General features: G+C 29.3%; 65 protein-coding genes, 7 tRNA genes, 1 rRNA gene and 1 pseudogene (1 of these 74 running past the window's edge). 14 read left to right on the forward strand and 60 right to left on the reverse strand.

Annotated features, from left to right (window positions below):
• The 3 genes from K5V21_RS16380 to K5V21_RS16390 all read right to left on the reverse strand — a co-directional run.
• Window positions 1-94: ribosomal RNA gene (locus tag K5V21_RS16380) — 16S ribosomal RNA — on the reverse strand; the annotation flags it as partial.
• A gap of 465 nt (window positions 95-559) precedes the next feature.
• Window positions 560-952 carry a DUF2752 domain-containing protein gene (locus tag K5V21_RS19775; RefSeq protein ID WP_221862199.1) on the reverse strand — a complete coding sequence of 131 codons (393 nt, stop codon included), beginning with the start codon at window positions 950-952 and terminating at the stop codon, window positions 560-562.
• Window positions 953-1,159: 207 nt separating this feature from the next.
• Window positions 1,160-1,693: a 2'-5' RNA ligase family protein gene (locus tag K5V21_RS16390; RefSeq protein WP_204596682.1), complete on the reverse strand. Its 534-nt coding sequence runs from the start codon at window positions 1,691-1,693 to the stop codon at window positions 1,160-1,162.
• Between the two features lie 389 nt (window positions 1,694-2,082).
• On the opposite strand from K5V21_RS16390, the gene K5V21_RS16395 reads away from it, so the two are divergent.
• Both K5V21_RS16395 and K5V21_RS16400 read left to right on the forward strand, forming a co-directional pair.
• Complete coding sequence (locus K5V21_RS16395) at window positions 2,083-2,715, forward strand: DUF4489 domain-containing protein (protein ID WP_221862200.1); 633 nt, start codon at window positions 2,083-2,085, stop codon at window positions 2,713-2,715.
• A 188-nt stretch (window positions 2,716-2,903) separates the two neighbouring features.
• Window positions 2,904-3,578 (forward strand): hypothetical protein, encoded by a 675-nt coding sequence (locus K5V21_RS16400; RefSeq protein ID WP_221862201.1) that lies wholly within the window; start codon window positions 2,904-2,906, stop codon window positions 3,576-3,578.
• Window positions 3,579-3,652: 74 nt separating this feature from the next.
• Here the strand turns inward: K5V21_RS16400 and K5V21_RS16405 are convergent, their stop codons facing one another.
• Window positions 3,653-4,546 (reverse strand): SPL family radical SAM protein, encoded by an 894-nt coding sequence (locus K5V21_RS16405; RefSeq protein WP_221862202.1) that lies wholly within the window; start codon window positions 4,544-4,546, stop codon window positions 3,653-3,655.
• A 501-nt stretch (window positions 4,547-5,047) separates the two neighbouring features.
• Between K5V21_RS16405 and cplR the strand changes: the two genes are divergently transcribed.
• Complete coding sequence (gene cplR, locus K5V21_RS16410; protein ID WP_221862203.1) at window positions 5,048-6,691, forward strand: ABC-F type ribosomal protection protein CplR; 1,644 nt, start codon at window positions 5,048-5,050, stop codon at window positions 6,689-6,691.
• Between the two features lie 43 nt (window positions 6,692-6,734).
• Here the strand turns inward: cplR and K5V21_RS16415 are convergent, their stop codons facing one another.
• From K5V21_RS16415 to K5V21_RS16525, 23 genes and pseudogenes are all read right to left on the reverse strand, one after another.
• Window positions 6,735-7,067 carry a winged helix-turn-helix transcriptional regulator gene (locus tag K5V21_RS16415; protein ID WP_204596677.1) on the reverse strand — a complete coding sequence of 111 codons (333 nt, stop codon included), beginning with the start codon at window positions 7,065-7,067 and terminating at the stop codon, window positions 6,735-6,737.
• Between the two features lie 140 nt (window positions 7,068-7,207).
• Entirely contained in the window at window positions 7,208-8,074 is an 867-nt protein-coding gene (locus tag K5V21_RS16420) for an NAD(P)/FAD-dependent oxidoreductase (RefSeq protein ID WP_221862250.1), read from the reverse strand.
• Window positions 8,075-8,086: 12 nt separating this feature from the next.
• The gene (gene trxA / locus K5V21_RS16425) at window positions 8,087-8,401 is read right to left on the reverse strand and encodes a thioredoxin (RefSeq protein WP_221862204.1); all 315 of its coding nucleotides are present in this window, start codon (window positions 8,399-8,401) and stop codon (window positions 8,087-8,089) included.
• A gap of 173 nt (window positions 8,402-8,574) precedes the next feature.
• A complete protein-coding gene (locus K5V21_RS16430) occupies window positions 8,575-8,763 on the reverse strand; it encodes a hypothetical protein (protein WP_221862205.1) in 189 nt (62 codons plus the stop codon).
• 68 nt (window positions 8,764-8,831) lie between these two features.
• Window positions 8,832-9,206 (reverse strand): DUF956 family protein, encoded by a 375-nt coding sequence (locus K5V21_RS16435; protein WP_204596673.1) that lies wholly within the window; start codon window positions 9,204-9,206, stop codon window positions 8,832-8,834.
• A 286-nt stretch (window positions 9,207-9,492) separates the two neighbouring features.
• Window positions 9,493-10,404 carry a PTS system mannose/fructose/sorbose family transporter subunit IID gene (locus tag K5V21_RS16440; RefSeq protein ID WP_221862206.1) on the reverse strand — a complete coding sequence of 304 codons (912 nt, stop codon included), beginning with the start codon at window positions 10,402-10,404 and terminating at the stop codon, window positions 9,493-9,495.
• A 19-nt stretch (window positions 10,405-10,423) separates the two neighbouring features.
• Window positions 10,424-11,227, reverse strand: coding sequence for a PTS mannose/fructose/sorbose transporter subunit IIC (locus tag K5V21_RS16445; protein ID WP_221862207.1), 804 nt, complete (start codon window positions 11,225-11,227; stop codon window positions 10,424-10,426).
• Window positions 11,228-11,264: 37 nt separating this feature from the next.
• A complete protein-coding gene (locus K5V21_RS16450) occupies window positions 11,265-12,242 on the reverse strand; it encodes a mannose/fructose/sorbose PTS transporter subunit IIA (RefSeq protein ID WP_221862208.1) in 978 nt (325 codons plus the stop codon).
• Between the two features lie 1,043 nt (window positions 12,243-13,285).
• A complete protein-coding gene (locus K5V21_RS16455) occupies window positions 13,286-13,870 on the reverse strand; it encodes a sugar O-acetyltransferase (RefSeq protein ID WP_221862209.1) in 585 nt (194 codons plus the stop codon).
• A 47-nt stretch (window positions 13,871-13,917) separates the two neighbouring features.
• Window positions 13,918-14,121, reverse strand: coding sequence for a hypothetical protein (locus tag K5V21_RS16460; protein WP_221862210.1), 204 nt, complete (start codon window positions 14,119-14,121; stop codon window positions 13,918-13,920).
• Entirely contained in the window at window positions 14,114-14,476 is a 363-nt protein-coding gene (locus tag K5V21_RS16465) for an ROK family protein (RefSeq protein WP_221862211.1), read from the reverse strand. Before K5V21_RS16465 ends, K5V21_RS16460 begins: the two co-directional genes overlap by 8 nt.
• A 195-nt stretch (window positions 14,477-14,671) precedes the next feature.
• Entirely contained in the window at window positions 14,672-14,986 is a 315-nt protein-coding gene (locus K5V21_RS16470) for a uracil-DNA glycosylase family protein (RefSeq protein ID WP_307495498.1), read from the reverse strand.
• Between the two features lie 407 nt (window positions 14,987-15,393).
• Window positions 15,394-15,848 (reverse strand): annotated as a pseudogene (gene tnpA, locus K5V21_RS16475) (IS200/IS605 family transposase).
• A 164-nt stretch (window positions 15,849-16,012) separates the two neighbouring features.
• Window positions 16,013-16,807 (reverse strand): HNH endonuclease, encoded by a 795-nt coding sequence (locus K5V21_RS16480; RefSeq protein ID WP_221862212.1) that lies wholly within the window; start codon window positions 16,805-16,807, stop codon window positions 16,013-16,015.
• Window positions 16,807-17,799, reverse strand: a complete 993-nt coding sequence (locus K5V21_RS16485) for a hypothetical protein (protein WP_221862213.1) — start codon at window positions 17,797-17,799, stop codon at window positions 16,807-16,809. The genes K5V21_RS16480 and K5V21_RS16485 overlap by 1 nt, the downstream gene beginning before the upstream one ends.
• Complete coding sequence (locus K5V21_RS16490; protein WP_221862214.1) at window positions 17,786-19,114, reverse strand: DUF262 domain-containing protein; 1,329 nt, start codon at window positions 19,112-19,114, stop codon at window positions 17,786-17,788. The genes K5V21_RS16485 and K5V21_RS16490 overlap by 14 nt, the downstream gene beginning before the upstream one ends.
• A 26-nt stretch (window positions 19,115-19,140) precedes the next feature.
• The gene (locus K5V21_RS16495) at window positions 19,141-19,491 is read right to left on the reverse strand and encodes a transposase zinc-binding domain-containing protein (protein ID WP_221862215.1); all 351 of its coding nucleotides are present in this window, start codon (window positions 19,489-19,491) and stop codon (window positions 19,141-19,143) included.
• A 130-nt stretch (window positions 19,492-19,621) separates the two neighbouring features.
• Window positions 19,622-20,101 (reverse strand): 23S rRNA (pseudouridine(1915)-N(3))-methyltransferase RlmH, encoded by a 480-nt coding sequence (gene rlmH / locus K5V21_RS16500; RefSeq protein WP_221862216.1) that lies wholly within the window; start codon window positions 20,099-20,101, stop codon window positions 19,622-19,624.
• A gap of 247 nt (window positions 20,102-20,348) precedes the next feature.
• A complete protein-coding gene (locus K5V21_RS16505) occupies window positions 20,349-20,990 on the reverse strand; it encodes a lactate utilization protein (protein ID WP_221862217.1) in 642 nt (213 codons plus the stop codon).
• 76 nt (window positions 20,991-21,066) lie between these two features.
• Window positions 21,067-21,564, reverse strand: a complete 498-nt coding sequence (locus K5V21_RS16510) for an SEC-C metal-binding domain-containing protein (RefSeq protein WP_221862218.1) — start codon at window positions 21,562-21,564, stop codon at window positions 21,067-21,069.
• A gap of 29 nt (window positions 21,565-21,593) precedes the next feature.
• Entirely contained in the window at window positions 21,594-22,385 is a 792-nt protein-coding gene (locus tag K5V21_RS16515) for an MBL fold metallo-hydrolase (protein ID WP_204596666.1), read from the reverse strand.
• 18 nt (window positions 22,386-22,403) lie between these two features.
• Window positions 22,404-23,669 (reverse strand): UDP-N-acetylglucosamine 1-carboxyvinyltransferase, encoded by a 1,266-nt coding sequence (locus K5V21_RS16520; RefSeq protein ID WP_204596665.1) that lies wholly within the window; start codon window positions 23,667-23,669, stop codon window positions 22,404-22,406.
• A gap of 259 nt (window positions 23,670-23,928) precedes the next feature.
• The gene (locus tag K5V21_RS16525; RefSeq protein ID WP_204596664.1) at window positions 23,929-24,093 is read right to left on the reverse strand and encodes a DUF1540 domain-containing protein; all 165 of its coding nucleotides are present in this window, start codon (window positions 24,091-24,093) and stop codon (window positions 23,929-23,931) included.
• Window positions 24,094-24,247: 154 nt separating this feature from the next.
• On the opposite strand from K5V21_RS16525, the gene K5V21_RS16530 reads away from it, so the two are divergent.
• The 5 genes from K5V21_RS16530 to K5V21_RS16550 all read left to right on the forward strand — a co-directional run bounded on the left by K5V21_RS16530 (window position 24,248) and on the right by K5V21_RS16550 (window position 28,086).
• A complete protein-coding gene (locus K5V21_RS16530; protein WP_204596663.1) occupies window positions 24,248-24,790 on the forward strand; it encodes a hypothetical protein in 543 nt (180 codons plus the stop codon).
• Window positions 24,791-24,992: 202 nt separating this feature from the next.
• The gene (locus tag K5V21_RS16535; RefSeq protein ID WP_204596662.1) at window positions 24,993-25,454 is read left to right on the forward strand and encodes a dUTP diphosphatase; all 462 of its coding nucleotides are present in this window, start codon (window positions 24,993-24,995) and stop codon (window positions 25,452-25,454) included.
• Between the two features lie 83 nt (window positions 25,455-25,537).
• A complete protein-coding gene (locus K5V21_RS16540; protein ID WP_204596661.1) occupies window positions 25,538-25,969 on the forward strand; it encodes a DMT family transporter in 432 nt (143 codons plus the stop codon).
• 24 nt (window positions 25,970-25,993) lie between these two features.
• Window positions 25,994-26,818 carry an MBL fold metallo-hydrolase gene (locus tag K5V21_RS16545; RefSeq protein WP_221862219.1) on the forward strand — a complete coding sequence of 275 codons (825 nt, stop codon included), beginning with the start codon at window positions 25,994-25,996 and terminating at the stop codon, window positions 26,816-26,818.
• 68 nt (window positions 26,819-26,886) lie between these two features.
• Window positions 26,887-28,086, forward strand: coding sequence for a S8 family serine peptidase (locus K5V21_RS16550; protein WP_221862220.1), 1,200 nt, complete (start codon window positions 26,887-26,889; stop codon window positions 28,084-28,086).
• Here the strand turns inward: K5V21_RS16550 and K5V21_RS16555 are convergent, their stop codons facing one another.
• Complete coding sequence (locus K5V21_RS16555) at window positions 28,087-29,283, reverse strand: M23 family metallopeptidase (protein WP_221862221.1); 1,197 nt, start codon at window positions 29,281-29,283, stop codon at window positions 28,087-28,089.
• Window positions 29,284-29,471: 188 nt separating this feature from the next.
• Between K5V21_RS16555 and K5V21_RS16560 the strand changes: the two genes are divergently transcribed.
• Window positions 29,472-30,479 carry a DnaD domain protein gene (locus K5V21_RS16560; RefSeq protein ID WP_221862222.1) on the forward strand — a complete coding sequence of 336 codons (1,008 nt, stop codon included), beginning with the start codon at window positions 29,472-29,474 and terminating at the stop codon, window positions 30,477-30,479.
• Complete coding sequence (locus K5V21_RS16565; protein ID WP_221862223.1) at window positions 30,472-31,449, forward strand: ATP-binding protein; 978 nt, start codon at window positions 30,472-30,474, stop codon at window positions 31,447-31,449. Before K5V21_RS16560 ends, K5V21_RS16565 begins: the two co-directional genes overlap by 8 nt.
• A gap of 61 nt (window positions 31,450-31,510) precedes the next feature.
• On the opposite strand, the gene feoB is transcribed toward K5V21_RS16565, so the two are convergent.
• The 10 genes from feoB to K5V21_RS16615 form a co-directional block, all read right to left on the reverse strand.
• Window positions 31,511-33,634, reverse strand: a complete 2,124-nt coding sequence (feoB, locus tag K5V21_RS16570; protein ID WP_221862224.1) for a ferrous iron transport protein B — start codon at window positions 33,632-33,634, stop codon at window positions 31,511-31,513.
• Between the two features lie 10 nt (window positions 33,635-33,644).
• On the reverse strand, window positions 33,645-33,869 hold the full coding sequence (locus tag K5V21_RS16575; protein WP_221862225.1) for a FeoA family protein: 225 nt from the start codon (window positions 33,867-33,869) through the stop codon (window positions 33,645-33,647).
• Between the two features lie 191 nt (window positions 33,870-34,060).
• Window positions 34,061-34,137: transfer RNA gene (locus K5V21_RS16580), tRNA-Asp, on the reverse strand.
• 14 nt (window positions 34,138-34,151) lie between these two features.
• A tRNA-Val gene (locus K5V21_RS16585) sits at window positions 34,152-34,227 on the reverse strand.
• A 19-nt stretch (window positions 34,228-34,246) separates the two neighbouring features.
• A tRNA-Glu gene (locus K5V21_RS16590) sits at window positions 34,247-34,321 on the reverse strand.
• Window positions 34,322-34,342: 21 nt separating this feature from the next.
• Window positions 34,343-34,418 (reverse strand) — tRNA-Thr (locus K5V21_RS16595).
• Window positions 34,419-34,442: 24 nt separating this feature from the next.
• Window positions 34,443-34,519 (reverse strand) — tRNA-Asp (locus K5V21_RS16600).
• A 15-nt stretch (window positions 34,520-34,534) separates the two neighbouring features.
• Window positions 34,535-34,610, reverse strand: a tRNA-Val gene (locus K5V21_RS16605).
• Window positions 34,611-34,629: 19 nt separating this feature from the next.
• Window positions 34,630-34,704: transfer RNA gene (locus K5V21_RS16610), tRNA-Glu, on the reverse strand.
• A 153-nt stretch (window positions 34,705-34,857) separates the two neighbouring features.
• Window positions 34,858-35,442: a hypothetical protein gene (locus tag K5V21_RS16615; RefSeq protein WP_221862226.1), complete on the reverse strand. Its 585-nt coding sequence runs from the start codon at window positions 35,440-35,442 to the stop codon at window positions 34,858-34,860.
• 96 nt (window positions 35,443-35,538) lie between these two features.
• Between K5V21_RS16615 and K5V21_RS16620 the strand changes: the two genes are divergently transcribed.
• Window positions 35,539-36,786: a BaiN/RdsA family NAD(P)/FAD-dependent oxidoreductase gene (locus tag K5V21_RS16620; protein ID WP_221862227.1), complete on the forward strand. Its 1,248-nt coding sequence runs from the start codon at window positions 35,539-35,541 to the stop codon at window positions 36,784-36,786.
• A gap of 61 nt (window positions 36,787-36,847) precedes the next feature.
• Here K5V21_RS16620 and K5V21_RS16625 read toward each other — a convergent pair whose 3' ends face one another.
• From K5V21_RS16625 to K5V21_RS16700, 16 genes are all read right to left on the reverse strand, one after another.
• Window positions 36,848-37,603, reverse strand: a complete 756-nt coding sequence (locus K5V21_RS16625; RefSeq protein ID WP_204596505.1) for an acyl-[acyl-carrier-protein] thioesterase — start codon at window positions 37,601-37,603, stop codon at window positions 36,848-36,850.
• Window positions 37,604-37,703: 100 nt separating this feature from the next.
• Window positions 37,704-38,264, reverse strand: coding sequence for a hypothetical protein (locus tag K5V21_RS16630; protein WP_221862228.1), 561 nt, complete (start codon window positions 38,262-38,264; stop codon window positions 37,704-37,706).
• Window positions 38,265-38,424: 160 nt separating this feature from the next.
• Window positions 38,425-38,619 (reverse strand): DUF1858 domain-containing protein, encoded by a 195-nt coding sequence (locus K5V21_RS16635; RefSeq protein WP_204596503.1) that lies wholly within the window; start codon window positions 38,617-38,619, stop codon window positions 38,425-38,427.
• A 95-nt stretch (window positions 38,620-38,714) separates the two neighbouring features.
• Window positions 38,715-40,001, reverse strand: coding sequence for an adenylosuccinate synthase (locus K5V21_RS16640; RefSeq protein WP_221862229.1), 1,287 nt, complete (start codon window positions 39,999-40,001; stop codon window positions 38,715-38,717).
• A gap of 475 nt (window positions 40,002-40,476) precedes the next feature.
• Window positions 40,477-41,277 (reverse strand): pyrroline-5-carboxylate reductase, encoded by an 801-nt coding sequence (proC, locus tag K5V21_RS16645; RefSeq protein ID WP_221862230.1) that lies wholly within the window; start codon window positions 41,275-41,277, stop codon window positions 40,477-40,479.
• Window positions 41,278-41,374: 97 nt separating this feature from the next.
• Entirely contained in the window at window positions 41,375-42,709 is a 1,335-nt protein-coding gene (locus K5V21_RS16650) for a replicative DNA helicase (protein ID WP_204596500.1), read from the reverse strand.
• A 121-nt stretch (window positions 42,710-42,830) separates the two neighbouring features.
• Window positions 42,831-44,723 carry a Lon family ATP-dependent protease gene (gene lonC, locus K5V21_RS16655; RefSeq protein ID WP_221862231.1) on the reverse strand — a complete coding sequence of 631 codons (1,893 nt, stop codon included), beginning with the start codon at window positions 44,721-44,723 and terminating at the stop codon, window positions 42,831-42,833.
• A 12-nt stretch (window positions 44,724-44,735) separates the two neighbouring features.
• A complete protein-coding gene (gene rplI, locus K5V21_RS16660) occupies window positions 44,736-45,182 on the reverse strand; it encodes a 50S ribosomal protein L9 (RefSeq protein WP_204596498.1) in 447 nt (148 codons plus the stop codon).
• Between the two features lies 1 nt (window position 45,183).
• A complete protein-coding gene (locus K5V21_RS16665; protein WP_204596497.1) occupies window positions 45,184-47,124 on the reverse strand; it encodes a DHH family phosphoesterase in 1,941 nt (646 codons plus the stop codon).
• Between the two features lie 21 nt (window positions 47,125-47,145).
• Window positions 47,146-47,466 (reverse strand): MazG-like family protein, encoded by a 321-nt coding sequence (locus K5V21_RS16670; RefSeq protein ID WP_204596496.1) that lies wholly within the window; start codon window positions 47,464-47,466, stop codon window positions 47,146-47,148.
• Window positions 47,467-47,604: 138 nt separating this feature from the next.
• Window positions 47,605-47,856 (reverse strand): 30S ribosomal protein S18, encoded by a 252-nt coding sequence (rpsR, locus tag K5V21_RS16675; protein ID WP_204596495.1) that lies wholly within the window; start codon window positions 47,854-47,856, stop codon window positions 47,605-47,607.
• Window positions 47,857-47,881: 25 nt separating this feature from the next.
• Complete coding sequence (locus tag K5V21_RS16680) at window positions 47,882-48,325, reverse strand: single-stranded DNA-binding protein (protein WP_204596494.1); 444 nt, start codon at window positions 48,323-48,325, stop codon at window positions 47,882-47,884.
• 16 nt (window positions 48,326-48,341) lie between these two features.
• The gene (gene rpsF / locus K5V21_RS16685; RefSeq protein ID WP_204596510.1) at window positions 48,342-48,629 is read right to left on the reverse strand and encodes a 30S ribosomal protein S6; all 288 of its coding nucleotides are present in this window, start codon (window positions 48,627-48,629) and stop codon (window positions 48,342-48,344) included.
• Window positions 48,630-48,731: 102 nt separating this feature from the next.
• The gene (locus tag K5V21_RS16690) at window positions 48,732-48,926 is read right to left on the reverse strand and encodes a DUF951 domain-containing protein (RefSeq protein ID WP_221862232.1); all 195 of its coding nucleotides are present in this window, start codon (window positions 48,924-48,926) and stop codon (window positions 48,732-48,734) included.
• Window positions 48,927-48,943: 17 nt separating this feature from the next.
• Window positions 48,944-49,828 (reverse strand): mechanosensitive ion channel family protein, encoded by an 885-nt coding sequence (locus tag K5V21_RS16695; protein ID WP_221862233.1) that lies wholly within the window; start codon window positions 49,826-49,828, stop codon window positions 48,944-48,946.
• Between the two features lie 19 nt (window positions 49,829-49,847).
• Window positions 49,848-50,084 carry a DUF3343 domain-containing protein gene (locus tag K5V21_RS16700; protein WP_221862234.1) on the reverse strand — a complete coding sequence of 79 codons (237 nt, stop codon included), beginning with the start codon at window positions 50,082-50,084 and terminating at the stop codon, window positions 49,848-49,850.
• A 163-nt stretch (window positions 50,085-50,247) separates the two neighbouring features.
• Here K5V21_RS16700 and K5V21_RS16705 point away from each other — a divergent pair, with 163 nt between their 5' ends.
• Genes K5V21_RS16705 through yyaC form a run of 3 tightly spaced genes read left to right on the forward strand, consistent with a single transcriptional unit; the run spans window position 50,248 to window position 52,678 of the window.
• On the forward strand, window positions 50,248-50,874 hold the full coding sequence (locus K5V21_RS16705) for a LysE family translocator (protein WP_221862235.1): 627 nt from the start codon (window positions 50,248-50,250) through the stop codon (window positions 50,872-50,874).
• 12 nt (window positions 50,875-50,886) lie between these two features.
• Entirely contained in the window at window positions 50,887-52,038 is a 1,152-nt protein-coding gene (locus K5V21_RS16710) for an aminotransferase class V-fold PLP-dependent enzyme (RefSeq protein WP_221862236.1), read from the forward strand.
• A 58-nt stretch (window positions 52,039-52,096) separates the two neighbouring features.
• Window positions 52,097-52,678, forward strand: coding sequence for a spore protease YyaC (gene yyaC, locus K5V21_RS16715; protein ID WP_221862237.1), 582 nt, complete (start codon window positions 52,097-52,099; stop codon window positions 52,676-52,678).
• 58 nt (window positions 52,679-52,736) lie between these two features.
• Here the strand turns inward: yyaC and K5V21_RS16720 are convergent, their stop codons facing one another.
• The 6 genes from K5V21_RS16720 to mnmG all read right to left on the reverse strand — a co-directional run.
• Window positions 52,737-53,237 (reverse strand): DUF4446 family protein, encoded by a 501-nt coding sequence (locus tag K5V21_RS16720; RefSeq protein ID WP_204596487.1) that lies wholly within the window; start codon window positions 53,235-53,237, stop codon window positions 52,737-52,739.
• 61 nt (window positions 53,238-53,298) lie between these two features.
• The gene (locus K5V21_RS16725; RefSeq protein WP_221862238.1) at window positions 53,299-54,165 is read right to left on the reverse strand and encodes a ParB/RepB/Spo0J family partition protein; all 867 of its coding nucleotides are present in this window, start codon (window positions 54,163-54,165) and stop codon (window positions 53,299-53,301) included.
• Entirely contained in the window at window positions 54,162-54,947 is a 786-nt protein-coding gene (locus K5V21_RS16730) for a ParA family protein (RefSeq protein ID WP_204596485.1), read from the reverse strand. Before K5V21_RS16730 ends, K5V21_RS16725 begins: the two co-directional genes overlap by 4 nt.
• Window positions 54,948-55,165: 218 nt before the next feature.
• Window positions 55,166-55,948 (reverse strand): nucleoid occlusion protein, encoded by a 783-nt coding sequence (gene noc / locus K5V21_RS16735; protein ID WP_204596484.1) that lies wholly within the window; start codon window positions 55,946-55,948, stop codon window positions 55,166-55,168.
• Between the two features lie 152 nt (window positions 55,949-56,100).
• Window positions 56,101-56,820 carry a 16S rRNA (guanine(527)-N(7))-methyltransferase RsmG gene (gene rsmG / locus K5V21_RS16740; RefSeq protein WP_221862239.1) on the reverse strand — a complete coding sequence of 240 codons (720 nt, stop codon included), beginning with the start codon at window positions 56,818-56,820 and terminating at the stop codon, window positions 56,101-56,103.
• A gap of 19 nt (window positions 56,821-56,839) precedes the next feature.
• A protein-coding gene (mnmG, locus tag K5V21_RS16745) for a tRNA uridine-5-carboxymethylaminomethyl(34) synthesis enzyme MnmG (RefSeq protein WP_221862240.1) crosses the window boundary here: on the reverse strand, window positions 56,840-57,671 show its end. Its footprint extends 1,061 nt past the window's final position; the window shows 832 of its 1,893 coding nt (coding positions 1,062-1,893); its start codon lies off the right edge, out of view; it ends in the stop codon at window positions 56,840-56,842.

Genomic DNA, 57,671 nt, shown 5'->3' on the forward strand with positions numbered 1-57,671 from the left:
AATCCGTTTCCCGAAGGAAACTTCATCGCTCGACTTGCATGTGTTAGGCACGCCGCCAGCGTTCGTCCTGAGCCAGGATCAAACTCTCAATAAAAAGTTTAATCTTTTCACTCATAAAACTTACTTTAATAAAAAGAATTGCTGGTTGTTTAAATGTTTTATATATTCTGTTCAATTTTCAAAGACCATTTTATCTCGTCGCCCTTAAGCGACTTGTATATCTTATCATGTGCATCGAATCTTGTCAACAACTTTTTTAATTTCTTTTAAGAATTTAATTTAGTTGTTGTTTCTCTTTTGAGAATCGATTTCCTGCAACCAATGTATATGATTATATACTGTTTTTCGACACTATTTACATAATATAATCCCTTAATATAAGATTAATCTTATCATCTTCTATATTACTCTATATTTCGTCATTTATCTTACATTGATATGCTTGGGTAAGTTTTCTGTTTTCTAATTATTATTAAGTTCTTTAGATGTATAGAATATATTACACTCACTAGCCTCTCTCTTTTAAGTTAGCTATATTATATACTTTTAATAGATTAAGTTATTTATAATTTATTAATCTATTTATAAAAGACTGCCTATTATAATCCAATGGTTCTACACTCGGGAACAAAATTACCATTCTAACTATATAAATAATAATATACAAACCTACTATAGTCACTATTGCTATAAGAATATACCTCCTATATTTAATAAATGACCCTTTAAAATATAATAATATTAAAATTGCTAGCGCAGGTATCATTAAAAATAATGGATGCCAATAAAAAGCTTCCGATATATTTCCATTTATAAAACTTATCCATGCTCTAGTTAATCCACACCCAGGGCAAGGCACCCCTATAATTGATTTAAAAATACATTTCGTATTAAATAGCAATATAAATATACTAATTGAAAATATCGTAAAAAAACTTTTTACCCTCTTCACATGTACCTCCCTTTAAAACCTAAAATTATATATTATTAATTATATCCTTATATCAGCTAATTCTATAAAATTAATTATATATTCTAAAAATAATCTAATTAATTTGAAATAACCTGTATTAAATTCTTAAAGTAATTATAATTATCAATGAAAAAAGTAGATAGTCCTTGTCCCATCTACTTACATCCATCTTAACCTTTATATGTCTTAGAATAATCTTATACTATCTGTGAATTTTCCATTTTCCATTTCTACTTTATATAAAGCAATTCCATCAAAGCTCGCCTCAAATGGCTCATATATATCTACCACAAAATTAAATACCTCTTTTAATTTTTGTTTACTTAACCCCATAGCCAAACTACAATGTGGATTCCACTTACCTGGTAAGTAATACGATCTAGCTGATTCCTCAAACTCTTTAAAGAAATCATAGTATTCTTTATGATAATCTAATAAAACCTCTGTAATTACTGGAGTTAAAAAACATGCTCCTGTAGTAGGAAATGCCCCTAAGGCATCGAATCTAGTATCTATAACTTTTAGTTTTGATCTAAACTCCTTCATTCTTGCTATAAACTTATCTTCATCTATATCTTCATAAATTGCTAGTGTTATATGTGGCGCTAATCCATCTGTATTCTTTAAGCTTGAATCTATTCCACTGCTGCTTAACTGTTCCCAAATTGAAGTTACATATCTTGATGATTTATTATCTAAAAATACATCTACTGCATACATTATTATTCCTCCCTAGTAAATCTACCAACCATTACCCTCAAATATCTATAAATTTCTTATTATATATTCTATCATATTTAACTACGTAAAATTTGAACATATGAATTCATAATAATAAAGTATTTACCTAATCCTCTATATATCATTAAATAACTCTAAAATCATTTATATAAACTTAATACATATAATTATTATTTATATATCCTCAAATAGCTCGATATATTTTAATTAATATTTAAAATATTATATTTAAAAATAATCATTTCTATTTTTTAATTTAAAATAACACATTTTTTTCCTTAGTTCATACAATGTACTATGAAGAAAAACAAATAATTTGTTGAACAAACAAAGTATTTATAAAATTTTTAAACTTTGTGGAGGGATTTATGAAAATGATGCAAGAAAAACAAAATTGCTTTGACGATTGTGAATGTAATTTCGACGATTGTTGTGAGCCTAGAAAATGTTGTCATGAAGAATGTTGTGAACCTAAAAAATGCTGTTGTAGACCTAAGAAACACTGCTTTGAAGAGTGCGTTGTAGTAAGAAAACCTTCTTCCTGCGCACCAGAACCTGGTAAAGCTTTATTAAAATGTGGTAGAGGAGCAGCTGGACCTCTTCCTCTTATTGCAGTTGGTACAATTCTAGGATTAAATGGTTCAATTCCTGTAGGTAGTGTTACTATAGATACTAGGGAATTATGTAATCCTACAATTCTTCTAACTGTTAATTCAATAATAGCTGCACCAGTAGCTATAGCAAGTACTATAACTTTTACAGTTTTTAAATGCTGTGACGGTTGTAAACAACCTGTAGGAGAGTCTTTCACATTTGCAAGTGCACTTGCTGCACTTTCAAGCCAATCATTCTCATTCCAAATTTGTGATTGTGCAAACTGCTGTGGATGCGTAACTTATTCACTTGAAATAACAAATGCTACTCTATTAGCTGCTGGCTTAACAGTTAATTCTACTATAACAGCTCTTGCTGTAGAAAGTGATTGTAATAGCTGCTGTTAGAATAATTTAATTGATAAAAGATTTTAAAATGAGTCTCAATCAGAGTGTTGATAAAATCAGCACTCTTTATTTTTATACAATGTTTATATTCGTATAGTTACTATAACAATTTGTTATTTAATTGTTATTTAATTTATTGCTTATGAATATATTATATTAGGCTATTATAAAAAACTATAGGAGGGCATATGGAAAATCAAAATAATTCTAGCAAAGTAAATTGTGAGTACTATGTATCTATGGGAAAGCCTGGTTCTCTTATAATAAAGGCTCCCGTGGTATTATCAAATTTAAAAATCTCAATTCCTATAACTACAGAATTAAATTTTAAGGAAAGCTACATAAACATTTCAGAAAATACAAATAAAATATCCTTAAGCACCCTTGAAATTACTGGCAATAATGAACTCATAATAAACGGTTCTATATCTAAAGTTTTAAAATATTCTATCAATAAGATTAATCTTAACTCAACTAAAAGTTTTAATTTGGATATTCCAATATCAGAAAAGATAAATATTAATTTCGATCAAATCCCTATAAATAATAATATTGATTTTAAATTATATTATCAAAAAAACTCGCAACCAATTTATTGTGATTTAGATTATATACAAGTATTACAAGATATAATAACTAAAAAGGATAATAACTATATTAATGAAATTATAATTTCCCTTCACCTTTCCTTAACTCAAGTTCAGAATGTATTCATACCAGAACCTGATGGAAATGTTTTGATACTAAAGGAAAACTCAAATGGCTTTATATTAGATAAGGTCGATAATAATGAGCCTGCTTATATGATTGGTTTTAATCCCAAAAAAGGTTTAATTGCTAAAAGTATAAAAGATCCTAAATAATATATTTTAAATATAACTCTATATGGCTAAGGAGCTGCCTCAAAATAGGTAGCTCCTTATATATATTTATAATTTTAAAATAAACTTATCTGAACCTCTTCATATTTACTTTTATAATCTTTAATTATATCTTCCATATTATATAAGATTCCATATTTCTCACATTCTCTCTTAAAAACTTTCCATAATTCCTTTGAATTAATGGATGGATACTCATACCTATCTCCATATGTCTCAATATATTTTTTAGATAAATCTTCATCTTTAAATATATCTTTTAACCTTTTATAATAATATTCTCTTTGATTCTGCCTTAAAGTGACCCCCATACCAAAGGCGAATATAAATTTAGCTCCGCATTCATGTGCTTTTCTTACTATATTTATTATATTTTCTTTATTATCATTTATAAAAGGAAGTATAGGCATCAGTAGTATACCTGTATATATTCCATTATCAGTTAGTTTCTTTATTGCATCGAATCGCTCTGTAGTACTACTAACATTTGGTTCTATACTTTTAGCCAATTTATCGTCATAAGTAGTAATAGTTATTTTTATCAATACAGGAGAATGTTCCTGTATTTTCTTTAATATATCTATATCCCTTATTATTAAATCACTTTTTGTAGCTATGCTTATTCCAAAATTATTTTTATCTACCTGCTTTAATGCCTCTCTTGTTAGACAATACTTTTTCTCGAAAGGATTGTATGGATCACTCATGGCCCCCATACCTATTATTCCTTTCTTTCTTTTACTCCTTAAATCCTTTCCTATTATTTCAGTTGAATTCTCTTTTGCCCTAACTCTATCAAAATCAACTATTTGATAGCAACTACTCCTTGAATCACAATATATACACCCATGGCAACAACCTCTATATATGTTCATAGTATAATTTAATGCAAACCAAGAATTATTCTCTATATAATTAGATACAATCTTTTTAGCAGGTATATATTCCATAATCAATACTCCTTTATTTAAACCATAAATTTATTCTTGTCTAAACCTTATATAATTAATCTTATTATAGACATATTGATCTATACTTTCTATGTACAATTTTATCTAAGGATAAATCTGTAGCACATTAAAATAGTATAGATTCAAATAATATGTTATTTTAATTTTACTATTTATTAGATTTCATATTAAGATATATTCTTATTAGAATGTACGTACTACTCAACTTTAATTCTCTCTTTTTATTTATTGGATATCTATTCAAAGTAGTGCTATACTATATATTAATATTGAAAATTATAAATTTTAAGAAAGGCAAAGGTAGTTTCACAGATGAGAATATAATCTATTTTTCAAACTTTGATTACAACAAAAAAGTATTTATTTGTAGCTTTTTTTGTTGTGCTTAAATTTAGGGAGAGTAGATTATAGTGAGGTATTTATATTTGTCCTTTTAAATGGCTATATATACTCTCCTATATTTTATAGGAGGGATTTTTTATGTCTTTAGCAAGATTAAATAAAGTAAAAAAATATTATGGTGATAGATTAATTTTAGATATAGATAAATTAGAAATTTTAGACGGTGATAGAATAGGCTTAGTAGGTGTTAATGGTGCTGGAAAAACCACGCTTATAAAAGCGTTAATAAATGACACACCTATTGATGAAGGTAATGTTTATATAACTAAAAGTTTTGCTTATATAAGTCAGTCAGAAGATGCTAGTGAAAGATTTTTAGATAATAATTTTAAGAATATATTTAATGCACCTTTTAAGTATGATGACTTTTTATCAGGTGGAGAAAAAGTTAAATTTAAAATAGCAAAAGCTTTAAGTGAAAATAAAAATTTAATTATTGCAGATGAACCAACTGCCAATTTAGATAGAGCTAGTATTGAGGTTCTTGAAAAAATGCTTAAAAGTTATAATGGTGCATTGCTTTTAGTTTCTCATGATAGAAATTTTTTAGATACATTATGTAATACTATTATTGAAATTGAAGATGGAAAAATTACAGTTTATAAAGGAAATTACTCTAAGTATTTAGAACTTAAAACTTTAGAAAGAGAACGATCTAAAGCTGAGTATGTTGCTTATATAAATGAAAAGAAACATCTTGAAAATGCTATCCTTAATAAACAAAATATAAAAGATAGTATAAGAAGAACACCTAAAAGGATGGGAAACTCTGAAGCTAGATTGCACAAAATGGGCGGGCAAAAGGCAAAGAAAAACTTAGATAACAATGTAAAAGCTCTAAAAAGTAGGATTGATCATCTTGAGGTTAAGGAAAGACCTAAATCTATAAAAGAAATCAATATTACAGTTCAAGAAACTTTAAAAATAACTTCTAAAAACCTTGTAGAAGTTAAACATCTTAATTTATTTGCAGATGATAAATTATTGCTTAAAGATGCTAGCTTTAAAATTAAAAATGGCAAAAAGGTAGCTCTTATTGGTAATAATGGCTGTGGTAAAAGTACTTTACTTAAGGAGATTGTTTCTAATAAAAATAATATTAAGGTTTTTGATAATGTTGTTATAGGGTACTTTGATCAATCTCAACATATATTAAATGATAATGAATCAATACTGAAAAATATACTTAGAGATTGCTCTTATGATGAAAGTTTTGTTAGAACAAACTTAGATGGATTTGGATTTAAGGGAGATACTGTATTTAAACAAGTCTCTTTATTGAGTGGTGGTGAAAAAGTAAAGATAGCCCTTTGTAAGGTCCTATTATCTGATAATAACCTGCTTATTTTAGATGAGCCTACTAACTACCTAGATATTAAATCTATGGAATCCCTTGAATCTGCACTTATCAATTGTAATAAAACATTGATTATAGTATCTCATGATAGGAAATTTATCTCTAATATATGTGATTATATTTTAGAAATAGATAATAATAAAATTAATGAATTCTCTGGTAGTTATGATGAGTATATAGCTTTTAAAAATAAACCTAAGATAAATTTAAAAGAAAAACAAAATAAGGATAATCTTATCTTGTTAGAAAATAGATTTTCTGAAGTGATTTCTTTAATATCAACAGAACCAGATATTAATAAGAAGATTATATTAGAAGATGAGTATAATAATCTCCTTATAAAGATAAAAGAACTAAAGAATTAACTTATATAAAAGAGCTAGGTAATATTACCTAGCTCAATCTATATTACTCGCCACACTTAAGATTTTTATTACTCCATCCAATCATTTTCTCCATTACAGGTAGAAGTAATAAACCTGATTCACTTAAATAGTATACAGATTCTACTGTATTGTTTTCTATTTTTTTATCATTTACCATAATCCCTTGGTCAATTAATAATTCTAATTGTTGAGATAACATTTTTTTGCTACATCCTGATATACTTCTCTCTAGCTCACCAAATCTCTTTTTCTCTTTCTGTAGTGCCCAAATTATAGATCCTACCCACTTTTTACCTAATATACTTGATAAAGCTTCCACTGGACATTCATATATAATATCATCTACTCCATACATCTCTTCTACCTCCCTTATTGAATGAATTTATTATTATATTATCATAATATATATAATAATAAAAAACGTATTGAAGTCTTTGCAATACGTTTTTATATTTAAGCACAATTATAAATTATTCTATATTAAATGCAATTATTTTAGAATTCTTTTCTTCCATCTAAATATGCTACTGCACTTAATGCTGCAATATTTCCTTCTCCAGCTGACTTTATATATTGATATGGCTTACCAACACAATCTCCAGCTGCAAAACATCCCTTAATATTAGTTCTCATTAATCTGTCACACTTAATATGTCCATTAATTTCCTCAAGCCCTGGAACTAATTGTGATGGAGAAATGGCATCTTTTAATAAAAATACTCCGTCAGTCTCAATTTCTGAATCTTTAAAGACTATCTTTCTAACCTTATCATCTCCAACTATTTCTACAGGTCTTTCTTGAACTAATTCTATATTTTCATTTATATTATATTCACCTTTATATAAAGGTATATAATATACTTTTCCAGCAATCTCACTTACATAGTTAGCCTCAGTCTCACCTTCATCATTTGATGCTACTATGACTACAGTTTTTCCTCTATATATTGGTGCATCACATGTAGCACAGTATCCTACACCTTTACCTAAAAACTCTAATTCACCTTTAAATGGTCTAGAGAATTCAACACCTGTTGCTAAGATTACAGATTTAGCTTCATACATCTTATCTTTTACCATTAGTGTGAAATAATCTCCCATTGCATAAACATTATTAACTCTATCTTCTGCTATTTCAATTCCCATAGAATTTATATGCTCTCTAAAAGCTTCTCCTATTTTGACTCCTGTTGAATTTGGAAATCCTAAATAGTTGTTAATCTTTGGTGCCTTATTAATTTTAGGGCTAAGATTCTTGCTTCCAAATATAACGAATGATTTATTTCTTATCTTGGCATTAAGAGCAGCTGATAAACCAGCTGGTCCACTACCTATTATAGCTATATCATATCTTTCGCTCATCATTTCAACCTCTTATACAAATTCTTTTATAGTTTCTACTAATACCTCTTTTGGTGAGAATCCTACTTTAGTAGTAACTTCTTCTCCATTTTTAAATATTTTTATTGTTGGTATATTTTGAACTCCGTACCTTTGTGCAGCCATTTTATTTTGATCTATATCAACTTTAACAATTTTAACATCTTCCATTTCTGATTGAACGTCCTCTAACACTGGAGCTAACATCTTACATGGTCCGCACCAAGTTGCAAAAAAGTCTACAACAACTACTCCTTCTTCTTTTAATACCTCTACATCAAATTCATTTTCATTAATATGTTTTACCATTTTAAATTCCTCCTAAAGTTTTTCTCTATTCTTAACCTGTCTTTATTATATCAACGTAACTTTAATGCAACAATTAGGCACTTTAAAGTTACTACTTACCATAAGGTTACCACTATATTTATATTTTAATTTTTTAACTCTAGCCGTTAATTTTTACTTTTACATATTGAACATCAAAAAAGAGCGTTTCCTTTACACAGAAACGCTCTACCTCCATACTTTACATATCCTTCAATCCAAAGATATAAACTATTTGTATGAACATTAAACTCTTTACTATACCCTTTTATAAATAAGTCTTCTTTTACAATTAGCCTAACTACTAAAAGTTTAATCTTTTTATCGAATAAACATCTTGACATAACCTGGTTCCTCGCTTTCTATTATCCTTCTATCCAGTTTATTATACCAAGTACAAAATCTTTTAATATTAATTCTTCTTAAATATAGATTTTACCCCTCGTTTGACAACATCAAAAAAGCTTAATGACTTAACTATGTGATTTGGATCAACATAATTTCTAATAGTACGAAGTACTTTCTTTGTTTCCTTAGATGAAAAAGAATATGTACCATTTTTCTTAGTTTGGATCGCATATCGTGGAATCCACTTTCCTTTTAGTATTACTGATACAATAACATAATCAACCTCTTCCCAAGGAATTTGAATGAATTTTTGAACATCACGAGAATTGTAAAATTCAAAACCCTTGTCACCAATCATTATTTGCCCATAATCCGTAAGACCTGTAAAAGCTGTTGCATCAACTACTAAATCTACCTTCGTATTGAGTGATTTAATCATACGTTCTACCTCTTTTCTACTTAGTATATACATTATATTTTATTCATATATTTCTTAAAAGAATCAAGAAAGCATTGGCCCAAAACCAAATAACTAAAATTAGTATGCTCATTAAACTTAATTTCAAACTTCTCTAGTTCTTTAGATAAGTTTCTAAATTAAGTATTTATTCTTCCATTTCATAATATCATAAAATTTATTTTCCTCACTCTAATTTAACTTATTTATGTTAAAAAAGCCTAGGCTAAGTAAAAAATATTACACTAACCCAGGCTGAATAGAAATATTACATTAAACCTATTAAGTGGAAGATAATACCAATTATAAATAAAGCAAGAATAATTACAATTGGAGATACCTTCTTCTTAAGTAACCACATACAAAGAAGTGTTAATAATAATCCTGCAAGTCCAGGAATTAATGAATCCAAGTTACCTTGTAATGTTGTAACCTTCTCAGGAGTTAATGATAAACCAGCTGATTGTTGCATTAACGCTTGTTTCATACCTTCTGCTCCAGCAGGAAGGCTACCCCAATCAATGTAAGCACCTTGACTTAACTGAACAGATGATATTACTGGTATAAACTTAATAGATACCCATCTATTAACTAATGATCCTAAGATGAACATACCAAGTATGGATGCTCCCTTTGTAATATCTTGTAATAAACTACCTGATAAATCTTCTGTAATACGAGAACCTGCTTTGTAACCAAGTTCTTGTGTATACCAAGTAAATGCCATACGTATAATATTCCAAGCAAAGAAGAATATAATAGGTCCAAGAATGTTACCTGCCATAGCAAGTGAAGCACCTAATGCTCCTAATATAGGTCTAACAGTAAACCAGAAAACTGGATCTCCAATACCTGCTAAAGGTCCCATCATACCAACTTTAACACCTTGAATAGTTACATCATCCACAGGTGATCCATTTGCACGATCTTCTTCTAATGCTAATGTTACCCCAATAATAGGTGAAGCTACATATGGGTGAGTGTTAAAGAATTCTAAGTGACGTATTAACGCAGCTGATCTTTCTTCTTTAGTTTTATATAACTTTTTGATTGCTGGAATTAATGAATATGCCCAACCACCGTTTTGCATTCTTTCATAGTTCCAAGATCCTTGAATGAAAGTTGAACGCCACCAAATAGAAAGACGATCTTTTTTTGTTAGCTTTAAATTTTTTTCCATTTTCGTCTTCTCTCCCTTCTTAATAACTATCGATAATATCGCCTACTGGATCTCCTGTATTTGATCCACCATTACCTGAACCGCCTTTTTTGCTAAGTGCTAAGTAAATAAGCGCTATAGATACACCGATTGCACCTAATCCCATAAGTGTAATTTGTGGAATAGTTGCTAATACAAAACCGATTGCAAAGAATGGCCATACTTCTTTTGTTGCCATCATATTGATTACCATTGCATAACCAACAGCTACAACCATTCCACCACCTACTGCTAAACCGTCTGTTAACCAAGCTGGCATAGCGTTAAGTAATGCACTAATAGGACCAGAACCGATTATTAAGATTAATGCTGCTGGAAGAGCTATACGTATACCTTGCATACAAATAGCAATAATTTGCCACATTTCAACTTTTCTGATATTTCCTTCTTTTGCAGCAGCATCCATGAAGTGTACGAATGCTGTAGCAATTGTACGACAAATAATTGTTAATAATAATCCTGCAACTGCTAATGGAATTGCTATGGCAATAGCTGAAGAAATTCCTGCTTGCCCTTCTCCACCAAGAACTAGAATAATCGCAGCTGCAACAGATGCTAATGCTGCATCAGGTGCTACTGCTGCACCGATATTTGCCCAACCTAAGGCAATCATTTGAAGACTACCACCTAAGATTAGACATGGTATTAAGTTACCTGTAACTGCTCCGATTAAAGTACAGGCAACTAGAGGTTGATGGAATTGGAATTCATCTAGTATTCCTCCCATCCCAGCTAAAAATGCAATAATAATAACTAATATTATTTGAATTATATTTAGATCCACTATGTTAATCCTCCTTTTTCTATTAAAATAATATATATTATTTTAATTTATTTAATTCCTCTTGTGCTTTTTTAAGAATTTCGTTCATATTTCCTTTTGAATCATTTGGAACTTTACGAACATCAAAATCTAATCCAGCTTTTTTAAGTTTTTCAAAAGTATCAATATCTTCTTGACTGAAAGCAAGAACTTTATTTGGTTGAACTTTACCTGGAGAGTGAGCCATAGATCCAACATTAATTGTCTTTATTGGTACTCCACCTTCCACTGCTCTAAGTAAATCTTCTGGATTTTCAAAAAGAAGCATTGCACGTTGTCCTCCAAAATGTTGATCATCCTTTGCAAGTTTAATCATTTGCTCAATAGGAACAACATGCGCTTTAACGCCTGGAGTAGCAGCTTGTTGAATTAATTTCTTACGAAGTTCATCTCTAGCTACATCATCTGATACAACAATAATTCTTGTTGGTTGCGTACTTTTTGTCCAAGCAGTCGCTACTTGACCATGAAGTAAACGGGAATCAATACGTGCTAAAACGTATTCAAATGATCCTGGAGCACCTGTATTAGATTGCTTAGCAGAATCTGCAGTTGATTTATCATCATTAACTGGTTCTAATGCTTCAGGTTTAACTTTAACTCCTTCTTTAGCTGATCCTATAATACTAGCCGCAATTTCTTGTGCGGATTCCATTGAAAGACGTGCTCCATAAGCTTCAATCACCATTGGTAGATTCATACCAGCAACGATTGCCCATTTATCTTTGTGTTCTTCAAATAAACTATTTGCTTGGTTGAATGGTGTACCGCCCCAAAGATCAACTAAGAATAAAACCTCATCTTGGTTGTCAAAGGATGCAATTGCATCTTTCATTTTTGCTTTAATATCATCAGGTCCTTCACTAGGCATCAACGTAACAGCTTGTACGTTCTCTTGTTCTCCAAAAATCATTGAACCAGATTGCAGGATGCCTTTGGCAAACTCCCCGTGACTAGCAAGAATAATTCCTACCATATATATACCTCCTATTTTTTATTTGCTACGATAAAATTTATACATAAGTTCTAAAAACTTGTAAGCAAAATTAATTATTGTAATTTTTTCTCTAAGTCAACTTTCTCTAATACTTTATTACGTGCACTTATATTATAAGCAAATGTTGTGCCAATAAAATGTATTAAAAACTTTTAAAGTACTTAAAGCTATATGCTTCAATGATTTAAGCTTTAATTTTAGTCATTGAAATCTTTTTCTTTAATACACTTTAGTTATTTTTTGATACTATTTTATTTTGGTTTTAAGTTATTTTGATATACTTATTCAAATATTTAATTGTTATAACGAATTTAGTCATCATTCAACATAATATTTAGTATATCTTTAAATATATTATTTACTTTATCGATAATTTTTATTGTAATTTTATTTAATATACTTATATAATTTTTATATATTAAAGTGATCTTAATGATGTATCTTTCAAGATTATATCCTATATAAGCGGCTAATTTAATACTTATAATACTATCAAATTTCGTATTTAATCTTTTTATAATACACTTATACTTTTAATTAATACACTAAAGAATGATCACCTACAATTGTATCAATTCATTTCTCAAAAATTAGATTTACTAAGTGTTTATTTATAATACCCCCTAGCCTTTTAATAAAAATATCTGCTAGTTTATGTACATAAATTTAAAAAGTCTATATACTGTATCCTTACCAAACTTAAGAGTATTAATTTCAGCTTTATATTTCATGCAGTCGCCAGATTATATTTTTATTGATCTTTTTTGTTATGTATTATAGCTATAGCTCCTTTGAATCTCACATCTAACACAGGATTTTCTAAATACAAAAAACCGTATCTATTTATGATACGGTTCTCCGCAACAATTATAAATGAGATTTTTCCATTCTATTCTTATGTATATAATTCTTGATATTAAAATTAAAAGCAAACAAAAAGATGCTCCATCCTAGTGAGATTAGCATCCTTTTTGTTAACTTATTCAGTTAAATCCAATAGCCCTAAACAAAATATAATAATATTAAAGATTGTCTTTTATCACTCTGCACGGATTTCCATATGCTATTTTATTTGATGGTATATCTTTTGTTACTACACTCCCTGCACCTATTACTACATTATCACCAATTGTTACACCAGGCATTATAATTGCTCCACCACCTACCCAAACATTATTTCCGATATTAACTGCTGCTGTTTGTGTTTTACAAAACTCAAACGTTCCATCATCTTTTATTTCTCCGAATCTATCTTTTGCATTTGTAGGATGAAATGCAGTATAGATTTGTACGTTAGGTGCTATTAATACATTATCTCCAATAACTATTTTGTTATCGTCCAAAAATGTGCAATTCATATTCACTTCACAGTTATTTCCAAAATATATGTTATTGCCATAATCAACAAAGAACGGTGCTGTAATCCATAGATTTTCACCTCTACCACCAAGCAACTCCATAAGAATTCTATTTTTAGTCTCTAAATCTGAAGACTTACAATTGTTATACTCTCTAGCTAAGTCCTTTCCCCTATGCCACTGAGTTAATAACTCTTTATCTCCACAATCATAAAGTTCACCTGCTAACATTTTTTCTCTCTCTGTCATAATATCCTCCCTCTATAATTTCTCTAAAATAATTTCTGAAATCCCTATTAATCCGTAGTGTTGTCATGTTTTACATCTATAACAATATTTGTTTTTATGTTCAATTGATCATTGTACCCTTTAATTATTTTATCTTTAAGGTTTAATCTAAATTTTTCTCCTCCTAAAACAATTGTTTCTAGATTTAAAAGACATGATATTATTTTTAGGGTTTTAACTACTGCATCAATATATTTATCATCATCACTCATTTAGGTATGTATCATTAATTGGAAGTACACCAACTTCGCCTGCATATCCTTTATTACCTTGATATACTTTGCCATTTATTACGATACCACCTCTAACACTTAAATCAGTAAATAGTAGATATATCATATTGTTACATTCTATATTTGTTTTAAAATAGCCCAGAGCTATGGGGTTTAAATCATTTTCTAATATACATGGGATATTAAACTTATTTCTAATCTGGTTGATTAAAGAGACTTCCTTCCAATCATCAACTCCAAGCCCTGTAATATATCCATTTTCAGTTACTATACCAAGTACTATTATCCCAATATATTTAATATATTTATCTATTATGCTATCAAATAAATGCAATATACTCTCTTCATCCAAAAGTTTACATATAATATATCAGTTTTATTACACATTATCTACCATCAACACATTATAAAGTAATTAAATAAATCCTATTAAACAAATTTCAAGTTAAGGGTAAATTTGTAAATCCATATTTACCTTTTACTTTGGACTCATTACTATTTTATTATAATATTTTTTATAAATACATCATTACTTATGATACGGTTCTCCGTTACACCTCCAAAGGTGCACAGTTTTATATATTAACTTTTCTAATTTATATCTAGCATTTGCTATGCTTGTAGATTGTAGTTTAGTCGCTTCTATTTCTGTTTCCTTTAACAAATATTTATAGTAAAGTTCATATGCTTTTGTTCCATTTGTATATATTGCCTTTATATTACTATGTTCTAGGATATCTTCTAATTTTATAGGAATAACATTTGTTATAATTGAATTACTTGAATCGGCTATATCACAAGATTCTATTGTGTCCCATATTGCTATCTTATTATTTAAAAGCATCTTTTTGTTATCTTCAATAGTTAAATAGTTTGTACATTGTGTTATAGCTCCTATAACTTTTCAAAATCTATTTTACGGATGGCTATAATAAAAATCTATCTCTCTAGATTTAGCAGACGGAATTATTCCTAGTATCAATATTTCTGAATTTTCATCAAAACCTGATTTAAATGTATGATGTACACGTTCTACGATATAATTACTCTTTTCAATTTTAATTACTTTACTTATTTATTTAATTATAATACTCTATATTTATTATTTTCAATCAACTAGTTAAAATCATATAATTTTTTCAAATAAAAATCCACCAGCTTAGCTGGTGGTATTTCCTCAGCCCTATAAGGGCATATTACCTGCGATTGCGCCTTAAGGCGCTAAAAGGTCCGCCAGCCGCATATCTTCTGTTATTTGCTACCCTTGAAAGGGTCCATATATTCTTTTATACTTATTTGATCTGCTATCATATCTTCTCGTTCTTGATTTCTTATATATTCTTCAATTGCTTTTTTATTTCTTCCTACTGTATCAACATAAAATCCTCTACACCAAAAATGTCTACTTCCATATTTATATTTTAAGTTAGAAAATCTTTCAAAAGCATTGAACTACTTTTACCTTTTAAAAAAACTACAAAACCTGAAACGCTCATTTTCGGTGGAATTGAAACCAACATATGTATATGATCGACGCAAGCATGCGCTTCGATTATTTCAACGTCCTTCCATTCACAAAGTTGTCTTAGTATCTTTCCAATTTCAATTTTCTTTTCGCCGTAGATTTCTTTTCTCCTATATTTGGGCGCAAAAACTATGTGATATTTACAATTCCATTTTGTATGTGATAAACTATTACTGTCCATTATGGATGCCTCCTTTTGTTATTGAATTTGGCTGCGAACCTAATTCTATTTTAACAAATGGAGGTTTTTTTACATAATACACCGCTAAAGCTTATCTGAACACACTTGCATAGCAAGTGTTTTTTTTAATACAATAAAAAAGAGTGACCCCAGAGGTCACTTCTTTATATATAATAAATTACTATTATCAATTCACAAAATGCATATAAATCAGATGTATTAGTAAAGAACTCTTTTATAAATTTAATATATCTATCCCCTATTATATTATTTGATCTTTTAATACTTATTATATTTGTTACCTTGTTTATATCAATCTCTTCACCAAATTCATCAATAATACCTATTATTAACTCAGTTATATCTACAATGCAATTAGTAGACATCTCTTTATTTAACTGAAATCTAGATATATGATTTCGAATAAAATTTATAATATATGGATCATTAATTCTTTTTGCTGTACTAAATGCTTGTTTTAATAAATCATATTCTATTTCATATTCTCCATTTTGTTCGCACTTAACCCCTAGTGGTTGAAGTATTATCTTATTTAGCTTTAAATACTTATCTTTTAGTTCAAGATATTCCTCACATGGCTGTGTACATTCTTTTTTGGAGCATTGTAGATCTTTATTTACTAGTTCCTTATCTAATATTTCAATCATTCTAGTCTTATACTTTTGATTACATGATGGGCATGCAGCAGATAAATTAAACTTACAATGCTTTAAAAACTGTACAGATTTCTTTTCTTCATACCCACTCTTTTCTATAGAGTGCTCTATGTTAAATATTACATTGTTATCCGTTTTTAAATCCTTTCCACAATACATACAGTAGTAATTTGATGCCTTTAATAACAATGACTCAATTTCTTTTCTATATTTATCTCCATAGTAATTTTTATTTTTACTTGGATATTCTACGTCAAACCTAGTTGGAAAATTTAGTTTCATTATTTTGACCTTTCCTCTATAAACCTATATATTACCTTTTGTCTAATTGATAGAGAATTTTCATCAATATCATCTAGAGATACTTTTCTTCCTGATATACAATCTTTTACTAAATTGGATAATGCTATATCTTTTTCATCTTCAAATCTATTTGTATTAAATATATTTTTATCTATACTTTCTATATCATTAAGATCATTTCCATCAAATATTTGGTATGGATTTTTATCTACACTTTCATATGATTTTATAATTTTAATTACATCAAAATCCTTAGTTTTTTGAACAGTATATAATGAATGAGCACTTACAATAAATCTTATATTGCTATACTTTTCCTTTAATTTTTCTATAAATATACCTGAATTTTTATGGTCTAAATTCATATCAAGCTCATCAATTAAAATTAACTCACATCCAGCCTTACTTGCAAAATTTACCTCTACAAGCATTCTAAGTCTTGCTTGAAGTGCATCTGATAATTTATACAAAGATTCATCATTTAAATAAATCTCTATTCCATCTTTATCATCAGACGTTGCAAATACGTATTCTTCCTCATCGTTTTCAGAACCCCTATCCTGACTAGTTCTAAAATCTACATCCAGTATATTTTTTAATAGTTCTTTATATTCTTCACTATTTTCTATAAGTTCATTTAATATAACTTCACTTTTATGATTTCCTAGAAATACATCTTCTTTATTAAAGTTTTTGTCATCAACTCTATTTTCTATTATATCATGTGTTTTTAAGTCTGATAATTTTGTAAATCCACTTATTTCAACAGTTATACGCCTATTTTTTGAATCTATAAAGTATATTTTATCCTTATACTCCTTGCTGTCTTTTAACTTATTTATTATACCCTTTATGACTTTTGATTTTCCTGAATTATTCTCCCCAACAATTAATGCATGTCTGTAGCTATAATAGTTTTTGTTACTTTTTAAGTCATTTACTATTCTGTCAATTAAATTAACTACATTCATACTTATAACGTTCCTTTACTATGCCTATCGCTTTATTAAGTCTTTTTTCTACTGTAGACTTATTTGAGGTAGATTTTTGTATATCAAAATCCTTTTGTAAATCTAGGGAATTTATAAATGATAGATATTCAATATAGTTATTACTATCTAGCATACCTAGCTTAGAAAATGCTACAAAGATAGCTTCTACAATTAAAATCTTACCGCCACTAACTTTATCCTCATTCTCTAAGTCTTTTATCTTTGAGAAGAACTTATATAACTTTTCAACTTCTTGTTTTGCATGCTTTTTAGTTTCTTCATTTTTTATATCAATTTCCCTGTCCCCATTTGTATTGTGTCTTACATTAAAGTGCTCTGAATATAAATCTATCATATGCCCTAAGCTAAAGTTTTTAATTTCTTCTAGTTTTAATGTATTACTTTTTTTGTCATATTTAGTATATTTATCTAAGGCTAAGAATCTAAGTAAATACTCAAAGTCCTTTGATATAGAGCTTTTACCATAAATCTTTCTCCATGTTGAGTCGTTTTCATTAAGTTCATCTATATATTCATATAAGAAATTCTTTGAGTATACCCCATTTCTAATTTCCTGGCTACTTAATTCTTTTCCTGCACTATTTAGTAGTTTAAATATTTGAGTATATACACTGTATGGATTATCATCATTACATTCCACAAATACAACTTCTATTTTTTTTCTTTTTAGTATTCTCTTTGTTTTTTCATTAAAGCTCTCAAAGGTTATATCTTTATCATGTAATTTGAAGTCAGTCTTTCTTAAACTATACGTTTTTTCTAATTGTTTCTCTATATCTTTTTTCTCTGCCTTCATAGCTTTTCTCTCTGATTCTAGAAAACGTTCACTATACTTATCTAGTCTTTCGTTTAGCATTTCTATACTTTCTAACTTTAATGATACATCTTCAAAGTCTAGCCTTTTTCTATCACCTGTATTTTTATAGAATATATTTTTGTAATACATGAATATACTAGTTATTCTTTGTTGCCCATCAAGTATAGTGTACTTCCCTGTATACTTATCATAGTATAGATATACAGGAGGTATAGGTATATTCTTTATTAAAGATAATATTAGATTAGATGCTTGATTTTTTTCCCATACATACTTCCTTTGATATTTTGGTAATATATAGTCTCCTCTTTTTAGTCCATTTAACATTGTTTCAATATCCATACTTTGAGTACTATATGTTATTTTTTTATCTAATAGCTCCTCTACTTGGATATCATCTTTGCTATCTGACTCTATATAATCATTTGATTTTCCATTATTATCTAATTCGATCATACTTCCTCCTAATAATATTATTATATCTATATTATATCATATAGTATTTCTCTAAGCGTTATCAAGTAAACGCTTAAGTAAAAGTAGTTCCTTAATTCTTCAGGAATTGTAAATACAGCATGTCTATGAGTTACATTTAACATATTATCAACTTGCTTATCTGACCATTTTAAAGAATACATCCTTCCACATTTGCTACAAAATTTAGTTATATATATGAATCCATGAATATACTCTGATTTGCATTTTAAACATTTGTGCTTAATATATCCATTTTCTATATTTCCACAATCTAAAACTCGTTCTACTATATATTTTATATGCTTATATATTTCTTTTCTAACTCTATGTCTCTTCAGTTTTTTAAATTCTTCCAATTTATTTTATAATATATTTTTTATAATTTTGTCATTTTTATGTTTTCTACACCTATTCATACTACTATTATACACAAGTTTTCCACAGTTTTTGAATTACCATAATCCACTTGTAATTTTAAAAATTTCCTTACTTGTGATACGGTTCATTCTTCATTATCCTAAATGCTCTATAAACTTGCTCTAGAAGCATAACTCTAAATAATTGATGTGGAAATGTCATCTTAGAAAAGCAAAGCTTATAATCAGCTCTTCTTATAACTTCTTCAGAGAGTCCAAGACTTCCCCCTATAACAAATACTATATTTGAGTTTCCTGTTACTCCACATTTTTCTATAAAACTAGAAAATTCTTCTGATGTAACTTGTTTTCCTTTAAGATCCATAGCAACAACATAAGATGTGTCCTTTATCTTTGAAAGTATAGCTCTCCCTTCCTTTTCCTTTATTTGTTGCTCTTCTTTATCTGATGCATTATCAGGTGTTTTTTCATCTGATAATTCAATTATATCTAACCTACAATATCTTCCTAATCTCTTTGAGTATTCATCTATTGCTTGTTTTAAATATTTTTCTTTTAATTTACCTACAGTTACTAATGTTATATTCATTTGTCCTCCTAATAATTATTTGCACATTTATACAAATAATTAGCCAATACTCTATTACCTAGATTATTGGCATCTTTATTTTACTTTATTAAATTATGTAATAAATCACCTATCATAATGCATAAATATTATTATAGGTAATTGTATGCACTAGTTAAATATTATATTCTGAAGGCGTCTCCTTGCGTTCATTACATTTGTTAAGTATAGTTATACTTTTTTAATTTAACTGGTGCAGTCTTATTTTTTAATATCCTATATTTTCATTTAGGAAAATTACATGTATTCTATCAGATACATTTTGTCTTCTTATTAGAGTATACTCATTGCATATTCTCTCAGGACTACTACAATCCATGCAGTACCCAACTTTAGCACATGGAGTCTTTCTATCTAATCTCTTTGCATTAATAGGTGCTGATTTTTCTCTATTTCTCTTTATAGCTTCATCAACATCCTTAACTATTTTATTAGATCCACAGATAACTATAACCTTATCCGGACCATATAGCATTGCTGCTACCCTATTACCAGTACCATCAACATTATATAGCTCTCCGTTTTCTGTTACAGCATTACTGCTTACAAAATATGCATCTGATAAGAATGCTTGTCTAAATATATTTGTTATTTCTTCTCTAGTAATTCCATCTTTATATCTATCTAAAAAATCATATCTTCCACTTCTTAGATGATCTATGACCCCTGTTTCAAATAACGTCATTGAGCCACCGCAAGAAACTATTGATCCTTCATCTACAATGTCCTTAATAAGCTCAATAAGATTATATCTGTCCTTTACATAATATCCGTTCATATTGTTCTTTTTTAAAGCTTCTATTGTTCTTTCAATCTTCTTTTCATTTGACCAAATAACATTACTATCCATTACAAACCCTCCTAGAAAATTATATAATAACAAAAGCCCATAAGAAATCTATGAGCTTTTTAATATTCAAGTTAAACTATTTTCCACAACATTTTTTGTATTTCTTACCACTACCACATGGACATGGATCGTTTCTTCCTATCTTTTCTTCGTTTCTAACGATACCTGATTGTCTATATTCTTTTTGGATTTCTTTTCTCTTTTCTTCTGAGAAAATACCTTCCCATTGTGGTAAATTATATAAATAATCTGCTTTAGCATCAAGCATATTAAAATATAACTTTTCAAGGTCTATATCAAATACTAATTCTGTATTTTCATCTATAGCTTCTAAGTCATATGATGATTTTAAACTATCATTTATTCCATCAACAAATCCCATTACAAACTCAGCTGTAGTGTTATACTTACTAGCTAATTCTTTTATTGTAGTCTTCTTAATCTCTTTATGGTTTGATAATAAATCCTTGTATATGCCTGTTTCTATGTTACCATATTCTTGCCAAAAAGCTTTCTCACCTTTTTCTTTTACATATTCAACAACCATATCTGTCCAATCTTTGTATAAACTCATCTCATTCTCTCCTCTTTCTTTCTTTAAAATTATAAGTTAATTAATGAGCTAGGTTCATGTCTACTAGCCATTGAAATTTTAACATCCAAACCTTGCTTAACACCCTCATCTTCTAAAACGCTTAAAACCGTCTGATAAGCTAAATCTGGATGATTATTAGTACCACTTAAGTGACCTAATATTATTTGTTTATTATTACCGTGCTTTATTAGCTCTGTTATAGCTTTTCCACAGTCATCATTTGATAGATGTCCAATTTCACTTAATATTCTTCTCTTAAGATTATAAGGATATGGTCCAAACTTTAACATACTAACATCATGGTTGCACTCTAAAAGTATTATATCTGACTCTTTAATATTGTCTCTTATCTCTTCTGTGAATGTACCAAAGTCTGTTGCTATACTTGCAGTATTATCCTTAGACTTTATTGTATATCCAACTGGTGCAATAGCATCATGAGGAATATTAAAGGATTTAATAGCTAGATCCTTTATTTCCACAGTGCTTCTTTTATCCATTATCTTAATGTTATGTTCTTTTATCTTACCTATTGAATTTTTCATGGCTTCCCATGTCTTATCATTGGCATATATAGGAATGTCATATTTTCTTGATATAACACCTACCCCTTTAACATGATCTGAATGTTCATGGGTAATAAAAATACCATCAATATCTCTAGGATTTTGATCTATTCTAGTTAATGCTTCATCTATCTTCTTTCCTGGCATACCGGCATCTATTAATATCTTTGTATTATCATTTCCAACAAAGATGCTATTCCCACTACTTCCACTATAAAGTGAACAAAATATCATTTGTTGTTCCCCCAAATTTTACTCTACTACACTAACTCTTCTTACATCTGCACCAAGTTTTCTAAACTTATCTTCGATGTGTGGATACCCTCTATCTATATGTTCTATACTTGTAATTTCTGTTACGCCTTCAGCCACAAGTCCTGCTATAACCATTGCAGCTCCTGCTCTTAAATCTGTTGCTTTAACTACAGCACCTGTAAGTTTTGAAACTCCATCTATTATAGCTACTCTACCTTCAACCTTTATGTTAGCACCCATCTTCTTAAGCTCATCAATGTGCTTATGTCTGCTTTCCCATATAGATTCAGTTATTAAACTTCTTCCTGGTACCATACTTAATAATGTTGACATTGGTTGCTGAACATCTGTTGGGAAGCCTGGATATGGAGCTGTCTTAACATTAACTCCCTTTAGCTTTCCATCATATCTAACTCTTACCGAATCGTCGCCTTCTTCAATTATAGCACCCATTTCATTAAGTTTTGCTGTTATTGATTCTAAGTGCTTTGGTATAACATTTGTAATAGTTACATCACCTTTTGTTGCTGCTGCAGCTATCATAAATGTACCTGCTTCTATTTGGTCTGGAATTACGCTATACGCACATCCAACTAATTTATCAACTCCAGTTATTCTTATAATATCAGTTCCTGCACCTTTAATGTTAGCTCCCATTGAGTTTAAGAAGTTTGCAACATCAACTACGTGAGGTTCTTTTGCAACATTTTCTAAGGTAGTTACTCCTTCAGCTCCTGTAGCAGCTATCATAACATTTATTGTAGCTCCAACAGAAACAACGTCGAAGAATATGTTAGTTCCAACTAATCTATCTGCCTTAACCTTTACTGCTCCATGCTCTATAGTTACATCTGCACCAAGTGCTTCAAAACCTTTTATATGTTGATCAATAGGTCTTACCCCTATCGGGCATCCCCCTGGAAGCTCTACTCTTGCTTCTTTAAATCTTGCAAGAAGTGCTCCTATAAAGTAATATGATGCTCTCATTCTTCTTACGTCTTCTGTGCATGCATCATATGTATGTACTTCTGTACTATCTATTTCTAACGTATTATTATCAATTTTATTTAACTTACATCCTAAGCTTAAAAGTATTCTTTCTAAGCAATGTACATCTTCTATATCCGGTATGTTATCTATAACACACTTTTTTTCACTCGCAATTATTGCCGCTGGTAATATTGCAACCGCTGCATTTTTTGCTCCATTTATATCAACTAAACCTTTTAGAGGATTCCCTCCATTTATAACTAACTTTTCCATCCAATTCACCCTTATTTTTTAGATTCTATATATTTAAAATTCCCAATATTTAATTAATTATCCAAAAAAATATCTATTAGACATTATAATCCTATTATTATTTTTTAATAGTTCGATTATCATTATAACACAAACTTGTATTATTGAAATATTTTTTTTAATAAAGTTAAAAAATAAGATAGATAAAAGCTTTGTAACGCTTTTATCTATCCATTAAATAGGTTAATTATTAATATTTACTATATCATTGACCTAATTTCTAGTCCAATTCAAATGAATTACAATCTGTACATTTCTTTGATTCGGCTTTAATTTCATGTTTACCTACTTCAATTACATTTAAAGTACAGTAATCATCATCTTTACAATGATATTTGCACTCATCAACTATACATTTAATACTAGAATTATGATTTTTATCCATGTCTAATCCCTCCTGAAAGTTTAATTTACAATATTATTATCTGTAGATTTGCCTTATTTATTCCCTTCAGTTTTTTTCTATAAAGTATTATGTTATAATTTATAGAAAGGTTTGGATATTAAAATCCATAAGAATATATTATGTGAGGTAAGATATGAGATATTATATTGTTGCATTATTTGATGACTCTTCATATGAAGTTATTAATCCAGTTCAAAAGACAGTGTCTAGAAAACTAAGAGCAAACAGGAATTCACCGGCACCTTATATTGCACTAGAAGTAATCGATAATCCTAATGTAGAAAAACTAAATACAGTTATTGAAAAGATATTACGTCCTTATAAAAAATTTAAGGTTGAACTTTCTAGTGATCTTTCTATTAGTGAAGATTTAAAAACAGTAAACTTAGGTATAAGTTATAGAGGATACATAAAGAAAATAGAAAGAGCCCTTACAGATAATCTAAAACTTCATGGATTTAATGTTAGAGAGAATAATTCAGATAATCCTTCTGTATCTTTAGCTAATCTAAATTATGTTTCTAAAGATCCTAAAAAGAAACCTTTAGATTCACAAATTATTCCTCAAAATAAAATAGAAAATAAAACACTTAAAATAGATAAGTTCCAATTATGGAAAGTTCCTAACAATAAAAGAGAATTCAAAGTTAAAGATTTTGAGTTAAAAACTTTCTAATTCGCTATATTTATCGTTTTTTTATTAATAACTTCATTTATATTAAATGAAGTTATTTTTTTGTCTGTTTAGTCCAATTTTTAAAAATTTTTAGAATTTTTAAAATAAATTTTATTTGTATTCGTTTACTCCCCTTTTCATAAATACAAAGTTTTTGTAAAATGGATTAGTATAATTGCCTTAAGAACAGGGGGATTTGTTAATGTTTATTTCAAATTTATTTAAAGTACAAAAAGAACTTGATAAAAAACTAAATATCAATCCAGAGTTAGATGAGTATAAGATAAAAGCTCGTCAGAATTTAGAACTACACATAAAAGTAAGTGACCTTGCAAATGAGACTAATTGTTTTGCATATACAATTGATAGAAAAGAAGCTACTGATACTAATGTAGTACTATCAAAATATGTAAAGTGCTTAAAGCAGGTGCTTTCAGTTGGTATTACTAATGGATACGATGAAGTAGATGAGATTACTATACAGCCTAATGAATATTGCTTAAGCGACCAATTTCTTAATTTATACATAGATATAAATGATTTAATTATTTCACGTTCTGAAGATCATTTTGAGACATTATTTGAGGATTTACTAAGCCTTGGTGATACCTTAGGCTTCTCAGAACAGCAAATAATACAAGAATTTAATAAGTTATCTAATTAATTTTTCTGCTATAAGATTTTTCTTATAGCTTTTTTTATTATATTTAATATCTAATTGGTAACACTAACATTGAGGTGATTCAATTGTTAGGATTTATATATGCAATAATATCTGGAATTTCAATGAGTCTTCAAGGAGTATTTAATACGAGACTTGGAGAAAAGATAGGAACTTGGGAAACAAACACTTTAGTTCAATTAACAGGACTAATAATTACATTAATCGTTACTGTATTTGTAGGTAAAGGTGATTTTAAAGCTTTAAGCGGTGCTAATAAAATATACTTATTAGGAGGAGCATTAGGAGTCGTTATTATCTTTACGGTAATGATGAGTATTGGATCTTTAGGTACTACCTGTGCTATAGGTATTATTTTAGTATCTCAACTTGTTACGGCAGCCATAATTGATTATTTTGGCCTTTTTGGAAGTGAAAAAATAAATTTTACCTTAAAAGAATTTATAGGTGTTGCAATTATGATAATAGGTATTATAGTATTTAAGTGGAAAGGTTAACTTAACACTTAAGGAGGTGTACTTATGAATTTTTTTAAGAACGTACACTTTTTATCACAATTAACTTATAACAATTTAAAAGAATACTTTAAAACTAGAGAGATATCAAATAATGATCCAATAGAGGAAAATTCTATACATTGGTACGGTCATGCGACAACAATAATAAATTTATCTGGAAAAATCATCGTAACTGACCCTGTTATATCAAATAGATTAGGATATTTTAAGCGAGTTATTGATAAGCCATTTGATTTAGCTGAACTTAAAATTGATTACATTGTTCTTTCTCATGGCCATATGGACCATATGCATTTCCCTTCATTAAAAAGATTAAGAAGGCTTAATAAAGATGCTACAGTTATAGTTCCAAAAGGATACAAGAGAATTTTATCAACAATGGGATATAAAAATGTAAATCTCTTAAGAACTGGTGATACTTTTGAAGATGATTTCTTAAAAATCACTTCAGTTCAGGCCAATCATGATGGCCGTAGATTCTATGTAGGTATAGATGATGAAAGTAATTCTTACCTTATAGAAAGAAATAATACTAAGGTATTCTTTGCAGGAGATACTGCATACACTGAGAATTTTAAGGGTATTGAATGTGATATAGCATTAATGCCAGTAGGTTGTTATAAACCTGCTAGATTCCAACATATGCATTGCTCCCCTGAAGAAGGTTATAAAATGTATAAAATGATGAAAAGTAAAACAATGATCCCAATACACTATAAAACATTTAAAATTTCTTTAGAGGACTTTAATGAAACACATGAGACTCTTGTTAATTTTAAAGATGATACAGTGAAAATAATTAATGTAGGTCAAACTTATAAGATATAAAATAATATTAACAATTAAAGGACTTAAACTATAATATGGTATTGTAATAACTATTATAGGAGTCCTTTATGTTTAATCTCAGAAGTAAGCTTGACTACAATTTAAATATTGCCATAAAAGAAAATGCTTATAAAAAATATAGAGTTCTTATAAAGTGTAAAACTTTATTTTCTTCTATTGTAAAGAAAGTTTCTCACTTTAAAGAAGCTTTAATTTATCCATTAGAGTATTGCAATATAGTTGTAGCCAATTTAAATAAATATGAAATCAAATTAATTTTGGAGTATCCAGAGGTCGAAAAAATTTTCTTTGATGACTATTTATTTTTGTGTGGCATGAGTGTAAGTGCAGCTAACAATTGCTATTCTCTAAATAAAGATAAATTAAATTATTCAGGTACTAACATAAAAATAGGCTTAGTAGATAGCGGAGTTTATCCTCATACTGATTTATTAAGTCCTAATAATAGAATAGAAGCGTTTTTTGATATTATTAATGGTGCTCAAAATCCTTATGATGATAATGGACATGGTACTGCAATGGCTGGATTAATTTGTGGCAGTGGTATCTCTTCAGATAATTTATATAAGGGAATAGCGCCATCTAGTAAAATAGTATGTTATAAGGCCTTCGACAAGTTAGGTAAGGGATATGCTTCTGATATTCTCTATAGCATAGAAAGTATTATAAGATCTTCTATGGCTAATAATATAAGAATTTTATGCCTTCCATTTGAATTATTAAATCATAATTATTATATTATAGATGCATTTAACTCTATGTTTAATGTCGCTATAAAGAATAAAATGATCCCTATAGTACCAAGTGGAAGTACTAATTCAAGTTTTAATAATATTATGGGAATTGCAACCTTAAAGAATTGTATAACTGTTGGTGGAGTTGAAACTAAAAATTCTAACGCCCCATACCTATACTCTTCAAAGGGACCATATTGTAAGTTAGTTAAGCCTGATTTTGTTTCAGTATGTACTAATATAACTTCCCTTAATAGTAATACTTCTTATATATCTGAAAAAAACGGCACCAAGCTATATCCGCCTAAGCTTGATGCCAATTATAAAACTTTTAGTGGTACTTCATTATCAGTAGCTTTTGTAAGTGCTGTATCTGCACTTATATTAGAGCATAATAGTTCTTATACCTTTGATGATGTTCTATCAATAATAAAGCTTGCTTGTGATCGCAAAGATCTACCAAAAGCAAATGTTGGAGAAGGTATTTTAAATTTCAATAATATATTAAAATAATTAATTTATATATCCTTCAGGATTTACGGGATTTCCATTTACTCTTAATTCAAAATGCAAATGGGGTCCTGTACTCCTTCCAGTATTGCCTACTCTCCCTACAAGATCTCCCTTTTTAACTTTATCTCCTTCTTTGACCTCAAACTCACTCATATGAGCATACCTAGTTTCTAATCCATCCTCATGTTCTAATATAACAACTTTCCCATATCCATCTCTTTCATAAAACACGCTCTTAACTACACCGTCAAAGGCAGCCATGATAGGATCTCCAATATTCCCTGCTATATCCATCCCTTTATGAAGCTTCCCCCATCTCTCCCCAAAGGTAGAGGTTACTACCCCTCCTCTAGTTGGGCTACTTAAAAATGCAAAATTATTGTCTATGGGACTCTTTGTTCCTTTGTATACAACTTTACTTTTGCTACTTTCAATTATATTTTCTGATAAGACTTTAGTATCTATCTTCTTTCCGTTTCTATATGTAACATTAACAACTTGCTCTTTCTTTCCCTTTTTACCCTCTTCTTTAATTTTACTCTCACCAAGCAATAAATTATCAGTTCTCTCTATCTTTACTATTGGCTCTATATCTACTACTTGCTTATCATTAACCACTAGGTCTACATCTATTGCATTTTTATTTTCTTTAACTATTTTGTCAGCCAAATAATCACTATTATTTAAATTAGATATTTTGACTTTCTCCTCTTTTAAATTTATATTACCTTTTACATTTATTGAAGCTATCTTATCTCTATCTATGTTATTTGCTTTAGCATAATATGACCCAACCTTAGATAAGGTTTCATTCATATCATCTTTATCTAATACATACCCTATTTTTTTGTTATCTATATTGAATGACTTTAGTGTTACTTCATCACTCATTGTCTTTAAAACATTCTCTTCAATCTCGTTATATGTACTTAATTTAACATCATCACTTATTCTTTTAAATGATATCTTCTCTTCATGAATCTTTTCTTCATCTTTTAATGTCCTATTTAAATTATCTATTATGCTACTATAATCTGATTTAGCTTCCTCTTTACTGCTACTATATCCAATAACAGCATCTCCTATATACATTTCAAATGCCTTAGTCTTAGAATCTAAATAAAGGTTAGTTAATAAAAAGGCTACAAACATTGCTGTAACTGAAAAAATTATTTTTTTCCTACTACCCGAGTCCATAAATCTCTCCTCTTTTTCTTAAAATTTGTAACACATCCCTTAACTTACCCAATAATTATTTTTTTATACATATATTATTTTTACCTTAAGTTGTTATAACACTACCACTTTGTTATAATTAATTTACATATAACCAATAATATAATTTAGACTTATTAAATTTAATTTGAAAGGTAGAGATACGCTAAATGAGCACTTTTATGCTTAAAAATACAGCCTTAACTTTTACTCCTGTGAGCAATGTATTTATAGAAAAATATATGCCCAAAGCTCGTGGTGAGTTCGTTAAGGTTTATTTATTAATGTTAAAATATAATATTGCTAGCGAACCTGGAGTTAACTCCTCTGTACTAGCCGCAACATTAAACTTACTAGAATCAGATATAATGAATGCCTTAAACTACTGGAATGATGAAGGTGTTATTAAATTAGTCCCTATAGATAAAATGAGTAACTTTAGTATAGAGTTCTTATCACTTGAAGATGAAGACCCTAATGTAAATAAAGATAATATAAATATTCTAGAAGCTTTAAACAACAGTGAAACTACCGATATGCTTAAGGATATTGAAAAAATTCTTGCAAGACCTTTATCTAGTAAAGAAATGGAGATATATCTAGGATGGCAACGTGAATTTAATTTTCCATCTGAGCTTATTCTTATCTTAATAGAATATTGCTCTTCAAAGGGGAAAAATAATTTTAGATATATAGAAAAAGTTGCAGAATCTTGGAATGATATGAATATCAAAACTGTTGAAGAAGCCCAAATTCATATTAAACAAAATGAAGATAAGTGGACTAAGATAAGAAGGATTCTATCCTATCTTGGAATGAAATCTTCAGAAGTTATGAAACCCCAAGAAGAAATGCTTGAAAAATGGATTTTTACTTATAAGTTCAATATGCAACTAATTGAGAAAGCCTGCGATATATGCTTTGAAAGACTTAATAGAGCTGACTTTAAATACATAGATGGTATATTAGGTAAGTGGCATCAAAACAATATCAAAACAATTGAGGATATTGCCCTTAAAGATAAAAATAAATCTAATAGTAAGCAATTTAAAACCAACTATAACAATAATACTAATTCTAATAAACCAAAGGCTATAAGATTCAATGATTTTACGCAGAGAGAATATGATTATGACTCTCTAGAAAAGAAATTGTTAGGATGGGATAAAGATGATTAAAGGATATCAATCAGAGTTAATGGAAGTGTATCAAAAAATTAGGAATGAAGAAGATAAGAGACTTAAGCAAAGAAGAGCAGAAATAAAGTCTTTATATCCTGAAATATTAGATTTAGATAATGATATTCACAAACTTTCATTAAAACTTACAATGACAATTTTAAAAAAAGATACAAGTGAAGCTGACATAAGAAAGATTAAAGATGATATAACAGATTTAAGAGCAAAAAAATGTGAGCAACTAGTATCACATGGATATGACCCTGAGTATCTTAATATGCATTATAGATGCAAAAAGTGTCAGGATACTGGATATATAGGAATAGAAAAATGTAATTGTTACAAAGATAAGTTAGTTAAGCTTTATTATAAGGATTCTGAACTTCAAGATCTTTTAAGAGATAATAATTTTAGTAACTTTAATATAGAATTATTCTCATCTTCAAAAGAAAATGGAGAAAAGTATTCTCCTAGAACTAATATGAAGAATAATCTTGATTTCGTTATGAAAGACTTTATTCCAAACTTTAAACATGGATCAGATAATTTATTATTCTATGGAACACCTGGAAGCGGTAAAACATTTCTTTCATACTGTATAGCTAAAGAATTATTAGATAGAGGTTTCCTTGTAGTATATAAAACTTCTAATGAACTAATAAGATGTCTAATGGATATAAAGTTTAATAATAACTACTATCTTGAAAAACTATTACTTGATTGTGATCTTCTTATAATTGATGATCTAGGCTCGGAGCAATTAAATGATTTTGTTGCTACTGAACTTTTTAATCTTATAAATAGAAAACTTCTTAAAAAGAAAAGAATGATAATATCAACAAACCTAACTTTATCAGGAATTGCTAAACATTATAGTGAGAGAATTTCTTCAAGACTTCTTGGTAATTTTAGATTATATAAATTTTATTCTGACGATATAAGAATAAAATTAAATCTAGCAAAAAGATAATATTTTATAATATATAAAGGAGTATTAGTAATAATACTCCTTTATTATTCTGATTTATATATTAAGCAAATAGTCTCCATACTTGTGTTGTAATGAAGCAAACAATTATACCAGCAATTGTTGGTATTAAAAAACCTAGGGCAGTCCATTTAATACTCTTGGTTTCTTTCTTAATAGTCCATAGTGTTGTTCCACATGGATAATGCATTAAGCATAGTATCATAGTATTAATGGCAGTTAACATTGTCCATCCATTAGCAACCAATAATTCTTTAAGCTCCACTAAACTATCTAATTCTAACATTGTTGTAGCTCTTAAGTAACTCATTATTATTATAGGCATTACTATTTCATTTGCTGGTAGGCCTAATATAAATGCCATTAATATATAACCATCTACCCCTATCGCATTAGCAAAAGGACTTAGAAAATCAGCACATATAGATAGCAACGTAGCATCTCCAATCATTATATTAGAGAATATCCATATTATTATTCCAGCTGGAGCTGCAACAGCTATAGCCCTACCTAATACATAAAGAGTTCTATCTAATATTGACCTTACAATAACTTTACCTATTTGAGGCTTTCTGTATGGAGGTAGTTCTAATATAAAATTTGAAGGTAATCCTTTTAATATAGTCTTTGATAATATCCTAGATACAATTAACGTCATTAAGACACCTAAAATGATAACTACGGTCACTGTAATAGCTGATATAAAGCTTCCCTTAATACCTACTGCTATTCCTCCCACAAATATCGATGCTATAGAAATAAGCATAGGAAATCTACCATTACAAGGCATAAATGCATTAGTTAATATAGCTATAATCCGTTCCCTCGGAGAATTAATTATTCTACATCCTATTATTCCTGCTGCATTACATCCAAGCCCCATACACATTGTAAGGGCTTGTTTACCACAAGCACAACATCTCTTAAAACATTTATCTAGATTAAATGCTATTCTTGGCAAATAACCTAAGTCCTCAAGTAGAGTAAACATAGGAAAGAAAATCGCCATAGGAGGTAACATTACTGAAATTACCCAAGCTAAAGTAACATAAACACCATCAATTAATACCCCTCCTACCCAAGATGCTAAGTTTAGTCCTGCAAAGAATTCTCTAAGATAATTCTCTCCATATCCAAACATATTAGCTAGAAGCTCTGACGGATAATTTGCTAAAGTTATAGTTATCCATAATACAGTTAATAAAGTCACTATCATAATAGGTATTCCTGTTGATTTAGATACTAGTATCTTATCTATCTTCCTTTGTGTCTTATTATATTCTCCTTCAGCCTTAACGACTTTATTTCCTACTCTTTCAGCTTCATTTATTATAGATTTTATTATTATATCTTCTATTGATTTATCTTTATGACTCTTATTAAGATTATCTCTTATTTTGTATATCATCTGTATATACTTTTCTTCAATATTATATTTATAGTATAAGGTCTTTAAAATGCTATCATTTCCCTCTAATATTCTAATCGATATCCATCTACTTTTTCTTTTATCCACTTTAACAGCTTGATTTATTATAACTTCTATTTCTTCTATTGCTTTTTCTATATCAAAACTATAATTTATTGCATTTTTTTTCTTGTTTGTTAGTTTAACTTCCTTAAATATAGCCTCTTTTAATTCTTCTATCCCAATTCCATTTCTAGCAGATGCTGAGACAATAGTTGAATTTAATTCCTTTGACAGTGATTCTAAATTTATTTCTATGTTTCTTTTCTCCGCTTCATCAATTAAGTTTACACATAATATTGCTTTATCTGTTATTTCAGATATTTGTATAAATAAGTTTAGATTTCTTTCTAATGATGTTGCATCAGCTATAACAACTACTATATCTGGCTCGCTAAAACAAATATAATCTCTTGCTATTTCTTCCTCTTCAGAATTCGATAATAATGAATATGTTCCTGGTAAGTCTACTACTTTTATTATTGAACCTTTAAATTCATAATATCCCTCTGCATTAACTACTGTTTTACCTGGCCAATTTCCGGTATGTTGATTTAATCCAGTAAGTGCATTAAATACAGTACTCTTGCCTACATTTGGATTACCAGCTAATGCAACAACATAATCTTCTTTAATGTTTCCCTTTCTTTTATCTGGTGATAATAATCTAAGTCCCGTAGAGTTTTTAGTTAATCCCATATCCTTTCTCCTAACATTTTATTACTTCTATCTTTTCACCATCCTCTTCCCTTATCGCAATTACAGTACCCCTTATCAAATATGCTTTTGGGTCTCCAAAAGGTCCCCCATACAAAACCTTTATATCTGTTCCCTCTATTATCCCTAAGTCAAAAAATCTTCTTCTTAAATCTCCCTCTGCTTTTACATCAATAACCTTAACAGTTGATAATATCTCTGCTTCCTTTAAATTCATCTTTTATTCCTCCTCATAATAGCACTTTCCTAGATTTGCTTATATTAACTTTATCCAGCTAAACTTCAAAATTCACTTTTCTAATCGCACCTTTGCTCATAATAAATTATGATAAAAAATGACCTATTGTGATTAATATAACTTATAATTTATTGCATAAAAAAAAGAAGTAAGTATAAACTTACTTCTTTTGGCGACTCAGAAGGGGCTCGAACCCTCGACTTCCAGCGTGACAGGCTGGCACTCTAACCAACTGAGCTACTGAGCCATATTGAATTTATGTGGTGGGCACAACAGGGTTCGAACCTGTGACCCCCTGCTTGTAAGGCAGGTGCTCTCCCAGCTGAGCTATGCGCCCACATAAAAAATATTAAAAATGGTGACTCCTAGGGGAATCGAACCCCTGTTACCACCGTGAAAGGGTGGTGTCTTAACCGCTTGACCAAGGAGCCATATTAAGTTAAAAAATTTATTGGAGCTAGCGATCGGACTTGAACCGATAACCTGCTGATTACAAGTCAGCTGCTCTGCCAATTGAGCCACGCCAGCTTATTCAGCTTTTTAAAATTTAAATGGCGACTCAGAAGGGGCTCGAACCCTCGACTTCCAGCGTGACAGGCTGGCACTCTAACCAACTGAGCTACTGAGCCGTATTAAAATTTATGTGGTGGGCACAACAGGGTTCGAACCTGTGACCCCCTGCTTGTAAGGCAGGTGCTCTCCCAGCTGAGCTATGCGCCCACATAAAAAATATTAAAAATGGTGACTCCTAGGGGAATCGAACCCCTGTTACCACCGTGAAAGGGTGGTGTCTTAACCGCTTGACCAAGGAGCCATGTTAAGAAACTTATCTATGCCTCGCGCTTTCGTTTATTGGCGCTAATCACATAGACTATATTACATAAAATCAATTTAAGTGTCAACACTTTTTTAAAATAATTTTTTATTTTTTTTCTTTTTTATTCCTAATATATTAATTTTCTTGATTTTATTCTGTAATAAAACGTCCTTTACCCTTTGATTTATCAAGGTTCTTAATAGCTTCATCATATTTTGATAAAAGCTTTTCTTTTTTTTCAATATCTTTTTTTATTTTATAAATTTCTTTAGTACATATATTGATGAATTCTTCTCTATATAATACTTCTGTCTCTAAATTATAATTTTTCCTATTAAATTTTCTTCCTGAGGCTAATATTTTTAATGGATATGTTTTGTTTACTACTAATAAAAGATTTTTTTCCCAAATATTATTCTTATTTACAGAATAATTATCTATTAATAAATTTATATCTTCTATTTCTTCATTGCAATTAATCCTTATCTCCTCTAGAAGTGCTTTATATAAAAATACTGATATTCCTCTCTTAAGTTTTATTTTTAATAACTCCTTATTTTGCATTAAGAACTTATCTAAATTGTTTTCTGGAATTATTTCTACATCTATATTATAAAATTCTTTTAGGTTCTCAACGTTTGGATATATAACCAAAACCTTATCATAATTAATTCTTCTTACTTTAAATTCTTTATTATAATCTTCTAATTCTTTATTTTTTATAATAACTCTCATTTTGTCCACCTCAATATTTAATATTCCTTCCTTTAACGAAAATTATTACTGTGGTAGAATCTATTTAAAATATATATTAAGGAGAAAATTTTAAATATGATATATCATGATTTAATAATAGTTGGCGGCGGTGCTTCAGGACTTATGGCAGCAATTTTAGCTAAAGATCTTGGATTAGATGTTGCTATAGTAGAAGGAACAGATAGAGTTGGTAAGAAAATTCTCACTACTGGTAATGGTCGATGTAATATTTCAAATTGTTCTATATCTTATCCTTTTAAAAATTATCATAGTTCAAATAAAGATTTTTTTATAAATGCATTAAATAGTTTTTCAATAGAAGATACAAGAAATTTCTTTTTATCTATAGGATTACCTATAGTGGAACTTGAAAATAATAAACTTTATCCACAGTCACTCCAAGCCTCATCAGTTGTGGATATTTTTAGATTTGCTATAGAGGATAGAAATATCCCTTTATACACAGATTGCAAAGTAAAAACTATCCACAAGAAAAATAAATTTAAATTATCCACAAGTAATGATGAGTTTAAAGAGTTTAGTTGTGAAAAACTTTTACTTTGCTGTGGAGGAAAATCAGCTGTTAAAACTGGATCAGATGGATCTGGCCATAAACTTGCAGAAAACCTAGGCCATTCAATAACTAAATTAATGCCTGGAATAGTTCAGCTTAAGCTTGATTATCCAAAGCTTAAAGGCTTATCTGGAATTAAGTTTGATGGAAAAGTATCTCTTATTTCTAATAATAAAATTATTAGAGAAGATAGTGGGGAAATTTTATTCACAGATTACGGAATATCAGGTCCTCCAATTCTTCAACTTTCATCCACAGCTTCTAGATGTCTAAGTAATCATGATGATGTGTGGATAAAAATTGATATGATGGAGAACAAATCTTTAGAAGATGTTAGTAACTTTATTTATGGCCATCTATCAATGTTTTCACATAGAAGTATTTCAAATTCATTAATTGGAGTTCTTAATAAGAAGCTTGTTCCTATTCTTCTTAAAGATATAGGAATTGATAATATTCATGTTCCTTGTTATGATTTGGATTGGAAATATCAAAATGAGCTTATAAATAGACTTAAGGATTGGAAATTTAAATGTATTGGTACTAAAGAATTCCAAAATGCTCAAGTTACTGTTGGTGGGGTTAATACTAAAGAAGTAGATATGAATACCCTTGAGTCTAAAATAGTTAAGGGACTTTATTTTGCTGGCGAAATTTTAGATGTTGATGGTGACTGTGGAGGATTTAATCTTCAATGGGCTTGGAGTTCTGCATACTTTGTAGCAAATTCAATAGCAAAAAATAAATAATAGTTTTTGAATTAAAAATAAATCGGCTACCACTTTAGTGGTAGCCGATTTTTTTAAAATTTTAATTATTTTCTACCTTTCTCCAGTGAGCTTCTAATAATGTTAGTTCATCACCTTCTAGGTTTGTAATTCTATGTAATGTAACTAATCCATTCTCTTCTTCTCTAACTTCTGCTGATACATGAATTCTATTTCCATAAGTAGTCTCTCTCTCAAATACTATTTTTATTCTACTTATTTCATAACCTTTAATAACTTCTATAGGTACAGATTCTATGGCCCATTCAATATACTTAACATTATTTACATGCGTGTTAGAGTCTATATCACTATATCTTATTTGGAACTCCTTATAATGATCTTCTCTCTCCATCTTTTCTATTTTTTCCATATCTATAGCTACTTCCATATCGCCCTCTTCACCATAGATTTCATATTGCTCTTTAAGTATTCTTGCTGGTCTTCTTTTCTGTATATTTATGAAGAAAAATAATGCAGTAGCTTCAGCAAGTAACTCTCCATCTTCACTCTTTATTAGATATTTCCTAAATGCATAAAACTTTTTAAATCCTACTGGCATTGTAGTAACATAAATCTTGTCTCTATATTTTGGATATCTATGAATTTTTATATCATACTTATAAAATACCCATGCACATCCATGAGATAATTGAAACTCTATAGTATCTCCTACTGCTTCTGCATGAAGATTTCCAACGTCACAGAAAAGATCAACTATTGTTGATAACTTACACTTTAATTTGTAATTTACATCTCTATACATTACTTCATACTGTTTTGTATAATCCTTAATCATTTGCTCACCTCAAAATTTACTATAATATAATCCTATCTTAATTTATATAAATTTACTATCCTCTTGCCATATGGCTAGACCAATTTTTACAAAATATTAATCATATGAATAAAGTTAGTAGTAATATTAATAGTATGGCTTTTTTACTATATAAGATATTTTTATTTTTAAATATATAATATGTCACAACTTGAAATACCAATATTGCTAATATAAATACAATCCTACTTATACTAGGCACAGAATATATTATTCCACTTCCTACAAGCTCAAACATACCTCTTATTAAAGATACCACTATAGCTATCCTAATGCAGCCTAAGTACCCACAATGGCTTCTTGCATCATCTTCTACAAATATAAATATAAATGTTGATACAATAGCTAATGATAGTGATTCAAATATTATTGCCCAAATAATAGCTTCGACCTCATTTCCATAGAAGTTTCCATGGATAGCAACTATTGAATTTGCTGATATTAAAATTCCTAATGCTATTATTCCAAGTAAAACTGTTTGAATCAAACTCATATTATCTATAAATTTAAAATCATTTTTTCTTAAATCTATATAATTACTTATTCTTTTATTTTTTCTACACTGATTTAAAGAATCACTATTTATACATTTCTTTTTACTTCTATATTCCTTATATAACATATTATTTTCCTCACGTTAATTAAATTTGTACTATGAATATATTCTCGTACATCAATGATTATTCTTAAAACTATACATAATTTAATTAATGTTACTAAATAAATATAAAAAAGGCAGATAGATTAATTTCTTAATCATCTGCCTAAATACTTATGTTCTATTAAATTTCATTTTTATTGTTTAGAGCTGCTACTAAAGCCTCTAAATTTAATCCATGAACTGCTGCTGCTTCTTCTAAAGTTTCTGCTTGAGCTGATGGACATCCAACACAGCCCATTCCAAAAGCCATTAATATTTCTGCTCTTGTTGGATCTTCATGAATTATTTGTCCAATTGTCATATCTTTAGTTACCATTTACTTCACCTCTTTAATAATTTTATCTACATAATTATCATCTATAAAAAGATTATATTTTATACAATTATTAAAGTCAAGTCAACTAGTCGGAATTAAATTTCTTTAACTCTCATAGTTTGATCTCTCTTTGGACCAACTGAAACTATTGATACTCTTGTATCTGTAAATTCTTCTATTCTTTCAATGTATTTCTTCGCATTTTCAGGAAGTTCTTCATAGCTTCTAGCATCTGCTACACTTTCATCCCATCCATCAAATTCTTCATATACAGGTTCACACATAGCAAGATCTTCTAAGCTTGCTGGGAAGTAATCTATAACTTCTCCGTTGAACTTATAACCAACACATACTTTAATCTTATCAAGACCTGCTAAAGTATCTATTTTTGTAACTGCAAGTGATGATAATCCACTTACTCTTACAGTTGTCTTAAGTATTACTAAATCAAGCCATCCACATCTTCTTGATCTACCAGTTGTAACACCATATTCATGTCCCTTTTCTCTAATCCAATCACCAGTTTCATCATTTAACTCTGTTGGGAATGGTCCTTTACCTACTCTTGTAGTATAAGCTTTAGCTATACCTACAGCATTAGTAATCATTCTTGGTCCTATTCCAGTACCCGCTGTCACTCCACCTGCAGTTGTATTAGATGATGTTACATATGGATATGTACCATAGTCTATATCAAGAAGCATTCCTTGCGCACCTTCAAATAATACATTTTTATCTGCTTTTATAGCATCATAAACTTTTACTGAAGTATCTTTAACAAATGGTCTTAACTTCTTTGCAAATTCAAGATATTCTTTAAGTATTTCATCAAAGTTTAGTGCTTCTCCATCTAAAACTTTTGTTATATATGCATTCTTTGCTTCTATATTTTCTCTTAATTTTTCTGTAAATACATCTTCGTGCATAAGATCACAAACTCTTATACCACATCTTTCATATTTATCTGTATAGCAAGGTCCGATACCTTTTCCTGTTGTTCCTATATCATTTTTTCCTCTTGCTTTTTCTTTTAATTTATCTAATACCTTATGGTATGGCATTATTAATTGTGCTCTATCACTTATTATTAACTTTTCTGGTGTTACTTTAACTCCAACACCTTCTAAATATTCTATTTCGTCAAATAATGCTTTTGGATCCACAACTACTCCGTTTCCAATAACATTTGTCTTATCATCATATAGTATTCCTGAAGGTATTAAGTGAAGCTTATATTCTTTATCTCCAACTACTACAGTGTGACCTGCATTGTTTCCTCCTTGGAATCTAACAACAACATCTGCGTCTTCTGCAAGATAGTCTGTCATCTTTCCTTTTCCTTCGTCTCCCCATTGAGCTCCTATTACTATAAATGCTGACATATTGTTTGCCTCCTTTAGATTATTAATCTAATTTTCTCTTAAATTTATGGAGTTATTTATACAATTTTATTATTTACATTAATTTTTAAAATAACATAAAATAATATAAATTTATTTGGATTTTTATAATCTCCATTAATTATAGTAACAAACTGGAAGGTATTAATCAACATATTATCGAATGTTTTTGTATAAAATTAATAAATAATTCGTATAATATTTTAATATAACTTTTAAAATGGTAAAAAAAAAGCCTTAGAGCTGTGGCCTCTAAGGCTTTTTTTCCTTAATTTTTAATAATTAAGAGGAGTTTTTAGTTAATGTTTGTGTGTGTTTTTTTATGTGTGTGTGTCCAGTTTGGTAACCAATTCAACTATCTTACGCATTTCCTAATTGATATTGATTATCACTACCTTTAGTATATATAATAATAATTTATTTGTCAACATTAATATAAAAAAATTTTTATATTAAATTACATGCTTTTTGATTTTTCTGCGCACTTATCCATAGATTTAATTATTGCGTTTCTAAGCCCCTTATCTTCAAGCTCACATACAGCCTCTATAGTTGTACCACCTGGTGAACATACCATATCTTTTAATACTCCTGGATGTTCCTCTGTTTCTAATACCATCTTAGCAGATCCAAGTACACTTTGTGCTGCCATTTTATATGCTTTATTTCTTGGTATTCCAAGTTTAACAGCTCCATCTGCCATAGCTTCTATAAACATAAACACATAAGCTGGTGATGATCCACATAAAGCTATAAATGCATGGAAGTCTTTCTCGTCTAGTATCTCATAACTTCCAAATGCCTCAAACATACTACATACATAGTTTAATTCATCTTTATTAACATTCTTATTTGGACATATAGCAGACATTCCTTCACCTACTAAAGCTGGAGTGTTTGGCATTGTCTTAACTATTTTAAAGTCTTCTCCAATCATTTCATGTAAATCACATAAATCTATTCCAGCTGCGATACTTATTATGATTTGATCTTTTCTTAATGCTTCTTTTACCTCTTCTAGAACATCTTTATACATATAAGGCTTAACAGCTATTATTAAAACATCAGAATCTTTTACAACATCTATATTTCTTAATACTCCTAATACCCCATATTTGCTTTCTAATCTTTCTTTAGACTTTTCACTTCTAGTTGAAATTATAATATCTTCTTTATTTGAAAAACCCTTATTGATTAATCCTCCAAGCATAGCGCTCCCCATATTTCCGCATCCTATAAAACCTATCTTTTTACTCATTTAAAGACCTCCTTATATTAACCTTTATAAACTTATTAATTATACAAAGAAACTCACCATCTTATTTCGGCGAGTTTCTAAAATTTACTTTATAATATTATTCTTGATGTATTGAATCGAGATTACCAAATTTACTGAATTGACCAAGCCATGCAAGCTTAACAGTTCCAACTGGACCGTTTCTTTGCTTAGCTATAATACATTCACCGACATTCTTTTCTTCTGTTTCCTTGTTATAGTACTCATCTCTATATAAGAACATAACAAGGTCGGCATCTTGCTCAATTGATCCTGATTCTCTAAGGTCAGAAAGCATTGGTCTATGGTCAGCTCTTTGTTCTGGTGCACGTGATAACTGTGATAAAGCTATTACGGGGCATTCCATTTCCTTAGCTAATGCTTTTATAGATCTTGATATCTCTGATACTTCTTGTTGTCTACTCTCTGATGATGACCCTGACATAAGTTGAAGGTAGTCAATTAGTATTAAATCTATACCATACTCCATTTTAAGTCTTCTGCATTTAGATCTCATCTCCATTACGGAAACCCCTGCAGTGTCATCTATATATATTCTAGCTTTAGATAAAGGCCCTGTTGCCCTTGCGATGTTTTCCCAGTCCTTATCATCTAACGCACCTGTTCTAAGCTTTAACATATCAACATTCGCTTCTGAACATAATAACTTATATGCTAATTGCTCCTTTGACATTTCCAGTGAAAATACTACTACACTTTTACCTTCTCTAAGGGCAACATGTTCTGCAATATTTAATGCAAATGTTGTTTTACCCATAGATGGTCTTGCTGCAATTAGTACCATATCACCTTTTTGGAAACCTGATGTTTTCGCATCTAAGTCCATAAATCCAGATCCTACACCTGTTATTTCACCCTTGTTATTGAATAGTCTTTCTATTTCAATAAATCCTCTTTCAAGCACTTGATTTAATGGCTCAAAATCACTTGTAGTTCTTTTTTCTGCTATATCAAATATTCTCTTCTCAGCTGCATCTAGTACATTTTCAACTTCACCTTGCTTATTATAACTTTCTTCAATAATTGAAGTAGAGGCCTTTATAAGCTTTCTAAGAGTTGATTTTTCTTGAACTATCTGTATATATGATGCTAGGTTCGCTGTTGTTGGTACAGAGGATGTTATTTCTGTTACATATGTAACACCACCAGCTCTTTCAAGAGTATCAGTAGCTTTCAAATGTTCTAATACAGTAACTAAGTCAACTGCCATATCTCTTTTAAACATATCAATAATGCTTTTAAATAATACTTTATGACTATCTCTATAAAAATCTTCTTCGTCCAATCCTTCTGCCGCTTGAGCTATTGCACTTCTATCTATGATCATAGATCCTATTACTGACTGTTCTGCTTCTATACTCTGTGGTAGCGTTCTATTAACGGTTGTTTCCATTCATGTACCTCCTTCCAAACATTATCTCCTCATATTATATCAAATTATTATCATTAAAAAAACAAGTTATTATTTCTAAAAAAACAAAGAAGATGTTAAACATCTTCTTTACTTTACTAATTTAGAAAACTAAATTCATAACTTCTTCAATTGTGCTAACTGGTTTAACCTCTATATCTGTTAATCCTTGTGGCACTTCGTTTTTGTTATCTTCTGGTACAATAGCAAGTTTAATTCCTTTTCTTCTTGCACCATAGATCTTTTCAAATATTCCACCAACAGGCTTAACTGTTCCTCTTAAAGATATTTCCCCGGTAATAGCAACATCTTGTCTTAAAGGTTTTTCTAATAATGCACTTATTATACATACTGTTATAGCAGCTCCTGCAGATGGTCCATCTATCTTTCCGCCACCAATAACATTTACATGTATATCATAATCTTTTATATCTTTATCTGTAATTTTTCTTATTACAGATGCTGCATTATAGACTGAATCCTTTGCCATACTTCCAGCTGTTTCATTAAATCTAACTGTTCCTGCACCTTTTTTCTTTGCATGGAAAACAGCAGCTTCAATTTCTATTGTTGATCCAATAAATCCACTTACTCCTAATCCATGTATATGTCCTATTTCATAATTTGAATTATCATTAACTCTTTCAAAAGGAGTATATCTTCCTATAGAAATTACCTCTTCGACATCCTTTAATGTTATCTTAAGTTTCTTTGGTATAGCTTTTCTCTTGTATAAAGCATAACCATATGCATCTGTAAGTATATTTACAGCTTTTCTTCCTTCTATAGTAAATCTGCTTATATACTCTGGAACATCTTTTTCAAGTGAAACCCCAAGCTTTCTTGCAGCATTTTTTACTATATCTTCAATATCTTTAACAGATAACGGCTCGAAATAAACTTCAGTACATCTTGATCTAAGTGCAGGATTAATTTCTCCTGGATCTCTTGTTGTTGCTCCAATTAAAACAAAATCTGCTGGAGCTCCATTATCAAATAAATACTTTATATACTTTGGAGTTTTATCATCATCTGGATCGTAATATGATGATGAGAATTCAACTCTCTTATCTTCTAATACCTTAAGCAACTTATTTTGAAGTATATTATCAAGTTCTCCTATTTCATCTATAAATAATACTCCACCATGAGCCTCAGTAACTAATCCTGGCTTTGGTTCTGGTACACCTATATCCGCTAAATCTCTCTTACTACCTTGATATATAGGGTCATGGACTGATCCTAATAAAGGATTTGTAATCTCTCTTGGATCCCATCTTAAAGTTGTACCATCTACTTCAACAAACTTTGATTTATCATCAAATGGAGTAAAGTTTAATTCTTTAGCTGCATTTAATGCAATTCTAGCTGCAGTAGTTTTACCAACCCCTGGAGGTCCATAAAGGATTATATGTTGAGGATATGGCGATGATAACTTTGATATTAATGATTTTATAGCTCTTTCTTGACCTACTATTTCATCTAAAGTCTCAGGTCTTAAAAAGCTCATTATATTCTTACTAGTTACTCTTGAATCTAATTCTTTAAGTTCCTCATATTTTTTCTTTGTTTTTTGGTTTTCGCTGCCTTTTTCTTTCTTCATAATGGATAGCCTCATCTCATCGATGTATTTTTCTTGCTTTTCCATTATTGCCTTTTCTACTTTTGACTCTATTTGGTTTTGTACATACTTCTTAGCTATTTCTTCTGAAATCCAAACTACAGTATCTTCAAGAACTTCATCAATTTTATCTTCTGGTGGAACAACTTCTATTCCTGCTCCATCTGAAGCTATCATATTTAATGCATATGCTCTTTCAGTAAGTTTTGTTGAACTTACATGATTTTTTAATTTAAATCTTATAGTTCTAGCTCTTATAGCCCCTTCATCTAATACATTCTTTAATATGTCAAATAGAACATTTATTTGAGATTCTTGAGGTAAATCTCCTTTAATTACATCCTGCAGGAAACCAATTTCCTCACGTAATTTCAATACTATTCCTCCTTAAGCTTGTGGAACAATTATAACTTTCATCTTTGTTGATACTTCAGGATATAATTTAACTTCTATTTCATATCCTCCAGCTACTTTTATTGTGTCCATAACTATCTTCTTCTTATCAATATCTATCTTATATAATTCTTTTATTTTCTTTGCAACTTCTTTGCTAGTAATAGCTCCAAATAACTTTCCATTATCTCCAGCTTTACCTTCAATTTTTATTTCTTTTCCCTTTAAATCAGCTGCTAATTTTTGAGCTGCCTCAAGTTCTGCAAGCTTTTGCTTTCTTTCATTTTCTTTTTGGTTATTTAAAATGTGTAAATTGCTTTCTGTAGCTTCCTTAGCTATGTTCTTTGGGAACAAGAAATTTCTTGCATATCCATCTGATGCATTGATAACATCACCTTTTTTTCCTAGTTTCTTATCGTCTTTTAATAAAATTACTTTCATTTTATTCACCCACCCTTAAGTATTTTTTCATTACATCTTTTAAATCTATCAAGACTTCATCTATTGATTTATTTGATACCTTAGCTCCTGCCATATTCATATGTCCACCACCACCTAAAGCTTCTAGTACAATTTGGACATTAATCTCTCCAATTGATCTAGCACTTATATAAGTGTCACCGTTGATGTTTGCCAGAACAAAGCTCGCTAAAATACCTGATATATTTAACAATTCATCAGCTGATTTTGCAATTATAACAGTATCCGTAACATTAGGCGGACATATAGCAATTGCAATTTTATCATGAATCTTTGCTGATTTTATTATATCAGCAATTTGTATAAAATCTGTTAAGTTATCAGTAAACATCTTTTTAACTTCTGTAGTTTCTGCACCTGTGTTCTTTAAAAATGATGCAGCATCAAAGGTTCTTACACCTGTTTTAAATGAAAAGCCTTTAGTATCCATATAAATACCAGCAAGTAGCCCTTCAGCCTCAAGCTTTGTAATATGTGGCTTTTCGTTCATGTATTGGATTACTTCTGTTATCATTTCGCAAGTAGATGATGCGTAAACTTCTATATAATTAAGCAAAGTGTCTTCTATTATATCAGCACTTCTTCTGTGATGATCTATTATGACCTTTCTTTTTGTTTTTTCAACAAGCTTTAAATTATTAACATAATTCTTGTTGTGTACATCTACAATTATTAATAATGACTCATCATCTATCTCCTTCATGGCTTCTTCTGATGTTTCAAATAGATTAGCATATTTTGAATCACTTTTCAATTCTCTTAGGTAATATTCTATAGCTCCAATATCTTTATCTAGAATTATGCTACATGATTTGCCAAGCTGTTTTATTGTACTTGAAAGTCCAACAGCTGCCCCAAAGCAGTCCATATCTGGATTTTTATGACCCATTATGAATACTTTATTGCTTTCATATATAAGTTCTTTTAAAGCGTGAGATACAACTCTAGCTCTAACTCTAGTTCTTTTCTCTATTTCTTTACTATTTCCACCAAATATCTTAACTCCATCGCTACTTTTTACAACAACTTGATCTCCACCTCTTCCTAGAGCAAGTTCTTTACCAACTGTAGCATAATTATAATTTTCAAGTGGTGAAATTCCACCTCTTCCAACACCTATGCTGAGGGTTATCTCTAACTTATTCCCTTTATTTATTTTAGATATTCTATCTAAGATTTTGAAATTATTATTTATTTCTTCATCTATGTATTTATCTTGTACAGATACAACATACATATTCGGTTGGTATTTTTTTATCATTGCCTCTAACCCATATGCATATGAATTTATCTCTCTATCTATTTCTGCAATTACTAAAGGTTTATTAGACTCATCAGTTGCGTCTAAAGCTTCATTAAAATTATCAACCTCTATAAGCATTATACTTTCTTTTGTTGTATCTAATCCTATAAACTCACTTATATCATTAAAGTATAATAAAAATAATTGCTCATCTCTTCTAAGTATTTTAGTACTATAAACATCATAAAGTCTTCCATTTAACTTTAATCTTTGATGTAAATCTTTATCTGCTTTTATTACTTTATCTAGATTAAGATCTCTTGCAATACTAAGTATACTTTCTCCAATAAAATTCTTTTTAGGTTCTAATTCATTAAAAATATTATTATGCCATTTTATAATTCCAGTTTCGCTTATAAGTGCTATAGGTAGCAATGTGCTAGCTACATTATCCTCTATTGCTTTATTTATATCTTTCGTAAACTGATTTATATTTTCTTCCTTTTTCCAATAATTATTTAATTGATAGAAATTATCTATAAAATATATTATTGCAATTAATAACGCTATCTGGTTATAACCTAATAAAAAGAATATTAAAGAAGCTAAAATTAATCCAACTGGTTTTATGAGTTTTATAATTAACGACTTTACATTCATAAAACGCCTCCTATTTAATTATTAGTCTCTTCTCTTTGAAATATACTCCTTAAGCTTACTTAAACTCTTTCCTTCTTTTTCAACTTCATCTTCAGCTCTTATACCAATATCAAGCTTATTTTTCATTTCATCATCAATTTTAGATGCTGAATAACCAAGCTTTTCCCCAAGTACATATAAAATAATTATTGCCCCAGATATACATTCAACTATAGCTTCTTCTGCAACATTACTACCTCTTGTCAATAATGTATAAAAATCACCTATTACTCTAAGTAGTTGAGCTTTTAAATTTTCAATAATCTTTACGTTACCCATAATATTTAAATCATTCTTTTTCATAAACCTCACCTCTTAAATACCCTTGTATGTATATTTTAGTTTTTTTCTATTACTAATGCAAGAAAATGAAAGTTTTTCCCAAAAAAATAAGAGAGTAAAATAGAAATTTAATTCTATTTTACTCTCTTTAATTTATTACTATTCAGTTGTGAATGGTAATAAAGCTACATTTCTAGCTCTCTTAATTGACTCAGTTACTTGTCTTTGATGCTTAGCACATGTTCCTGAAATTCTTCTTGGAAGTATCTTTCCTCTTTCAGTAACATATTTTCTGATCTTAGACACGTCTTTGTAGTCTATTGATTCAGCTTTTTCAACACAAAAAGCACAAACTTTTCTCTTAGATCTTCTCATTCTTCCGCCAGATCTTCTGTTGTTGTTTTCTCTCATGATTTTTCCTCCTTACCTTGAAAATTTAAAATGGCATGTCTCCGTCATCAACTGGAGTCATATCATCGTCAAAACCGCCAAATGAATCATTTGATGGTTTTGAATAATCAGAATTATTGCCACCGAAATCATTATTAAATGATCCAGTATTGTTGCCGCCTTTTCCGCCACCAACAAATTCAAAGCTTTCAACAACTACATCAGTAGTGTATCTTTTTGAACCGTCTTGTGCATCATAACTACCAGTTCTAATGTTACCAGTAATTGCAATTTGGCCACCTTTTGTAAGATATTGTGCTATTGTTTCAGCTGTTTTTCCAAAGGCTACGCAATTGATAAAGTCAGCTTCATCTCTCTTGAATTGTCTTGTAACAGCAATTGAAAATCTTGTAACAGCATTTCCGCTTCCTGCAGCAAATCTTAATTCAGGATCTTTTGTAAGTCTACCTAAAAGTATAACTTTGTTCATTACAATATCACCTCTCTTACGCTTCTTTTCTTACTACGATGTGTCTCATAACACCGTCAGTGATTCTGAATATTCTTTCTAATTCTCTTGGTAATTCTGGGTTAGCTGTAAAGTCTACTAATGTATAGTATCCTTCGTTAACTTTTGAGATTTCGTAAGCAAGCTTTCTCTTACCCCAAACATCAACGTTATCTACAGTTCCTCCACCATTTTCTATTACACCTTTGAACTTTTCGATATTAGCTTTAACAGCCTCTTCGTCAAGTGATGGGTGTTGTATGAATATAGTTTCGTACTTTCTCATCATTTTCACCTCCTCCCCTCGGACTAAACGGCTGTGCTTTGCACAGCAGGGATTACAATTTATAATTTTAACATTAAAAATTTACTTTTTCAAGGATTTTTGTTAACTTTCTGCTTTTTGAACTATTTTTTTTGCACCTTTTTGAAATTTACTTCTCGGTATCATGATAATTCTTCCACATCCGACACATTTTATCTTTACATCAGCACCAATTCTTGTAATTTCAAAATTTTTCTCACCACAGGGATGTTGTTTTTTCATTTCAACTATATCACCTAAACCAAAATTCTCTACCAATTTTATATCTCCCTTCACTATGCTTCTTTCATTATTATTTGAGTTTTATTATAAGGAATTTCTATTCCTTCTTTATCTAATGCTTCCTTTATAGCTTTTCTAAGATTTCTTTCCATGGACCATTGCTTCATAGGTATACTAAATCCAACTATTCTTATATTTACTCCAGAAGCGCCTAAGTTAGTAACCCCCCATATATCTATTGGTTGCGGAACATCTTCCTTATGTTCTCCTTGGAATTCCTTACATGTTTTATCTATTATATCTATGGCATGATCTATATCTTCTTCGTAGGCGATAGATACATCAACAATAAACCTCATATTATTTCTAGAATGATTAGTAACTGCCTTTATAGTACCATTTGGTATAAGATGTAAATCTCCATTGAAATCCTTAAGTATTGTAGTTCTTATTCCTATGCTATCTATTATTCCTTCAAACGTACCAATAGTTACATAATCACCAACTCCATATTGATCTTCAAATAATATAAAAAATCCATTTATAAGATCTTGTACTAAACTCTGTGCTCCAAAACCTACCGCAAATCCTCCAATGCTTGCAAAGGTTAATGATATTCCCTTAAATAAATCTGAAATTATTATCGCTATTCCTATAAAATAAACAGAATATTTAAGTATACTATGCATTACTGCACCTATAGTCTTAGCCTTTTGAGGACTCATAGTTAATTTTGAGTTTGGATTTTCAATTTGTTTTTTAACAAACTTATTTATTAATCTATTCCCTATCTTAATGGTTATAAACATTAAAAAGATAACAATAATTACTGTTAGGCATTTTTTTATTAAGAAATCTATACTATCCGATGATATAGTAATGGGTCCAAGTGATATATCTTTATTACTAAATGATGTATTAAATAGAAAATAACCCATATATCTTCCCCCTTTTTAATTATTGTATCTCTCTATACTCTGAACCTTCTTTGCAATACATATTTTTATATTCAAATTTCTCTTCTTTTATTCTCTTCATTTCCTCTTCATCTTCAATTCTTATACAAATACCACAGCTTTGAGTTATTGATGTAGGAGTTGGCATTATTCTAAATGTATATTCTTTCTCTTTTAGAATCTTTTCTCCAGTCATTGCGTCATGTGTATTTTTAAATACTATTATGTAATATTTCATTCTTATCTCCCTTTCTATAAAATATCTTTCATAGTTTATATTATATATATTTTATAAATTTTATAAAGAAATATAATAGTCTTTTTATGTAAATTTAATGAATTGTATCTATATTTGATTTATAATTAGATAATATGTATTTATATTTTTAAAGGAGAACATTATGATTCATATTATGAGAGCAGGATTTATAGGCTTTTTTACAGGACTTTGTGCATCTATTCCCCTTGGCCCTGCTGGATTAGAGTCTATAAATCGTTCAGTAAGTAAAGGATTTTGGCATGGATTTAAAGTATCTCTCGGTGCAGTTTTTGCCGATTATACTTACTTAATAATAATTAACTTAGGCCTTTTTAACATTTTAGAAGATAATAAAACTTACAAAGGAATTTTTTGGATTGTATCAGGTATAGTATTATTTTTATTTGCTAAGCATTCTAAAAATAGTACTGGTTCATCAAAGATACTAAATAACCCGAAACTTGGAGAATTCATTTCTGGCTTTATAATAACATTTATTAATCCAGTTACATTCTCATTTTGGCTAGCTTTTAGTGGTACAGTAGCTAGTATTTGGAGATCAGATGGTAGACTATTCTTTTACACGTCATTTTTATTCATGTTAATTGGAAGTCTTACTTGGTTTACAATACTAAATATCTTAGCATCAAAAGGGCTAAAACTATTGAAAAAAGATATTGATAAGACTGCTTCTATGCTTTTGACTTATGTATTATATGTAATAGGCGTATGCTTCATGGCTTATGGAGTATATGTATTAATTTGTTAAAGGATGTCGAATATGAAAGTATATTTAGATAATGCAAGCACAACTTTTCCAAAACCTAAGGTTGTTGCTGATTCAATTTATAACTATTTAGTAAATATAGGCGGTAACGCTAATAGATCAAATCACTCAAATGCTTTAGAAAGTAATAGAGAGATTTTTCTTGCTCGTGAGAGAATTGCAAACTTTTTTAATTATGACAAAATAGAAAATGTTATTTTTACAAATAATATTACTTCTTCATTAAATATACTTATAAAAGGTACTTTAAAAGAAGGGGATCATGTTATAACCTCTTCAATTGAACATAACTCAGTTATAAGACCAATAATATCATGTAAAGAAAATTTAAATGTAGAAGTCGATTTTGTAGAGTCAGATTCTAAAGGGTTTATAGATCCTCATGATATAGAAAAACTTATAAAAGAAAATACTAAACTAGTAGTAGTTACCCATGCATCAAATGTAATAGGTACTATACAACCCATAAAAGAAATAGGTAATATATGTAAAGAACATAAGATTTTTTTCATTATTGATACAGCTCAATCTGCTGGCGCAGTACCTATTGATTTTAAAGAGATAAATGCAAGTGCATTAGCATTTACAGGACATAAGAGTTTACTTGGACCTCAAGGTATTGGTGGATTTATAATAGACGATGATTTAAATAAGGTTTGTACTACAATTATAGAAGGTGGTACAGGAAGCCTTTCTCATGAAATACATCAACCAACATTTATGCCTGATAAATTCGAGTGTGGAACCTTAAACATACCTGGTATAGTTGGCCTATCAAACGCTATAGATTTTATAAGTAAAATAGGTATTGACAATATAAAAGAAAAAAATTCTATACTTTATAAGAAACTGCTTAATGGAATATTAGATATTGATAGGTTTGAAGTTTATGGAGATACTACAGGCTCTAAATCTACCACGTCTTTATCATTTAATTTAAAGGGAGTAGATACTTCAGAATTATCATTCTATCTTGAGACATATGGGGTTAGTAATCGTTCAGGATTACACTGTGCACCAATGTGCCATAAGTCTATAGGTACATTTCCAAGTGGAACTGTTAGACTTAGCATCTCATACTTCAATACTGAAAATGATATAGACTATGTATTATCAATATTAAAAAAAGCTAGCAAAGATTTATAGTAAGTTTGAATAAACGCCTCCCTTTATGGAAATAATTTCTATATAGGGAGGCGTTTTTATGAATAAAATTTTTTCAATTGATGGTATAGATAATGATTCATTTAATGAAGTTGGAGAGCATCTTTATAATAATTTAAAACCAATACTTGATGATAATAGAACTATAATATTTTTATGTATAGGATCTGATCGTTCAACTGGAGATTCACTAGGACCATTAGTAGGCCATAATATAAAGGAATTTAAAAATAAAAATATATATGTATATGGATCTTTATATTATCCTGTTCATTCTCAAAATCTTGACGAAGTATTAAAAAAAATTTATGAGTCTTTTAATGATCCATATATAGTTGCTATTGATGCTTCATTAGGTTCTTTTCAAAATGTAGGAAGAGTATTTATAGAAAATAAACCTCTTTTCCCAGGGTTAGCTCTTAATAAGGATTTGCCCCCTGTAGGAGATTTAAGTGTGACTGGTGTTGTAAATGTATCAGGAAATTTTGAATTTATGGTTTTACAAAATACTAGATTATATACTGTAGTTACACTAGCAGAATTTATAGCTAAGGGGATTTCATATTCAATAGATAAACTTATGAGTAAAGATGATTTGGTTGAATCTTTGACTAACTATTAATATAGTATTTTAACTAAAAAATCTCTTCTTCTCGCGTTAGCGAGAAGAAGAGATTTTTTTACTTACTATTCATTGCTTCTTTTAAAACATGAGCTTCTTCTTCTGATAATTCATATCTTGATATACCTTTATCAACTGGTTTAGCATAAGTTGTGCTATCATGTCTTCCATATAATCCTGTTAATACTATTCCATCATTGTGTCCATCAAGCATTGCTATTGAAAAACTTAAATCACTTCCAACATCTTCGAAAGCCTTATATCTCATTATTCCAACCTTTTGGACACATCCTCTAATTTCAACTTTTAAATTTTCGCATAGCTTAGCAGCTTCTCTTGCAGCATTTTCAGCTTCTTCAACATCATTTAGCTTACTAACAATTACTTCTTCTAAATTTTTATTGCTAGTACCTCTCATCATTTTTCTATACTTATTTTCTAATCTATTCACTGACTTCCATAAGATAATAAGTAAAATTAAAAGTAATAAAATTACTACACCCATTCCTATTAATATATAAGGTAAATAATTTGATAAATTTGATATTAAATTTTCCACAGTTTTTCCGTCCTTCCTTTTCTTAAGAATGTTTCACGTGAAACATGTTTCACGTGAAACATTAAATATTCATTAGTTCTAAAATTCTATTTAAATCATCATCTGAATAGTATTCGATTTCTATTTTTCCCTTTTTATTCTTTGAGTTTATATTTACCTTTGTTCCAAAATAATCTTGAAGTTTATTCTCAACATCTTTAACATAAGGATTAAATTTAACTTCTTCCTTTTTTTCTTCTTTTTCTTTAAATACAGACTTTATTAATTTTTCTAACTCTCTTACTGAAAGTTTTTCATCTATAATTTTCTGAGCTAGCTTATACTGTAAATCTTTATCCTCAACAGCTAATAAGGCTCTTCCATGTCCTTCTGAAATTACGCTTTCTATTAGGTACTGCTGTACCCTCTCATCTAAATTAATAAGTCTCATAGTATTAGTAATAGCAACTCTAGATTTTCCTATCCTTTGACTTAATTCTTGCTGAGTCAAATTGAATTCATCTATTAGCTTTCTATATGCTAAGGCTTCTTCAATTGGATTTAAATCTTGTCTTTGTATATTTTCAATTAATGAAATTTCTAATACCTCTTTATCACTTAAATCCATGACAATAGCTGGTACTTCTTTAAGACTCAACATTTTAGCTGCTCTCCATCTTCTTTCCCCTGCTATTATAATATATTTTTTTTGATGTTTCTTTAATATAAGTGGTTGTATAATTCCATGATTTTTTATAGATTCTGCAAGCTCAGCTATATTATCACTATCAAAGAACTTTCTTGGTTGATCTGAGTTATTTATTATTTCATTTAAAGGAATTAATGTACTTGATGAAGCCTTATCTTTTATATCTGTTTTAACCTCATCTTGAATCTCATCTGGAATTAAAGCACCCAATCCTTTTCCTAATCCAAACTTTTTACTCATTTACTCTCACCCTTCACTACCTCTTGTCTTTTTAAAAATTCCTTTGCTAATCTTGAGTAAGCATCTGCCCCTTTACATTTTTCATCATAAAGCATTATAGGTAGTCCAAAACTTGGAGACTCTGCTAACCTAATATTTCTAGGAATTGTATTCTCATAGACACTATCTTTAAAGTACTTCTTTACTTCATTAAATACTTCATTACTAAGGTTTGTTCTGTAATCATACATTGTCATAATTACACCCTCTATTTTGATTTTAGGGTTTAATGATTTCTTTACAAGCTTAATAGTATTCATTAGCTGTCCAACTCCTTCTAATGCATAAAACTCACATTGTATAGGTATTAATACAGAATCACAAGTAGTTAATGCATTTATAGTTAAAACACCTAATGATGGTGGGCAATCTATAAAAATGAAGTCAAACTCATCTTTTACTTCATTTATTTTGTCTAATAGTATTCTTTCTCTATTTTCTTTTGTTATAACTTCAACCTCAGCTCCGGCTAATTCCATTGTTGATGGTGCTATATATAGATTTGAAATAAGATCGCTATGTATAATAACCTCTTTTAAACTTACATTCGATGTTATAACATCATACATTGAAAATTCTAAACTTCTCTTATCTAAACCTAATCCACTTGTAGTATTACCTTGAGGATCAATGTCTATTGTTAGCACCTTATATCCTGCCATTGCAAGATAAGAAGCTAAATTAATGTTTGTGGTTGTCTTTCCAACCCCGCCTTTTTGATTAAATATACAAATTATTTTCATATCTAGCCCTAAGTATTTATAGAGCTTCGCACCCCCTCTCTCTCATACTATATTATATATTTTTTTATATAATAATTAAAGCTAAAACTGACAAAACAATACATTCTTAATAGTTTTTTCAGCTTTTATTTATTAATAAATCACAGTCGCTTTTTTTCAACAAAAACTGCATAAAAAAACCACTAAAAATATCTCTTTTTAGTGGTTTAGGTTAAAGTTTATTTTTTCTTTTTAGGAATGTTTACTGTAATTTGTATATATTCTTCATGATCTGACATATCATATTTTGCAGGTATATTAAACTTATCAAAAACTTGCTTTATAGTGTTTACATAAAGCTTTGCGGGAAACACTGTTGTTATTTTCTTCTTTGATTTTCCATTCATCTCTTTTCCTGCAATTTTCAATAATTCTTTATTTATCAACTCTTCTGTTTGTCTTACATTTAAACTATCTTTAATGACCTTCTTTATTATACTTAACTGTAATTTTTCATCTTGAAGCGATAATAATGCTCTTGCATGTCTCTCTGTTAAATTATTAGCAACGCATATTTCTCTGACCTTATCACTAAGCTTTAATATTCTAAGTTTATTTGCTATAGTTGATTGTTTCTTTCCCATACGCTTTGCTAATTGTTCCTGAGTGAATCTATGATCATGAATTAAATTGTAGTATGCCTCTGCCTCTTCTATAAAGTTTAAATCTTCTCTTTGTAAATTCTCTAATAATGCAATTTCAGCTGATTCTATATCAGTTATATCTATTAAATTGCATGGAACTTGTGTAAGCTCTGCAAGCTGTGCTGCTCTCCATCTTCTTTCCCCTGCTACTAACTCATAGAAATCTCCTCTTTTTCTAACAGTTATAGGTTGAATTATACCGTGAGTTTTTATAGATTGAGATAATTCCATTAAAGCATCGTCATTAAAATATTTTCTTGGTTGATATGTATTAGGTATTATATCCTTAATATCAATTTTTAGTATTTCATTATTCATATTGACACTACCCATCCCTTATAAATTTCCAATGATTTTTGTTTATATATTAAATTTCGCCACTTACCATTTTCTTCCTTCTTTTTCCCCAAATAAAATTCAGTCATTTCTCGATATTATATGGTATTATATTACATATTATATCACAATATTTATCTTAGTGGCTTTTTTGCTACAGTTCCTGCTTTTCTAGGATATGTCTTAGGACATGCCTTTACCTTTTCAACAACAACTATGTTATGATTTAAATCAGTTTCTTCTATAAGAGTCTCATCAACCCTTAATAAATTTCCCCCTAGTAATTCTAATGCTCTTTTACTATTTTCTAATTCTTCTTCAATTGCAGGCCCTTTTAAGGCAACAAAATATCCTGATACTTTTACATAAGGCAGACAAAATTCAGATAATACTGCCATATTAGCAACAGCTCTTGATGTTGCAATATCAAATTTCTCTCTTAAATCTTTATTTCTTGCACCATCTTCTGCTCTAGAATGAATAGTTATAACATTTTTTAGCCCTAATTCCCTAACAACTAAATTTAAGAAATTTATTCTTTTATTAAGTGAATCTAATAAAGTCACCTCTATATCTTCTCTTAATATAGCTATTGGCATTCCTGGGAAACCTGCACCTGTACCTACATCAATCACAGTTTTAGCCTTCTTAAGTTCATCACTTTTAAATGCTTTTATACAATCTATAAAATGCTTTTTTATAAACTCTTCATCCTCAGTAATTGCAGTAAGATTAATCTTTTGATTCCAATCTTGTACTAATCTCATATATTTAATGAATCTATCATACATTTGCTCATTAAATTCTATATTAACCTCATCTGCCGCTGTTTTCATTAAATTATAAAAGTCCATATTTGCCTCCTTTATGGCTCTAATTATCTTTATTTCCTTGTTTACCATAATTATATTCTAAGTAAACCAATAATACAGAAATATCAGCAGGTGATACCCCTGAAATTCTTGATGCTTGACCTATACTTATAGGTCTTATATTACTTAGCTTTTGTATCGCCTCTGTTCTTAATCCCTTAACATCAGTATAGTCTATATCTTTAGGTAGTAATTTCTTTTCGAATTTCTTAAATTGCTCAACTTGATCTAATTGATTTACTATATATCCTTCATACTTAGCAATTATATTGATTTGCTCACCAACATTCTCAGGATATTCTGGTCTTTCTGGATCAAGCTCTACAGCTGAGAAATAATCAAGCTCTGGTCTTTTTATTAATTCATAGAAACTAATAGGCTTTTTAAGCTCTGTACTTCCAAGCTTAACTAATATATCATTATTTTCTGTTTTATTAGTTATTTGTAGATTTTTTAATCTCTCAAGTTCATTTTCAATATTAGTTTTTCTTTCTATAAATCTATTATACCTTTCTTCTGATACAAGACCTACATTATATCCTATTTCAGTTAATCTAAAATCTGCATTATCTTGTCTTAGAAGTAATCTATACTCTGCTCTTGATGTCATCATTCTATAAGGCTCATTTGTACCCTTAGTAACTAAATCATCAACTAGAACTCCAATATAAGCATCAGAACGAGTAAGAACCATTGGCTCCTCTCCTTTAACCTTTAATGCTGCATTAATACCTGCAACTATTCCTTGTGCTGCTGCTTCTTCATATCCTGAACTACCATTTAATTGTCCTGCTCCATAAAGCCCTTCTATATTCTTAAATTCAAGAGTTGGC

It is taken from the genome of Clostridium sardiniense, from assembly GCF_019753795.1.
Taxonomy (GTDB): Bacteria; Bacillota; Clostridia; order Clostridiales; family Clostridiaceae; genus Clostridium; species Clostridium sardiniense.

Coding starts and splice junctions, on each gene's coding strand:
- K5V21_RS16390 (WP_204596682.1), bottom strand. CDS start 1,693: ATGTATGCAGTAGATGTATTTTTAGATAATAAATCATCAAGATATGTA.
- K5V21_RS16395 (WP_221862200.1), top strand. CDS start 2,083: ATGAAAATGATGCAAGAAAAACAAAATTGCTTTGACGATTGTGAATGT.
- K5V21_RS16400 (WP_221862201.1), top strand. CDS start 2,904: ATGGAAAATCAAAATAATTCTAGCAAAGTAAATTGTGAGTACTATGTA.
- K5V21_RS16405 (WP_221862202.1), bottom strand. CDS start 4,546: ATGGAATATATACCTGCTAAAAAGATTGTATCTAATTATATAGAGAAT.
- cplR (WP_221862203.1), top strand. CDS start 5,048: ATGTCTTTAGCAAGATTAAATAAAGTAAAAAAATATTATGGTGATAGA.
- K5V21_RS16415 (WP_204596677.1), bottom strand. CDS start 7,067: ATGTATGGAGTAGATGATATTATATATGAATGTCCAGTGGAAGCTTTA.
- K5V21_RS16420 (WP_221862250.1), bottom strand. CDS start 8,074: ATGAGCGAAAGATATGATATAGCTATAATAGGTAGTGGACCAGCTGGT.
- trxA (WP_221862204.1), bottom strand. CDS start 8,401: ATGGTAAAACATATTAATGAAAATGAATTTGATGTAGAGGTATTAAAA.
- K5V21_RS16430 (WP_221862205.1), bottom strand. CDS start 8,763: ATGTCAAGATGTTTATTCGATAAAAAGATTAAACTTTTAGTAGTTAGG.
- K5V21_RS16435 (WP_204596673.1), bottom strand. CDS start 9,206: ATGATTAAATCACTCAATACGAAGGTAGATTTAGTAGTTGATGCAACA.
- K5V21_RS16440 (WP_221862206.1), bottom strand. CDS start 10,404: ATGGAAAAAAATTTAAAGCTAACAAAAAAAGATCGTCTTTCTATTTGG.
- K5V21_RS16450 (WP_221862208.1), bottom strand. CDS start 12,242: ATGGTAGGAATTATTCTTGCTAGTCACGGGGAGTTTGCCAAAGGCATC.
- K5V21_RS16455 (WP_221862209.1), bottom strand. CDS start 13,870: ATGACAGAGAGAGAAAAAATGTTAGCAGGTGAACTTTATGATTGTGGA.
- K5V21_RS16460 (WP_221862210.1), bottom strand. CDS start 14,121: ATGAGTGATGATGATAAATATATTGATGCAGTAGTTAAAACCCTAAAA.
- K5V21_RS16470 (WP_307495498.1), bottom strand. CDS start 14,986: ATGCTTTTAAATAATAAGATAGCAATATGGGACACAATAGAATCTTGT.
- K5V21_RS16480 (WP_221862212.1), bottom strand. CDS start 16,807: ATGAAACTAAATTTTCCAACTAGGTTTGACGTAGAATATCCAAGTAAA.
- K5V21_RS16485 (WP_221862213.1), bottom strand. CDS start 17,799: ATGAATGTAGTTAATTTAATTGACAGAATAGTAAATGACTTAAAAAGT.
- K5V21_RS16490 (WP_221862214.1), bottom strand. CDS start 19,114: ATGATCGAATTAGATAATAATGGAAAATCAAATGATTATATAGAGTCA.
- rlmH (WP_221862216.1), bottom strand. CDS start 20,101: ATGAATATAACATTAGTAACTGTAGGTAAATTAAAAGAAAAATATTTA.
- K5V21_RS16505 (WP_221862217.1), bottom strand. CDS start 20,990: ATGGATAGTAATGTTATTTGGTCAAATGAAAAGAAGATTGAAAGAACA.
- K5V21_RS16510 (WP_221862218.1), bottom strand. CDS start 21,564: ATGAGTTTATACAAAGATTGGACAGATATGGTTGTTGAATATGTAAAA.
- K5V21_RS16515 (WP_204596666.1), bottom strand. CDS start 22,385: ATGATATTTTGTTCACTTTATAGTGGAAGTAGTGGGAATAGCATCTTT.
- K5V21_RS16520 (WP_204596665.1), bottom strand. CDS start 23,669: ATGGAAAAGTTAGTTATAAATGGAGGGAATCCTCTAAAAGGTTTAGTT.
- K5V21_RS16525 (WP_204596664.1), bottom strand. CDS start 24,093: ATGGATAAAAATCATAATTCTAGTATTAAATGTATAGTTGATGAGTGC.
- K5V21_RS16530 (WP_204596663.1), top strand. CDS start 24,248: ATGAGATATTATATTGTTGCATTATTTGATGACTCTTCATATGAAGTT.
- K5V21_RS16535 (WP_204596662.1), top strand. CDS start 24,993: ATGTTTATTTCAAATTTATTTAAAGTACAAAAAGAACTTGATAAAAAA.
- K5V21_RS16545 (WP_221862219.1), top strand. CDS start 25,994: ATGAATTTTTTTAAGAACGTACACTTTTTATCACAATTAACTTATAAC.
- K5V21_RS16550 (WP_221862220.1), top strand. CDS start 26,887: ATGTTTAATCTCAGAAGTAAGCTTGACTACAATTTAAATATTGCCATA.
- K5V21_RS16555 (WP_221862221.1), bottom strand. CDS start 29,283: ATGGACTCGGGTAGTAGGAAAAAAATAATTTTTTCAGTTACAGCAATG.
- K5V21_RS16560 (WP_221862222.1), top strand. CDS start 29,472: ATGAGCACTTTTATGCTTAAAAATACAGCCTTAACTTTTACTCCTGTG.
- K5V21_RS16565 (WP_221862223.1), top strand. CDS start 30,472: ATGATTAAAGGATATCAATCAGAGTTAATGGAAGTGTATCAAAAAATT.
- feoB (WP_221862224.1), bottom strand. CDS start 33,634: ATGGGATTAACTAAAAACTCTACGGGACTTAGATTATTATCACCAGAT.
- K5V21_RS16575 (WP_221862225.1), bottom strand. CDS start 33,869: ATGAATTTAAAGGAAGCAGAGATATTATCAACTGTTAAGGTTATTGAT.
- K5V21_RS16615 (WP_221862226.1), bottom strand. CDS start 35,442: ATGAGAGTTATTATAAAAAATAAAGAATTAGAAGATTATAATAAAGAA.
- K5V21_RS16620 (WP_221862227.1), top strand. CDS start 35,539: ATGATATATCATGATTTAATAATAGTTGGCGGCGGTGCTTCAGGACTT.
- K5V21_RS16625 (WP_204596505.1), bottom strand. CDS start 37,603: ATGATTAAGGATTATACAAAACAGTATGAAGTAATGTATAGAGATGTA.
- K5V21_RS16630 (WP_221862228.1), bottom strand. CDS start 38,264: ATGTTATATAAGGAATATAGAAGTAAAAAGAAATGTATAAATAGTGAT.
- K5V21_RS16635 (WP_204596503.1), bottom strand. CDS start 38,619: ATGGTAACTAAAGATATGACAATTGGACAAATAATTCATGAAGATCCA.
- K5V21_RS16640 (WP_221862229.1), bottom strand. CDS start 40,001: ATGTCAGCATTTATAGTAATAGGAGCTCAATGGGGAGACGAAGGAAAA.
- proC (WP_221862230.1), bottom strand. CDS start 41,277: ATGAGTAAAAAGATAGGTTTTATAGGATGCGGAAATATGGGGAGCGCT.
- K5V21_RS16650 (WP_204596500.1), bottom strand. CDS start 42,709: ATGGAAACAACCGTTAATAGAACGCTACCACAGAGTATAGAAGCAGAA.
- rplI (WP_204596498.1), bottom strand. CDS start 45,182: ATGAAAGTAATTTTATTAAAAGACGATAAGAAACTAGGAAAAAAAGGT.
- K5V21_RS16665 (WP_204596497.1), bottom strand. CDS start 47,124: ATGAATGTAAAGTCGTTAATTATAAAACTCATAAAACCAGTTGGATTA.
- K5V21_RS16670 (WP_204596496.1), bottom strand. CDS start 47,466: ATGAAAAAGAATGATTTAAATATTATGGGTAACGTAAAGATTATTGAA.
- rpsR (WP_204596495.1), bottom strand. CDS start 47,856: ATGAGAGAAAACAACAACAGAAGATCTGGCGGAAGAATGAGAAGATCT.
- K5V21_RS16680 (WP_204596494.1), bottom strand. CDS start 48,325: ATGAACAAAGTTATACTTTTAGGTAGACTTACAAAAGATCCTGAATTA.
- rpsF (WP_204596510.1), bottom strand. CDS start 48,629: ATGAGAAAGTACGAAACTATATTCATACAACACCCATCACTTGACGAA.
- K5V21_RS16695 (WP_221862233.1), bottom strand. CDS start 49,828: ATGGGTTATTTTCTATTTAATACATCATTTAGTAATAAAGATATATCA.
- K5V21_RS16700 (WP_221862234.1), bottom strand. CDS start 50,084: ATGAAATATTACATAATAGTATTTAAAAATACACATGACGCAATGACT.
- K5V21_RS16705 (WP_221862235.1), top strand. CDS start 50,248: ATGATTCATATTATGAGAGCAGGATTTATAGGCTTTTTTACAGGACTT.
- K5V21_RS16710 (WP_221862236.1), top strand. CDS start 50,887: ATGAAAGTATATTTAGATAATGCAAGCACAACTTTTCCAAAACCTAAG.
- yyaC (WP_221862237.1), top strand. CDS start 52,097: ATGAATAAAATTTTTTCAATTGATGGTATAGATAATGATTCATTTAAT.
- K5V21_RS16725 (WP_221862238.1), bottom strand. CDS start 54,165: ATGAGTAAAAAGTTTGGATTAGGAAAAGGATTGGGTGCTTTAATTCCA.
- K5V21_RS16730 (WP_204596485.1), bottom strand. CDS start 54,947: ATGAAAATAATTTGTATATTTAATCAAAAAGGCGGGGTTGGAAAGACA.
- noc (WP_204596484.1), bottom strand. CDS start 55,948: ATGAATAATGAAATACTAAAAATTGATATTAAGGATATAATACCTAAT.
- rsmG (WP_221862239.1), bottom strand. CDS start 56,820: ATGGACTTTTATAATTTAATGAAAACAGCGGCAGATGAGGTTAATATA.